Source organism: Affinundibacterium seohonense (assembly GCF_014284305.1).
In the GTDB taxonomy this organism is placed as follows: Bacteria; Pseudomonadota; Gammaproteobacteria; order Burkholderiales; family Burkholderiaceae_D; genus Undibacterium; species Undibacterium seohonense.
In genome coordinates this window covers 82,147-139,817 of record NZ_JACOFW010000003.1, presented here as the reverse complement: position 1 = coordinate 139,817, position 57,671 = coordinate 82,147, and the positions used below count along the sequence as shown (strand labels likewise).

The 57,671-nt window shown below is 47.3% G+C and carries 46 protein-coding genes and 1 pseudogene (1 of these 47 running past the window's edge); 25 read left to right on the top strand and 22 right to left on the bottom strand.

Annotation, left to right across the window (positions count from 1 at the left end):
• Positions 1 to 239: 239 nt before the first annotated feature.
• The 13 genes and pseudogenes from H8K52_RS04180 (at position 240) to H8K52_RS04130 (ending at position 20,642) form a co-directional block, all read left to right on the top strand.
• A complete protein-coding gene (locus H8K52_RS04180; protein ID WP_186921636.1) occupies positions 240 to 1,031 on the top strand; it encodes a Crp/Fnr family transcriptional regulator in 792 nt (263 codons plus the stop codon).
• Positions 1,032 to 1,074: 43 nt separating this feature from the next.
• Positions 1,075 to 3,813 carry a PAS domain S-box protein gene (locus H8K52_RS04175; protein WP_425507522.1) on the top strand — a complete coding sequence of 913 codons (2,739 nt, stop codon included), beginning with the start codon at positions 1,075 to 1,077 and terminating at the stop codon, positions 3,811 to 3,813.
• A gap of 9 nt (positions 3,814 to 3,822) precedes the next feature.
• Complete coding sequence (locus H8K52_RS04170) at positions 3,823 to 5,100, top strand: response regulator (RefSeq protein WP_186921635.1); 1,278 nt, start codon at positions 3,823 to 3,825, stop codon at positions 5,098 to 5,100.
• Between the two features lie 4 nt (positions 5,101 to 5,104).
• The gene (locus H8K52_RS04165; RefSeq protein ID WP_186921634.1) at positions 5,105 to 6,526 is read left to right on the top strand and encodes a hybrid sensor histidine kinase/response regulator; all 1,422 of its coding nucleotides are present in this window, start codon (positions 5,105 to 5,107) and stop codon (positions 6,524 to 6,526) included.
• A gap of 22 nt (positions 6,527 to 6,548) precedes the next feature.
• Positions 6,549 to 7,004, top strand: coding sequence for a hypothetical protein (locus H8K52_RS04160; RefSeq protein ID WP_186921633.1), 456 nt, complete (start codon positions 6,549 to 6,551; stop codon positions 7,002 to 7,004).
• Between the two features lie 81 nt (positions 7,005 to 7,085).
• A complete protein-coding gene (locus H8K52_RS04155; RefSeq protein WP_186921632.1) occupies positions 7,086 to 8,552 on the top strand; it encodes an ATPase domain-containing protein in 1,467 nt (488 codons plus the stop codon).
• Positions 8,553 to 9,087: 535 nt separating this feature from the next.
• On the top strand, positions 9,088 to 15,954 hold the full coding sequence (locus H8K52_RS21785; protein WP_343044130.1) for a glucoamylase family protein: 6,867 nt from the start codon (positions 9,088 to 9,090) through the stop codon (positions 15,952 to 15,954).
• Positions 15,936 to 16,394 (top strand): annotated as a pseudogene (locus H8K52_RS21535) (hypothetical protein); the annotation flags it as partial. The gene H8K52_RS21785 and the pseudogene H8K52_RS21535, both read left to right, overlap by 19 nt.
• A 15-nt stretch (positions 16,395 to 16,409) precedes the next feature.
• The gene (locus H8K52_RS21170) at positions 16,410 to 18,047 is read left to right on the top strand and encodes a GH36-type glycosyl hydrolase domain-containing protein (protein WP_343044129.1); all 1,638 of its coding nucleotides are present in this window, start codon (positions 16,410 to 16,412) and stop codon (positions 18,045 to 18,047) included.
• 138 nt (positions 18,048 to 18,185) lie between these two features.
• Positions 18,186 to 18,572: a DUF4398 domain-containing protein gene (locus tag H8K52_RS04145; RefSeq protein ID WP_186921631.1), complete on the top strand. Its 387-nt coding sequence runs from the start codon at positions 18,186 to 18,188 to the stop codon at positions 18,570 to 18,572.
• 57 nt (positions 18,573 to 18,629) lie between these two features.
• Complete coding sequence (locus tag H8K52_RS04140) at positions 18,630 to 19,613, top strand: OmpA family protein (RefSeq protein WP_246464264.1); 984 nt, start codon at positions 18,630 to 18,632, stop codon at positions 19,611 to 19,613.
• Between the two features lie 46 nt (positions 19,614 to 19,659).
• Positions 19,660 to 19,977, top strand: a complete 318-nt coding sequence (locus tag H8K52_RS04135; protein WP_186921630.1) for an ElaB/YgaM/YqjD family protein — start codon at positions 19,660 to 19,662, stop codon at positions 19,975 to 19,977.
• Positions 19,978 to 20,033: 56 nt separating this feature from the next.
• A complete protein-coding gene (locus H8K52_RS04130) occupies positions 20,034 to 20,642 on the top strand; it encodes a BON domain-containing protein (RefSeq protein ID WP_186921629.1) in 609 nt (202 codons plus the stop codon).
• A gap of 58 nt (positions 20,643 to 20,700) precedes the next feature.
• On the opposite strand, the gene cls is transcribed toward H8K52_RS04130, so the two are convergent.
• The 3 genes from cls to H8K52_RS04115 all read right to left on the bottom strand — a co-directional run bounded on the left by cls (position 20,701) and on the right by H8K52_RS04115 (position 24,402).
• Positions 20,701 to 22,254, bottom strand: a complete 1,554-nt coding sequence (cls, locus tag H8K52_RS04125) for a cardiolipin synthase (protein ID WP_186921628.1) — start codon at positions 22,252 to 22,254, stop codon at positions 20,701 to 20,703.
• Between the two features lie 69 nt (positions 22,255 to 22,323).
• Positions 22,324 to 23,184: a helix-turn-helix domain-containing protein gene (locus H8K52_RS04120; RefSeq protein ID WP_186921627.1), complete on the bottom strand. Its 861-nt coding sequence runs from the start codon at positions 23,182 to 23,184 to the stop codon at positions 22,324 to 22,326.
• An 87-nt stretch (positions 23,185 to 23,271) separates the two neighbouring features.
• Positions 23,272 to 24,402, bottom strand: coding sequence for a glycine zipper 2TM domain-containing protein (locus H8K52_RS04115; RefSeq protein ID WP_186921626.1), 1,131 nt, complete (start codon positions 24,400 to 24,402; stop codon positions 23,272 to 23,274).
• Positions 24,403 to 24,780: 378 nt separating this feature from the next.
• Here H8K52_RS04115 and galU point away from each other — a divergent pair, with 378 nt between their 5' ends.
• Entirely contained in the window at positions 24,781 to 25,776 is a 996-nt protein-coding gene (galU, locus tag H8K52_RS04110) for a UTP--glucose-1-phosphate uridylyltransferase GalU (RefSeq protein ID WP_186921625.1), read from the top strand.
• 113 nt (positions 25,777 to 25,889) lie between these two features.
• A complete protein-coding gene (locus tag H8K52_RS04105; protein WP_186921624.1) occupies positions 25,890 to 26,291 on the top strand; it encodes a PRC-barrel domain-containing protein in 402 nt (133 codons plus the stop codon).
• 678 nt (positions 26,292 to 26,969) lie between these two features.
• Here the strand turns inward: H8K52_RS04105 and H8K52_RS04100 are convergent.
• The 5 genes from H8K52_RS04100 to H8K52_RS04080 form a co-directional block, all read right to left on the bottom strand.
• Positions 26,970 to 27,173, bottom strand: coding sequence for a CsbD family protein (locus H8K52_RS04100; RefSeq protein WP_186921623.1), 204 nt, complete (start codon positions 27,171 to 27,173; stop codon positions 26,970 to 26,972).
• 70 nt (positions 27,174 to 27,243) lie between these two features.
• Positions 27,244 to 27,396, bottom strand: coding sequence for a DUF3309 domain-containing protein (locus H8K52_RS04095; protein WP_186921622.1), 153 nt, complete (start codon positions 27,394 to 27,396; stop codon positions 27,244 to 27,246).
• Between the two features lie 21 nt (positions 27,397 to 27,417).
• Complete coding sequence (locus H8K52_RS04090) at positions 27,418 to 27,702, bottom strand: sll1863 family stress response protein (RefSeq protein WP_186921621.1); 285 nt, start codon at positions 27,700 to 27,702, stop codon at positions 27,418 to 27,420.
• A gap of 69 nt (positions 27,703 to 27,771) precedes the next feature.
• A complete protein-coding gene (locus tag H8K52_RS04085) occupies positions 27,772 to 27,921 on the bottom strand; it encodes a lmo0937 family membrane protein (protein WP_186921620.1) in 150 nt (49 codons plus the stop codon).
• Between the two features lie 57 nt (positions 27,922 to 27,978).
• The gene (locus H8K52_RS04080; RefSeq protein WP_186921619.1) at positions 27,979 to 28,419 is read right to left on the bottom strand and encodes an outer membrane lipoprotein; all 441 of its coding nucleotides are present in this window, start codon (positions 28,417 to 28,419) and stop codon (positions 27,979 to 27,981) included.
• Positions 28,420 to 28,645: 226 nt separating this feature from the next.
• Between H8K52_RS04080 and H8K52_RS04075 the strand changes: the two genes are divergently transcribed.
• Complete coding sequence (locus H8K52_RS04075; protein WP_222613669.1) at positions 28,646 to 29,209, top strand: hypothetical protein; 564 nt, start codon at positions 28,646 to 28,648, stop codon at positions 29,207 to 29,209.
• A gap of 105 nt (positions 29,210 to 29,314) precedes the next feature.
• On the top strand, positions 29,315 to 29,626 hold the full coding sequence (locus H8K52_RS04070) for a BON domain-containing protein (protein WP_186921618.1): 312 nt from the start codon (positions 29,315 to 29,317) through the stop codon (positions 29,624 to 29,626).
• Positions 29,627 to 29,825: 199 nt separating this feature from the next.
• On the opposite strand, the gene H8K52_RS04065 is transcribed toward H8K52_RS04070, so the two are convergent.
• The 5 genes from H8K52_RS04065 to H8K52_RS04045 form a co-directional block, all read right to left on the bottom strand.
• Entirely contained in the window at positions 29,826 to 30,713 is an 888-nt protein-coding gene (locus H8K52_RS04065) for an HvfC/BufC N-terminal domain-containing protein (protein ID WP_186921617.1), read from the bottom strand.
• Positions 30,710 to 31,678, bottom strand: a complete 969-nt coding sequence (bufB, locus tag H8K52_RS04060) for an MNIO family bufferin maturase (RefSeq protein WP_186921616.1) — start codon at positions 31,676 to 31,678, stop codon at positions 30,710 to 30,712. Before bufB ends, H8K52_RS04065 begins: the two co-directional genes overlap by 4 nt.
• Before the next feature lie 12 nt (positions 31,679 to 31,690).
• Positions 31,691 to 33,370 (bottom strand): ferritin-like domain-containing protein, encoded by a 1,680-nt coding sequence (locus H8K52_RS04055; protein ID WP_186921615.1) that lies wholly within the window; start codon positions 33,368 to 33,370, stop codon positions 31,691 to 31,693.
• A gap of 14 nt (positions 33,371 to 33,384) precedes the next feature.
• A complete protein-coding gene (locus H8K52_RS04050) occupies positions 33,385 to 34,731 on the bottom strand; it encodes a heme-binding protein (protein ID WP_222613668.1) in 1,347 nt (448 codons plus the stop codon).
• A gap of 297 nt (positions 34,732 to 35,028) precedes the next feature.
• The gene (locus tag H8K52_RS04045) at positions 35,029 to 35,823 is read right to left on the bottom strand and encodes a hypothetical protein (RefSeq protein ID WP_186921614.1); all 795 of its coding nucleotides are present in this window, start codon (positions 35,821 to 35,823) and stop codon (positions 35,029 to 35,031) included.
• A 205-nt stretch (positions 35,824 to 36,028) separates the two neighbouring features.
• Here H8K52_RS04045 and H8K52_RS04040 point away from each other — a divergent pair, with 205 nt between their 5' ends.
• Positions 36,029 to 36,481 carry a TFIIB-type zinc ribbon-containing protein gene (locus H8K52_RS04040; RefSeq protein WP_186921613.1) on the top strand — a complete coding sequence of 151 codons (453 nt, stop codon included), beginning with the start codon at positions 36,029 to 36,031 and terminating at the stop codon, positions 36,479 to 36,481.
• Positions 36,482 to 36,854: 373 nt separating this feature from the next.
• Positions 36,855 to 39,896 carry an Ig-like domain-containing protein gene (locus H8K52_RS04035; protein WP_186921612.1) on the top strand — a complete coding sequence of 1,014 codons (3,042 nt, stop codon included), beginning with the start codon at positions 36,855 to 36,857 and terminating at the stop codon, positions 39,894 to 39,896.
• A gap of 246 nt (positions 39,897 to 40,142) precedes the next feature.
• Here the strand turns inward: H8K52_RS04035 and H8K52_RS04030 are convergent, their stop codons facing one another.
• From H8K52_RS04030 to H8K52_RS04015, 4 genes are all read right to left on the bottom strand, one after another.
• Positions 40,143 to 42,425, bottom strand: coding sequence for a patatin-like phospholipase family protein (locus H8K52_RS04030; protein ID WP_186921611.1), 2,283 nt, complete (start codon positions 42,423 to 42,425; stop codon positions 40,143 to 40,145).
• A gap of 65 nt (positions 42,426 to 42,490) precedes the next feature.
• On the bottom strand, positions 42,491 to 43,702 hold the full coding sequence (locus H8K52_RS04025; RefSeq protein ID WP_186921610.1) for a cytochrome P450: 1,212 nt from the start codon (positions 43,700 to 43,702) through the stop codon (positions 42,491 to 42,493).
• A gap of 418 nt (positions 43,703 to 44,120) precedes the next feature.
• Entirely contained in the window at positions 44,121 to 44,606 is a 486-nt protein-coding gene (locus H8K52_RS04020) for a hypothetical protein (RefSeq protein WP_186921609.1), read from the bottom strand.
• 250 nt (positions 44,607 to 44,856) lie between these two features.
• A complete protein-coding gene (locus tag H8K52_RS04015) occupies positions 44,857 to 46,992 on the bottom strand; it encodes a S9 family peptidase (RefSeq protein WP_246464262.1) in 2,136 nt (711 codons plus the stop codon).
• Between the two features lie 303 nt (positions 46,993 to 47,295).
• Between H8K52_RS04015 and H8K52_RS04010 the strand changes: the two genes are divergently transcribed.
• Positions 47,296 to 47,973: an outer membrane lipoprotein gene (locus tag H8K52_RS04010; RefSeq protein ID WP_186921608.1), complete on the top strand. Its 678-nt coding sequence runs from the start codon at positions 47,296 to 47,298 to the stop codon at positions 47,971 to 47,973.
• A gap of 121 nt (positions 47,974 to 48,094) precedes the next feature.
• On the opposite strand, the gene H8K52_RS04005 is transcribed toward H8K52_RS04010, so the two are convergent.
• Positions 48,095 to 48,403 (bottom strand): single stranded DNA-binding domain-containing protein, encoded by a 309-nt coding sequence (locus H8K52_RS04005; protein ID WP_186921607.1) that lies wholly within the window; start codon positions 48,401 to 48,403, stop codon positions 48,095 to 48,097.
• A 235-nt stretch (positions 48,404 to 48,638) separates the two neighbouring features.
• On the opposite strand from H8K52_RS04005, the gene H8K52_RS04000 reads away from it, so the two are divergent.
• Positions 48,639 to 49,460, top strand: a complete 822-nt coding sequence (locus tag H8K52_RS04000) for an alpha/beta fold hydrolase (protein WP_186921606.1) — start codon at positions 48,639 to 48,641, stop codon at positions 49,458 to 49,460.
• A gap of 39 nt (positions 49,461 to 49,499) precedes the next feature.
• Here the strand turns inward: H8K52_RS04000 and H8K52_RS03995 are convergent, their stop codons facing one another.
• Together H8K52_RS03995 and H8K52_RS03990 are read right to left on the bottom strand one after the other, a co-directional pair.
• Positions 49,500 to 49,907: a hypothetical protein gene (locus H8K52_RS03995; RefSeq protein WP_186921605.1), complete on the bottom strand. Its 408-nt coding sequence runs from the start codon at positions 49,905 to 49,907 to the stop codon at positions 49,500 to 49,502.
• A 25-nt stretch (positions 49,908 to 49,932) separates the two neighbouring features.
• Complete coding sequence (locus H8K52_RS03990; RefSeq protein ID WP_186921604.1) at positions 49,933 to 50,319, bottom strand: VOC family protein; 387 nt, start codon at positions 50,317 to 50,319, stop codon at positions 49,933 to 49,935.
• Between the two features lie 273 nt (positions 50,320 to 50,592).
• On the opposite strand from H8K52_RS03990, the gene H8K52_RS03985 reads away from it, so the two are divergent.
• Positions 50,593 to 50,958 (top strand): four-helix bundle copper-binding protein, encoded by a 366-nt coding sequence (locus H8K52_RS03985; RefSeq protein WP_186921603.1) that lies wholly within the window; start codon positions 50,593 to 50,595, stop codon positions 50,956 to 50,958.
• 66 nt (positions 50,959 to 51,024) lie between these two features.
• Here H8K52_RS03985 and H8K52_RS03980 read toward each other — a convergent pair whose 3' ends face one another.
• A complete protein-coding gene (locus H8K52_RS03980) occupies positions 51,025 to 51,849 on the bottom strand; it encodes a carboxylesterase family protein (protein ID WP_186921602.1) in 825 nt (274 codons plus the stop codon).
• A 141-nt stretch (positions 51,850 to 51,990) separates the two neighbouring features.
• Complete coding sequence (locus H8K52_RS03975) at positions 51,991 to 52,674, bottom strand: hypothetical protein (protein WP_186921601.1); 684 nt, start codon at positions 52,672 to 52,674, stop codon at positions 51,991 to 51,993.
• A gap of 167 nt (positions 52,675 to 52,841) precedes the next feature.
• Between H8K52_RS03975 and pgmB the strand changes: the two genes are divergently transcribed.
• The 3 genes from pgmB to H8K52_RS03960 form a co-directional block, all read left to right on the top strand.
• Positions 52,842 to 53,492, top strand: coding sequence for a beta-phosphoglucomutase (pgmB, locus tag H8K52_RS03970; protein ID WP_186921600.1), 651 nt, complete (start codon positions 52,842 to 52,844; stop codon positions 53,490 to 53,492).
• Positions 53,493 to 53,563: 71 nt separating this feature from the next.
• On the top strand, positions 53,564 to 55,876 hold the full coding sequence (locus H8K52_RS03965) for a family 65 glycosyl hydrolase domain-containing protein (RefSeq protein WP_186921599.1): 2,313 nt from the start codon (positions 53,564 to 53,566) through the stop codon (positions 55,874 to 55,876).
• A gap of 209 nt (positions 55,877 to 56,085) precedes the next feature.
• On the top strand, positions 56,086 to 57,671 hold the 5' portion of the coding sequence (locus tag H8K52_RS03960) for an alpha-amylase family glycosyl hydrolase (protein ID WP_425507521.1). The gene runs 55 nt beyond the window's last position; the window shows 1,586 of its 1,641 coding nt (coding positions 1–1,586); the start codon lies at positions 56,086 to 56,088; its stop codon lies off the right edge, out of view.

The following is a 57,671-nucleotide window of genomic DNA, read 5'->3' as shown; positions in this document are numbered from 1 at the left end:
TTGCATTGATGGGTAGCTTGAATGCAGCGCGAGACGTTTTGGCGCTATGTGCGCTATCCCACATACGAAATTTCGTGGATCAATTAAAGTGGGCTGAAAGGTAGAGAGTGTGTTACCTTCCACCAGCTGCTTCCTGGTCGTTTTTGCACGGGAACCAAGATTTACTGAACGAAGTTCAGCCTATATGAAGCTTGATGGCGACATCGCCAACTTAATCAGACTGGAAAAGTGAAGTACCTATGTCCAGTCCAAACATCAATAGCACGCGTCTGCTTTTACATCCTAATCTCACCAACACGGCTGGAACTAAGTTGCTGTTAGCGGCAACACCTAGTCAAAATCATTTATTGGCCGCACTTCCCGCACCAGAGTTTGATCGGCTTTCTCCGCATCTAGAAGCAGTGCAATTGCGACTTGGTGATGTATTGCACGAATCAGGCGGCAAACTCAGTCACGCTTATTTTCCGACTACCGCCATCATCTCTTTACATTACTTGCTCGAAAACGGTGGTTCGTCTGAAATCGCGGGGATTGGCAATGAAGGGGTATTGGGCGTGAATTTATTGATGGGTGGAGACACCACACCCAGTCGCGCAGTCATACAAACCGCAGGTCTGGCGTTTCGCATCAAAGCCACTATTTTGCTAGAAGAATTTCAAATGGGTGGTGCCGTCATGCGCTTGCTATTGCGCTATACGCAGGCGCTGATTACCCAGATGTCGCAAACCGCAGTGTGTAATCGTCATCATAGTGTTGATCAGCAATTGTGCCGCTGGCTATTGTTGACGCTTGATCGTTCAAGCGGCAATGAACTCACCATGACCCAAGAATTGATCGCCGGTATGTTAGGGGTGCGGCGCGAGGGCGTCACCGAAGCCGCTGGCAGACTACAAGCCCAAGGCATTATCAGCTATCGGCGCGGACATATCACTGTGTTACAGCGTGCTGGTTTGGAGCAGCAAGTTTGTGAGTGCTATGCGGTCGTCAGAAAAGAAGTAAAACGCTTGCTGTCGGACGTCCATCAACGCTGACGCCATCGCAAGCAGAATCACATTCCATATTCAGGTAAAACGCATGATCGATATACTCAAAATGAATTTAAGTCCGAATTTCAAACGCAAGACTTTATTGGCGTTCGAGATTTGTATGTTGTTGTTATTATTATCCGGCGTGATTGCTTGGAATAACGCACGTTTATCCTCTGTCTCAATTAAAGAATTCGAGCAAGTTCATCAATTGACTCTTGGCTTGGAAAATCTACGCTCCCATATCGATAAGGCGGAAAATCGCCAATGGGCCTATTTTTTGACCCAGGAGCCGTCCTTATTGCAGCAAAGAGATGTGCTCTTGCAAGAGTTGACCCAAGATCGGACAAACCTACAAAATCTGGTGCTAGGTAAGACCGCAATGCAAGCGGATATCGACAACATTAATAGTATTGTTGAACAACGGGTTAGCACCTTAATTGATAGCGAAAAAGCCTTTAAAGCTGGCGGGTTTGCCAACGCCGCACCGAAGTTCAATAAAGGTCTCGAATTAGCCAGCGATATTCGTCGCCTTGTATTGGGATTGGAACGTCAGATTCAAGATGATTTGCATCAGCAGCAGAGTGAAGAGTTGGCTCGACTTACGCAAATCGCCTTCGTCATTATTTCGCTGCTGATTGTGACGGGCTTACTGTCGGCTTGGATACAGAGAAGTATCCACCACCGCCTAGTTGAAGAGTACACGCTGCATGAACAACAATTGCCCTTGTTGAAAAAAGGCGCTTTGCAAGACGCGATCTTTAACAGTACCAATTTTTCTAGTATCGCGACTGATGCGCAGGGCGTGATACAAATTTTTAATGTTGGCGCTGAACGCATGCTTGGTTATACCGCGCTCGATGTGCTGGATAAGATTAGTCCTGCTGATATTTCAGATCCTCAGGAAGTCATACAGCGTGCCGAAGAGCTCAGTGCAGAAATGGGCACGACAATCTTGCCAGGTTTTGAAGCCCTGGTTTACAAGGCGTCGCGCGGTATCGAAGATATCTATGACCTCACGTATGTGCGTAAAGACGGTACGCGCTTTCCCGCCAATGTCTCAGTGACAGCATTGCGTGATGTGGAACGTAAGGTGATTGGTTATCTCTTAATCGGCATCGACAATAGTGCGCGCAAACAAGTTGAGGCGACACAGGCGATTACCGATCAGCGTTTGCGTGACCTGCAGTTCTACACCCGTTCCTTGATTGAGTCGAATATCGATGCCTTGATGACGACAGATCCCGATGGCTTGATAAGCGATGTAAATCAGCAGATGGAAAGACTCACCGGCTGTACTCGAGAGGAGTTGATAGGGTCGCCGTGTAAAAATTATTTTACGGAACCCGAGCGAGCTGAAACAGCGATTGCCAGAGTCATGCAAGAGGGAAAAGTGACAAACTTTGAGCTCACTGCCCAAGCAAAAGATGGTAAAAAAACGGTGGTGTCATATAACGCCACCACCTTCTATGATCGTGAACGCAATCTACAGGGCGTATTCGCGGCAGCGCGCGATGTCACCGAACGCAAGCAATCTGAACTGGCATTACAAGTGACCAACGTCGAGCTTAATTTGGCGATCGCCACTGCCGAAAAAGCCAATTTAGCCAAGTCAGAATTTTTGTCGAGTATGAGCCACGAGCTGCGCACGCCGCTCAATGCCATTCTGGGTTTTGCGCAATTGATGGCATCAGAAACACCCGCGCCAAGTTGCGCACAAAAACAATCGATTGATCAAATTTTGCAAGCTGGCTGGTATCTGCTGAAGTTGATCAACGAAATCCTTGATTTGGCGATGATCGAGTCCGGACGTGTCACGATTTCGCAAGAAGCGATGTCCTTGACTGAGGTCTTGCAAGACTGTCAGGCCATGATAGAGCCGCAGGCGCAAAAACGAAATATCAGTATGCAGTTCCCAAAACTTGATCAAATGTTTTATGTACATGCCGATCGTATGCGGGTCAAACAAGTGATGATTAATTTGCTGTCGAATGCCATCAAATACAATCGCGATAATGGTAAGGTGTTTATCGAGTGCCAGCTGGCTAGTAAATCCAGGATCCGCGTGAATGTGACCGACACTGGAGCTGGACTGAATTCCAAACAGTTACAACAATTATTCCAACCATTCAATCGATTGGGGCAGGAGACTAGCAGTGAAGAAGGAACCGGTATCGGTTTAGTCGTAACCAAACAGTTGGTCGAGCTGATGGGGGGCGAAATTGGGGTCGAGAGCCAGGTTGGTGTGGGCAGTGTTTTCTGGATAGAACTTAATGCCTCGGCGATGCCCAAGTTGCCCCATTTTGAATCGATTTTACCTATCTGTGAGGACGAAGATAAACAACTTGGATCGCCGGATTTGGGTAAACGTACTTTGTTATATGTCGAAGATAATCCCGCTAATCTGGCCTTGGTTGAGCAGCTAGTCGCCCGTTGTCCCGATTTACGTTTGATTTCCGCTATCGATGGACACCTCGGTATACAAATGGCACGGGTTTACAAACCGGATGTCATTTTGATGGACATTAATCTACCCGGCATTAGTGGCTTCGGTGCCTTAAAGATTTTGCAGAACGATCCCGCGACCCAGCACATTCCTGTGATGGCCTTGTCCGCCAACGCGATGCCGCGAGATATTGAGAATGGACAGCAGGCCGGCTTTTATCGCTATCTGACTAAGCCGATCAAGGTCGATGAGTTTATGAACGCCTTAAATCAAGCTCTTGAACATGCCACAACGAGTTCATCGAACGCGTCAGTTATCCGCAGTGGCGATAAGTCACATTGAAAGAAAATCATGTTAGTGAAACCCGAGATACACCAGGCGAAAATTTTAGTTGTCGATGATCAGATCGCAAATGTCACCTTGCTTGAAAAAATTCTCGCCAATATCGGCTATCAACATGTGTTTTCCACGCTCGATCCCACCGCCGTCTGTGAATTGCACAGGCAACACCAGTTTGACTTGATCCTATTAGATTTGCAAATGCCGGTAATGGATGGCTTTGCCGTAATGCAAGCACTGAAAGAAGTTGAACCGCAATCCTATACGCCAGTATTGGTGATCACCGCACAGCCAGCAGAAAAACTACGGGCTTTGCAGGCAGGTGCAAAAGACTTTGTCAGTAAACCGTTTGAACTAGTTGAGCTGCAAACGCGTATCGCGAATATGCTGGAAGTGCGCTTGCTGTATAAGCGACTCGCTGAATACAACCTCATTCTAGAAAAAAGAGTGGAAGAACGAACCGTGCAATTGCGCCAAAGTGAGGCTCGCTTCAAGAGTTTTACTAAATTGTCTTCCGATTGGTATTGGGAGCAAGATGCAAATGGCAATTACATCAGTGCGGAAGGTCCCGTATTTGAGATGTTAGGGATACGCAGTATCAGCGACGATGGGCTTGCAAGTGAGCCTCTAGAGAATTCGAGCAGAGAGCCAGAAGATGCCAAGCTTGATGCCAGCGATGACGTCAATGATGACGCCTGGAATCAGGCTGAATATGCGCAATTGCACGAGAAAATACAAAGCCGTACGCCTTTCCTTAACTATGTTTACCGACGGATTTTAAACGATGGTAGCCATCAGTTCTTGCAGGTGAGTGGTGAGCCAATTTTTGATGACGTGGGGCGGTTTACTGGTTACCGTGGTATCGGTATGGAGCTCAATGATCGACAACGAGCGAATATTGAATCTACTTATTTACGCATGGCACTTAACAGTGTAGGGCTAGCGATTATGGTGTTTGATGGTGAGTCCAAAAACCTGTTGGATGCCAATCTTTCTGCCTGTAATTTGTTTGGCATTGCGCATCAAGATCTTGCTAACTTTGATTTACACCATTGGGGGCTAAGCGATATGCATACCCGCAATGAAGAATTTGCCAATCTTGTTGTGACGACCGGGATGCTGCGCGAGAATACACAATTGCGAATTCAGGCTGGTGAATATAGTCCAATCGGTATTGAGTGGCGCGCATTTGCCTGTGACACTGAGAGAAATTCCATATCAGATAAATGGGTGATCGTTGCCATCATGTCCGAAACTGAAACCATCACAGTTTTTGATGGTTTGGATTGATGATATGAATCCCACCCGAGGCAGTAATATTGAGAATAATCTCATCACGCTGTTGGAGATTAGTCATCTCAAACAGGTCAATCAACATAGTCAGGAGACAGCACAATTACGTACCACCATCGCCGAATTGCTATCGCGCCTAGAAAATCAATTTGATGTTATTAATGACAAAAATATTTTAGAACAACTCGTTCTGCAGCTGCGCGAAGCCAATCAACACCTGGTGATTGCGTCTATGAACGCGCAGACAATGCAAGAAGCCGCAGAGCAAGCAAAACTGAAGCAAGAACAATTTTTAGCGATGCTGGCGCATGAATTACGCAATCCATTAGCGCCAATCGCGATGGCAACCGAATTAATTGCTAAGCTCACCGATAGTCATGACAATTTACCGAAATTACACGGTATCCTCGCGCGTCAAGTAGGGCAGCTAGGTCATCTGGTTGACGATTTACTGGACGCTTCCCGCATTAGTAGTGGACGTATTAGTTTGTACAAGCAAGAGTTCACGTTGAAATCAATTATCGATAATGCGATTGAAGTGAGTAGTCCTTCGATTGCACTCAGGCACCAGCTTCTCGATTGTGAGCCATTATTGATGCCGATGACGGTGTATGCTGATTTTTTGCGGTTATCACAAGTGTTTAGTAATTTACTGATCAATGCTTCGAAGTTTTCGCCGGAGTACGAGACGATATCGATACGTTTTAGAAAACATCATGATCGTATTTTAATCAGCATCAAAGATAATGGGATCGGTATCGCTGCTGATATTCAACAACAAATTTTTGAATTATTTTCTCAAGGCTATCAATCGATCGATCGGGCACAAGGTGGGCTGGGAATCGGTTTGGCTTTGGTTCGTAGCATCGTCGGTATGCATGAAGGTGACGTCAAGGTGAAGAGTGAGGGGATAGGCTTGGGAAGTGAGTTTGTGGTGGAACTACCGCTTTCCATATTGTCGTCCTCATTGCCAGTGTCGACGTCTGGGCAGCTAAGCGAAACTCGGCAGTCACGCCACCGACCACACTTTAGCATTTTGATCATCGAAAATAATCCCGATACCCTGGCAGTTCTGGCAGAGGTATTGATCGGTGAAGGCCATCGCGTCAGTACGGCACTTAATGGTGCTCATGGCATTCAACTAATTCACGATGCCGGTGAAGATGGGTTTGACTTGATTTTTTGCGATTTGGGACTGCCGAATCACGATGGTTTTGAAATTGCCAGAAATATCCGCGCAATCCCTGCGGTCAGTGCAAGTAAGAGTAAAACGAAGCGCCCGGTTTGTCTTGTCGCGTACACAGGATACAACCAGGCGCAAGACCGAAAGCAAGCAATAGAAGCTGGTTTTGATCATTTCTTGGTAAAACCAGTTGCAACCGATACACTGCTGAATTTGATGGCAGGTTGGCTGTCAACTTGAAACACTTTTCTAATTTTTAATTATGACGCTACCTAGACCAGATGAGTTTACGCATCATCATAAATGGTTGCAACGTGCCTTTGAGCGGCAGCCCGATGAGATTGGCGCAGCCACCTTGCAATTATGGGAGCATCTCGCGCGTGAACTGATCAGCATTATTGGAGAAGCCGGTTTTGAGTCTCTATATTCACGCTGTGTTTACTTGTTGAAGGAAGATTATCCCTGGTTGCAATTACGCCTGTCATCCTCACAGGCTGGCACGCGCTTTGATGAACTACGGTCACAACTAGACCAACAGGAATTAGCTTTGGCGGAACGCGCAAGCCGTATGTTACTCGACACGTTTATACGTCTATTGGGTGGCTTGATCGGTGCTGGATTAACGCAAAATATTTTACAGGTCGCATGGGGCTCGATTTTGCCTGATGCTGAATCGAAAGTCGAACCTGATAGTGACGATCCCCGAGGTGATCCATAGCCATGTCAGATCGCAGTCAAGATACTAGAAGTTCGCAACATCGAATTCCATTTTCAAAATTGTATAACCCGGAGCAACCCCATGAGTGAGATCGACAATCAGCCTGTTCGTATCCAAAAATTACTAACAGGCGTGCCCGGCTTAGATGCATTGCTGGGCGGCGGCTTACCGGAATTTTCATTTAATTTATTGGCGGGGACTCCTGGTAGCGGCAAAACCACGCTGGCACATCAAATGATGTTTGCATTAGCGAATCCTGATCGACGTGCGATCTTCTTTACGGTACTCGGTGAGTCACCCTTAAAAATGCTTCGCTATCAGCAACAGTTTCCCTTTTTTGATTTTGCCAAAGTCAATAGCTCGATTAAGTTTGTGAATCTCGCGGCAGATTTATTGGATGGGGATTTTGATCGGGTGCTGTCGCGTATTATTGAAGAAGTGCAGGGGTTTTCGCCAGGATTGGTGTTTGTCGATTCGTTTCGCTCTATCGTCCAGAGCGCGCGCTCTGACGATCCAGGGATATCTGGCTTGCAACACTTGGTGCAGCAACTAGGTATGCAAATGAGTAGTTGGCAAGCGACGAGTTTTTTGATCGGGGAATATCTCGTTCAAGAAGCGGAATCGAGTCCGATATTCACCGTCGCTGATGGCATCATCTGGATGTCGCAGATGTCCTATCGTGATTCCATGATACGTAAAATTCAGGTGGTTAAGATGCGTGGTCAGGCGCAGAGTCCGGGTTTGCATACGTTCAAAATTAGCGATTCTGGGATTGAGGTATTTTCACGTGCGGTTGCCAGTGTTGAACTTAATAATAGTGCTAGTCAAGTGCAAGGTGACGCGATCAGAATGTCAACGGGCAATACGACATTAGACCAAATGATGGGCGGTGGGGTACCGCAAGCCTACTCTGTTTTAGTGGTGGGACCTTCTGGCTCTGGTAAAACCATATTAGCGACTCAATTTTTGGCCGAGGGTGTACGTGTGGGAGAAAAAGGAGTGATCGCTGCATTTGAAAAAAGCCCGCATCAATTACTTAGTCAAGAACTTAAACGCATGATAGAGAGTGGCAATGTTGGCGTGATTAACACCCAAAGCTTGGATTTGTCGTTGGATGAAATTTTTCATGACATGGTAGAAAATGTGCGTCGCTTACAGGCCAAGCGTTTGGTGATTGATTCTCTGTCGGGTTTTGAACTAGCGTTGTCGGCGGTATTTCGTGAAGATTTTCGCGAGGCTCTATATCGCATGGTCGCTAGCTTGACTGCCATGGGTGTGACAGTCTTGATGACGGCAGAACTTGAAGATCAATATACCAGTTTGAAGTTTAGCAGCTCTGGTAATGCTTTCTTGGCCGATGCCATCATCATGCAGAGATACGTTGAAATCAGTGGCCAGCTGCGCCGCGTAATTGCCGTGGTGAAGGTTCGATCCAGTACGCATAGCAAAGATATTTGCTTCTATACGATAGCCGAAGACGACATTTGTATCGGTGAAGCGTTGACGAATTACGTTGGCATCCTTTCTGGATTGCCTGAACGTGTTTAGCAATGTTGGTATTGGTGATGTCATGCTCGTAGTGGAAGTTTGCGTAGTTTGTAGTGTGTAATTTGTCCTCAGTTTAGTAATGCTGTTCAGTTAATCTCAAAATGTCGAGGCGTCAGCCCTGCGAAAGTAGGGTTCCAGTGTCTTTAGTCTTTTACGTATCTTCATTCCCGCCTTTGCGGGAATGAAGATACGTGGAATTAGGCTTAACTGAACAGCACTATCCTCAGTTTAGTTCTTTTTTTGCTCCTGTTTATGTGCGGAAACGCACTTAGAAAAATCTCTGTTTCATTTAAGCTGGTTCCAAGCCGAAGTGCGGTCGGGCATCAGCTTTTTAAACTACGCCAACGGCAGAGATGGGACGCAAGCTTTGAAAACCAAGAAGAGTAATTCATCTCTATTCGATATCCCTAAAGGCGATTTGTACCCCGCTTTTAAGGCGACAATATCATCTGTCTGGCAGCGTTTTTCAACCGCAAAACGCGTGCCGCATGATGATGTAAATCCGTTGAGAGCAGAGCTGTTTAGTGCGCAGCAAATGGAGCAACATGGACGCCATTTAGCGCACCACCATCGGCTGGCAGCAAAGTCAGGGCGCAATCAATTATTGCGTCGGCTTGCTGATAATGAAGAAAGCATTATTGATGCTTGTGCCCACCTAATTGCCGCCACCCAGTCGGGATATCAAGTGACGCCAGCAGCCGAATGGTTGCTGGATAATTTTTATGTGATCGAAGAGCAGATACACACAGCCCAGCGCCATCTTCCTAAAGATTATAGTCAGCAATTGCCACGCTTATCGCATGGTGAATCACGTGGTTTGCCACGTGTTTATGATCTGGCCTTGGAAGCGATTGCCCATGGTGACGGACGGATTGATCCAGATAGTTTGCGCGGTTTTATTAGCGCGTATCAGGAAACCCAAAGTTTGATGCTGGGAGAGTTGTGGGCGATTCCGATTATGCTCAGGCTGGCGTTGATCGAGAATTTGCGGCGTGTGGCACTGTATATCAAACAATCCCGAATACATCGCAATCTGGCGTGTGAGTGGGCGCAGCGGCTCATTCAATGTGCTGAGGACGATCCGAATAAATTGATCTTAGTGGTCGCTGAAATGGCGCACACCAATCCGCCCATGCAAAGTGCTTTTGTCGCTGAATTTGTTCGGAGAATTCAAGCGCAAAATCCCAGTCTGCTGTTACCACTTAGCTGGTTGTCGCAAAGCTTGGCGGAGTCCAATCAAAATATAGAATCGATGTTGCAAGCTGATGCACAGCATCAAGCCGCAGATCAGGTTTCTGTTAGCAATAGTATCGCCAGCTTACGTTTGTTATCGGCGATCGATTGGCGTTTATTTGTTGAACATCTTAGTCATGTCGAACAATGCCTGCGTTTAGATCCTAGTAAGACTTATCAAGAGATGGATTTTGCTACGCGCGATCAGTATCGTCACGCCGTCGAACAGTTGGCAAGACATAGCCCAGTCAGTGAGTTGGAAGTCGCCAAGATTGCCATTGATCTTTCTGTTAGAGCGATGCGCAAGAGCACTGATGGTCAGAGTGCGAGTGCACCCGCATCGGCAATTTTTTTGGAGGAAATTAAATCATCGTTGGATGTACGACTGATGCACCCTGGCTATTATCTGATTGGTGACGGTAAGTTGGCGCTAGAAGAATTGCTGGATTTCAAATTACCCCTGCAGCAGCAATGGCGTCGATACTTGATGCGTTTTCCCCTCGGCCTTTATCTATTTGCCATCGGCCTACTGAGCATAGGTGCTCTCTATCTGCTAGCGCGCAGTATGCGACTTGAGGGGGAATCCGTTGTGTTGCTGACGACGATCACAGTTTTAAGTATCGTCGCGATGAGTCAATTCGGTGTCACGACGGTGAATTGGTTAGTCACCATGATGACTGCGCCAAAATCGTTGCCGAGAATGGATTTTAGTCAGGGTGTGCCCCTTGCTTCGGCGAGTATGATTGTGGTGCCGTGCATGATGACCAGTCAGCAAAATATTGATGAGCTGGTGGATACTTTAGAGCTACGATTTTTGGCAAATCGCGATCCGCATTTACGGTTTTGTTTATTGACCGATTTTGCCGATGCAGTCAGTGCAGAATTGCCGGAGGATGCTGGTTTGTTATTGCATGCGGAAACTTGTATTACCTTATTGAATCAAAAATACCGTCACTCGCAAAATCCTTTACGAAGTAGTCATATCAGTGAAAGTTTGACCCCTGTGACGCAGGATCAAGTGATCGATTATTTCTTACTATTTCATCGACCACGTTTATGGAATCCACAACAGCAATGCTGGATGGGATATGAACGCAAACGCGGCAAATTGGCCGCTTTAAATGCTTATTTGCGTGGCCATGGCGCTGCGGCTTTCACCCACATTGTTGGCGCGCCGGATCTCATGCCGCCAATCCGCTACATCATTACACTCGATGCCGATACAGGATTGCCGCGTGACGCTGCGCGTAAGTTTATTGCGACCATGGCACACCCCTTAAATCGGGCGAAATATGACGTTCAACTGCAACGTGTAGTGGCGGGCTATGGCATTTTGCAGCCTCGAATTGCCGTCAGCTTGCCAGATGAAAATGCCACACGCTACGAACTACTATGCGCTGGTGAAGTGGGGATTGATCCTTATACGCGTTCGGTATCTGATGTTTATCAGGATGTGTTTGGTGAGGGCTCTTTTATCGGCAAGGGGATCTATGAGATCGACAGCTTTGAGCTGGCCTTAAAGGATCGTCTGCCAGAAAATCGTATTCTCAGCCATGATTTATTGGAAGGCTGCTATGCCCGCGCTGGTTTAGTCAGTGATGTAGAACTGCATGAACAACAGCCTGCCAGTTATCAAGCCGATGCGCTGCGGCGCCATCGATGGATACGGGGTGATTGGCAAATTGCGGCGTGGTTGTTGGCGAAAGTGCCGGCCTATGACAGGGCGAATGATGTCCGCACAAGCTATTGTCATAATCCTTTGACCTTACTCTCACGGTGGAAGTTATTTGATAACTTGCGTCGCAGTGTGCTTCCTATGGTGTTGAGTGTACTAATGGTGCTCTCTTGGTTCTTGTTGGCCTCGCCACAATTTGGTTTGATCGTTGCGCTGATCAGCTTATGTATGTCGCAATTCTTAAACTTTGCGCGTTCCAGTTTGAGCATCATCAAGCCGCATCGCGAGCTTGCATGGCGCGCGATGGGTAAAGATTGGTTGTGGCATACCCGCCAGCAATTGACACAAATTTTTCTTGCTATCAGCTTTTTACCCTTTGAGGCTTTCAGCAATCTTGATGCTATTGGTCGTACCCAATGGCGTATCCGAATTTCCGGACGTCAGCTACTCGATTGGAATCCTTCAAGTCAAACCAATCGACATCCGGGGAATGCTTGGCGGGCAACTTGTCGCAGTATGTGGTTTTCCCCGGTCAGCGGTATATTGATTTTTGTCGCGCTGGCATATTGGCGTCCCGAGGCACTGCCCGCAGCGAGTGTGATTTTACTGCTATGGATAGGTGCGCCGCTGACTGCGGCTTGGATTAGTCGTACGCCACATCTGAATATCAGTCAGGTGGATGAGTCGGAGCGTCGATATTTGCGCCAACTCGCTCGCAAGACATGGTTGTTTTTTGAACGCTACGTCAATGCAGAGAACCATTGGTTGCCGCTCGATAATGTGCAAGAGTTCCCGATTGCGGTGCAGGCTCGCCGGACTTCCCCAACGAATATCGGTCTGTCTTTATTGGCAAATTTAGTTGCCTATGATTTCGCTTTTATTTCTGCTGGACGTTTAGTCAAACGCACTCAGTTATGCATTACGACGATGGAGAAATTAGCTCGTTTTCAAGGGCATTTTTATAATTGGTATGACACTGAGAATCTAAGTCCACTGTTGCCAAAATATGTTTCCACGGTCGATAGCGGGAATTTAGCCGGACATTTAATGGTGTTGCGCACTGGACTGTCAGGGATGGCGAGTAGTCAGATTTTTCGCTGGACTTATTTTGACGGCCTGCAAGATACTTTTAGCATACTTTGCAGTCACGTCGCTGAAAGTGACATGCAGAGAACCGAGTCCTTACGGCAGTTACTCGACCATATCTGCATGCAGAATACGGTACACGAACAAGATCAAGCTAATAATCTATTTCATGCGTTTGATCACCTAAAGGCGATTCAGCGTTTGTGTGTTGAGTTACCGACAAGTCTGCATTTGCACGCACAGCAACTGCCCTTATCTGCAAAGCAGGACGGAGTGCAGCTCTGGGTTGATGCGTTGACTGAACAAGTGGTAGATGGGCTAGATGATCTCTTGTTGCACTGTCCTTGGTTAACGATGGGGGAGCACTTAACTGCCGAGCAGATGCAGCATTTTTACCAATTGCGGCGAATTCCTAGTCACCAGCATCTGGTGCAATTGCATGAAGATTTTTCTGCCAGTATTGACAGTTTTGAGGGCGATAAACCAGCCAACTACCAAGAGATCATCGCGGAAATTACGCGCTTGACCTTACTCGCAAGTTTGCGTGCTTCAGCTTGCTTGTCAGAGATACAGACCCTATGCGCGCGGATCGATGATATTAATCAGATGGAACTAGGTTTTTTGTACGACACCAATAGTCATTTACTAGCGATAGGCTATAACCATACTGACAGCCGTCTGGATAACAATGCGTATGATTTATTGGCATCCGAGGCGCGTCTGGCCAGCTTCGTCGGCATCGCACAAAACCGCTTACCACAAGAGAGTTGGTTCGCGCTCGGCAGGCAACTGACGCTGGCGAATGGTGAGCCGATACTGATGTCCTGGAGTGGTTCGATGTTTGAGTATTTGATGCCACTGTTAGTGATGCCGAATTTTTCGCATACGCTGCTCAATCAAACCTATCGCACGGCAGTGCAGAGACAAATCGCGTATGGTGTTGAGAGAAAAGTACCTTGGGGTATTTCAGAGTCTGGATACAATCAGGTTGATCCGCACCTCAACTATCAATATCGCGCCTTTGGTGTTCCCGGCCTTGGTTTTAAGCGTGGACTAGGCGATGATTTGGTGATCGCGCCGTATGCCAGCATGATGGCTTTGATGGTGATGCCGAAAGAAGCCTGCGACAATTTACAGGCGATGTCCGCCTTGGGCTTTGAAGGCAGCTTTGGATTTTATGAAGCGATCGATTACACCCAATCACGTCTGGCACATGGACAAACCCATGTCTTGATCCGCTCTTTCATGAGTCATCATCAGGGTATGGGCTTACTGGCCTTGGCTTATCTGTTACTGGATAAACCACTACAAAGACGCTTTGTGATGGAGCCGAGTTTGCAGGCGAGTTTGCCGCTGTTGCATGAACGTGTTCCTAAGAGTCATGCTACCTACGCGAATACTAGTGAACTGTCTGATATTCGCAATAACTCCAATTTGCAGGAAATGGCGGTGCGCGTGATTCATAAGCCAGATCACCAGACACCCGAAGTACAACTTTTATCCAATGGTCGTTATCATTTGATGATCAGCAGCGCCGGCGGCAGTGCCAGTCGTTGGAATGACCTGGCGCTGAATCGTTGGCGTGAAGATAGTACGCGCGATCATTGGGGTAGTTTTTGTTATCTGCGAGAGTTCGATAGCAATGCACGTCTGATTCAAAATTTTTGGTCCAGTACCTATCAACCGACTTTGGTGCCGGCAGAGCAAATGGAGGTGATTTTCTCAGAAGGGCGGGCAGAATTTCGCCGTCTTGACCACCAATTTTTGCAGCATACTGAAATCGTTTTATCACCCGAAGATGATATTGAATTGCGCCGTACACACATTACGAATCGTTCTCGGCGACCGCGTATTTTGGAACTTACCAGTTATAGCGAAGTGGTGTTGAATACGGCTGCGGCCGATAACTTGCATCCTGCTTTCAGTAACTTATTTGTCCAAACCGAAATCGAATTTGCACGACAAGCGATTTTGTGCCAACGTCGCCCGCGTTCGGATCAGGAATTTCATCCTTGCCTGTTTCATCTGGTAGCGGTGCATGGAGTAGAGATAGAGGCGATTAGTTATGAAACTGACCGCGCGCAATTTATTGGACGTACCCGCGATTTACGCGACCCACAAGCCATGCAGCATTTTGGGGCATTGAGTCAATCGCAGGGATCCGTGCTCGATCCTATCGTGGCGATACGCGTTCTACTGCACCTGGCACCCGAACAGACCATTAGTGTCGATTTTGTCACGGGCGTTGCCCATGACCGTCCACATGCTTTGACGCTGATCGATAAGTATCGAGATCGTCATCTCGCTGATCGGGTCATTGAGCTTTCTTGGACTCATAGTCAGGTTACTCTGCGTCAGCTCAATATTAGTGAAAGCGAGGCACAAACTTATACTCGATTAGCTAGCTCTATCATTTACGTCAATCCCTTATTACGTGCCGCTCCCGAGATTTTGCAATTGAATCGGCGTCAGCAATCGGCGCTGTGGAGTTATGCGATTTCTGGCGATCTACCTATTGTGTTGGTGCAAATCAAAGATCAGGCGAATCTCACACTGATACAGCAATTGGTGTCGGCGCACGTGTATTGGCGATCCAAAGGCTTGGAAGTGGATCTGGTGATTTGGAATGAAGAGCACAATGGCTATCGCCAGGCTCTACAAGAGCAAATTGTGGGACTGATCTCCGCGCTGCCTCTACTGCATCAAAATAAGCAGCAAAATCACCTTAAACAAGGCGGGATTTTTGTCCGCGCTCTGGATCAAATTTCTTTGGAAGATCGGCATCTCTTTTTAAATGTCGCGAGAATTTGTCTGAGCGACCAGCAAGGTAGCTTACTCGAACAAATGAATCGCAGGCCGCTGGTTGAGCGCATCCTGCCCGCTTTAGAGGCCTTCAATCAAAATGCCAGTTATCTGGCAAATCTGTTCGGTCAGGGCGTCAAAGCGAAGCGTAGCCATCTTCCACTGACGGGTAAAGATAAATCTGGATTTCAGCATCCATTTTCAAAAGATAAGCCGGCGGTATTGGACATTGAGCTTTTGGAAAGCAATGGTTACGGGGGATTTGAGTTAGATGGAAAATCCTATGTGATACGCAGTGGTAACGACCGTAAAACACCAGCACCGTGGGTGAATGTCATTGCTAATCCACAACTGGGTACCGTGATATCGGAGAGTGGCCAGTCATATACTTGGGTTAGCAATGCCCATGAATATCGCCTGACGCCATGGAACAATGATGCGGTCAGTGATGCGGGTGCAGAAATGCTATATATCCGCAACGAACAGAGCGGTACTTTCTGGTCGCCCTTGCCTAGGGCAGGGCAGGGCAGGGGGATTACCTTTGTCGTCATGGATTTGGCTTTAGTGAATTCGAGCATGAGCAGGACCACATTGCCAGCAAGGTGACGGTCTTTGTGTGTCTTGATGTGCCTATTAAATATACGATTTTACGTCTGCAAAATATCGGTGACGAAACCCAAGAGTTATCGGTGAGCAGCTATGTGGAATGGGTGCTTGGTGATATCCGTGCCAAAACCCAGATGCATGTTCATACCTGGCAGGAGAGCAATCTTGATGCTGGCACGCACACCATCTTGGCGCGTAATCCTTATCATGCGGAATTTGCTGACTTTACCGCTTTTTATCAAACGCAGAGTCGCCATCAAAGACGAGCAGGTCAATCAACACCGCATTGGACGGCTGACCGTAAAGAATTTATTGGGCGCAATCGCTCCTTAGACCATCCGCAAGCGATGGAAAGGCGTGGACTAGCTGGCAAGGCCGGAGCCGGTTTAGATCCCTGTGCCGCGTTTCAATATGTGATTAGCTTGGAGCCAAACGAGGTGTGTGAACTGGTTTATATGCTTGGTGCATTGGATCAGGGCACACAACATCAGCCAGCCGTCAAACTGATACCGGTGTCAGAATTTTTGACAAAGTTTGAAGGCGTCAGTTGCGCCTATGAAGAATTGGCAAAGGTAAAGTCCTACTGGTCCGCGACCTTAGACACGATGCAAGTGAAGACCCATGAACCTGCCTTTGATCTGTTAGCGAATGGCTGGTTGTTATATCAGACGCTGTCAGCCCGAATGTGGGCGCGTAGCGGCTTTTATCAATCGGGTGGTGCGTTTGGCTTTCGTGATCAATTGCAAGACAGTATGGCGCTGGTGCATAGCCAGCCACAATTAGTGCGCCAACACATCGTCTTAGCGGCATCGCGTCAATTTATCGAAGGTGATGTCCAGCATTGGTGGCATCCGCCCGGCAATCGTGGGGTACGCACGCGTTGTTCGGACGATTTCTTGTGGCTAGTCGCTGCGGTCGTGCGTTATCTCACGGTCACCGGTGATCAGCAAATTCTAAATGAAATGATTCCCTTCATTGATGGCAGAGCGCTCAATCCGGAAGAGGATTCTTATTATGATCTGGCATCACCAACATCCCAATCCGCCACCTTATATCAGCATTGTGTACTCGCCTTGGAACATAGTAATCGTTTGGGGCAGCACGGCTTGTGTCTGATCGGTTCAGGTGATTGGAATGATGGCTTTGATCAAATTGGCGTGCAGGGTAAAGGCGAAAGTGTGTGGCTAAGTTTCTTCGCTTACCAATGCTTGCAAGATTTTTCTGTCGTGGCGCAACAACGTCGCGAACTACAATTAGCCGCGACATGGCAGGACCGCGCTAGCGCACTACAAACCGCAATAGCGAGCGCTGGTTGGGATGGGGCATGGTATCGGCGCGCGTATTTTGACGATGGCAGCGCATTGGGATCAGCGCAAAATCATGCCTGCCAAATTGATTCAATTGCTCAAAGCTGGGCGGTGTTGTCCGGTGCTGGCAGCACAGAACGTAATGCGATGGCGATGCAGTCCATGTTGGACAGACTAGTGCAAAAAGAGGCAGGATTGGTGCAATTGCTGGCACCGCCATTTGATCAGGAAGAACCGAATCCTGGCTATATCCGTGGCTATGTTCCCGGGGTGCGCGAAAATGGTGGTCAATATACGCATGCCGCGATTTGGGCAGTGATGGCCTTGGCCAAGTTAGGACGCAGTGCGCAGGCATGGGAATTGATGCACATGATTAACCCCATTCAGCATGGCAATTCTGCAGCCGCGATAGCGCGTTATAAGGTTGAGCCGTACGTGGTAGCTGCTGATGTGTATGCCGTCACACCACACACTGGCCGTGGCGGTTGGACCTGGTACACCGGTTCTGCCGGATGGATGCTAAGACTGATGTGGGAGTCTTTGCTTGGACTCGATATCCGGGCGAACCAATTGCGCATACGACCATGCATACCGGCGACTTGGGATGGCTTTTCTATGAGCTATCAATATCAATCTAGTCGCTATGAAATCACCGTTCAACAAACAGCTACGGGCGAAGCTGGAATGCGTCTGGACGGTCTTGCACAACATCAGGACTTCATCACGATGCAAGACGATGGCAAGACGCATGTTGTTTTAATTTTGCTGAAGAACGACAGTATTTGATGCCATGGGCTAGAAATTCGACAGAAAGTTTGCCTAAATAAATGCTACGTTCGCCAGCGAACAGAACTGTCGTGTGTTCTCACTTATAACGGTACAGCACTTTGCTTAATGTACTTACCGTCTAACTGGAGAAACACGATGAACCAAGATCTAAAAAAATTGTTCAGTCCACTTACTATCTTATTATTGATCACAATTGTTGGCTGCAGCAGTATGAAAACCCCGGCGACCGCTGATGTTGCCGTGTCCAAAGCGGCGGTTGATAACGCCGTTGGCGCTGGCGGTGCAGAATTTGCACCAGTAGAAATGAGTGCCGCACGTGAAAAAATGCGTCTGGCGAATGCCGCGATGGCAGCGAAAGACTATCCCTTAGCGATCGAGTTGGCGAATCAAGCGCAGGTCGATGCCAAGCTGGCGCAAAGTAAGGCGAACTCTGCGAAAGCGCAGGTAGCGGCTGATGCATTGCAAGAAGATATTCGTATCATGCGCGAAGAATTTAATCGTGCGAACGCGTTGCGAAAATAAAACCACTTGCTCAGACTCAAGACCACCAACGCCTTTAATATCTACTTAGGAAATTTCATGAAAACATCAATCACCCGCATCATGACGCCAATCGCAATAGCGATTAGCGTGTTGTTGGCTGCATGCAGCACAACACCCAAAACCACTACATTATTAGACCAGACTCGCAGCGACTTTATGATGGCGCAGAATAATCCGGCAGTCGGTACGTATGCACCTTTAGAGATGAAACACGCTAGTGAAGCGCTGGCGGTTGCGAATGAAGCGGCGCTCAATCGTGACAGTGAACAAAAGATTGACTCACTGGCTTATTTGGCAAAACAAAAAATCGCCACCACGCAAGAAGTTGCTAAGCAAAAATCAGCCGAAGCGGACGTACAAAATAGCAACAAACAACGTGATCAATTGCGACTAGATCAGCGTACGCAAGAAGCGAATCAATCAAAAGCAGCAGCTGATCAAGCTAAGTTAGAAGCCGAGCGAGCAAAGAATGCGGCGGATCAATCTAAGATCGCTGCAGATCAGGCGAAGCTAAGCGCAGAGCAATCCAAACAAGCAACGCAAGCGGCGCAAAACGACACCTTAGAAGCGCAACGTCTGGCGCAAGAAGCCCAAGCGAAAGCAGCGAAGCTGGAAGCGCAGTTAGCCGAGCTGGCTGCAAAGAAAACCGAACGTGGCATCGTGATTACCTTTGGCGACGTGTTATTCGATACCAATCAATCGCGTCTGTCACCAGAAGGCATGCGTATCGCTCAGAAATTGGCGGATGTGTTGCAACAAAACCCGCAACGCATGGCCTTGGCTGAAGGCTTTACCGATAGCGTCGGAACAAATGCCTACAACCAAGCCTTGTCTGAACGTCGCAGTGACGCGGTGCGAAGTGCCTTGCACGGCATGGGTGTCAGCCGTGATCGCATCAGTAGTCGCGGCTATGGTGAATCGTTCCCGGTGGCTGGTAATCAGACTGCGGATGAGCGTCGTTTGAATCGCCGCGTAGAAATTATTTTGTCAGATGACAGCGGCAAGATCGCACCGCGTTAATTGAGCATGCAGAAACGCCAAATTCATTGAACTCAGAAAGCACATTATGGCTAAGAACAAATTTAATAGCAGCTACCAAGCTGTTACTCAGGACTTCAACGAACTAGTTAAGGACGCACAAATGTTATTTGAAGAAGCAACAACACTTACCGGTGAAAAAGCAAACGAAGCGATCAAGCGCGGGATGGAACTTTTAGAAGTTGCAAGTAAAAAGCTCCATGAAGCACAGAACAGCGTCATCAATTCGGCAAAAGAAGCAAGTGACTGTACCGAGGTCTATGTCAAAGAAAATCCGTGGCGTGCGATAGGCGCAGCGGTCGGTGTCGGTTTAGTGATCGGCGTCCTACTCGGTCGCCGCCGCTAACACCTGCAAGATGCCATCTCGTCTCTATTTTATTCATTCCACTATTAGGATTTATCATGACTGCACTACTTACACAAAAAAAGACCGCTAAACAATCAACCAGCAGTAATGTATTGTTTGGTATCGTGGCTGTTAGCCTGACGTTAGGCAGCTTGGCTGCATGCAACCGATCCACGGAGCCGGTCGCACCTGCGGCGTCGATTACCATCGGCACCGAAGTGGATGATGCGGTGTTAACCACCAAAGTGAAATCAGCCTTAATGGCCGATGAGTATGTCAAAAGCTTGGACATCAAAGTGGAAACATTTAAAGCCGATGTCATGCTGAGTGGTTTTGTCGATACCCAGGCACAAATGGATCGTGGCGTCGAAGTCACAAAAGCAGTCATGGGCGTTCGTAATGTGAACAATAAGTTGAGTATCAAAGACGGCACCCAATCCGTTGGCAATAAAATTGATGACACCGTCATTACCGCGAGTGTGAAGTCCGCAATGCTGGCTGACCCGATCATGAAAAGTCGTGAAGTTTCCGTTGTTACCGTTAAAGGCGAAGTACAACTGAGCGGTTATGTGGATAGTGAAACGCAAATTTCACACGCCAGTGATGTCGCAAAAACAGTTGAAGGTGTGGTGAGTGTAGTGAACCACATGAGTGTTAAAAAGTAAGTCTAGCTTGTTATGCCATGGCGCTCGTTCAATCGAGCGCCTTTTTTTTGCGTTAGATTTATAACCAATATGCCAGACGCCGCGCAAACCATTGTTTGATACGGTCAAGCAGCGAGCGTTGCGCCCACGATTCTTGGCTGACCGGTATAGAAGAACGTAGATCTTCAGCAAAAGCACTTTCCATCTCTTGTCCAAATGCCGGACTATAGATGACTACATTGATCTCACGATTATGTAAAAAACTGCGGGTATCAATATTGGTCGAGCCCACAGTAGACCATTGACCATCAATCACCGCGGTTTTCGCATGTAGTACTGCCACTTTCAGTTGAAACAGCTGTACGCCTTGCTCTAACATCTCAGCGAAGTAGGATTTTGAGGCTTGAGAAACCAAATCGTTGTCGTTCACGCCGGGTAGTATTAATCGCACATCGACTCCACGTTTGACCGCTGCGCCTAAGGCCGCGAGGATTGCCTTGTCAGGCACAAAGTAAGCACAGGTAATGTGTATCCGATGTTGAGCCTGATTTAGCGCTACCAAATAGGCTTGGTAAATATCTTGATTGTCTTGCGGTCCACTGGCTAAGACGCGTACTAGATGTGTCCCTCTTTGCGGTAAAAGCGGAAAAAAGTCAGCCACCGGCAAGTCGGCGAAATCCAGTTTTTTCTCCTCCAGCCAGGTATCTAAAAACACCCACTGAATCGCTGCCACGGCGGGTCCGACCATTTGTATATGGGTGTCGCGCCAGCCTACCGCTGGATTGCCGCGTTGCTTTGAACGGAATAAGGAACTGGTTGCATAGCTATTGCTGATATTGATGCCGCCAGTGAATGCAATTTGCCCATCGACCACCAGCAATTTTCTATGATCGCGCTGGTTTGGTGACCACGGTACCGCTTCGCTCAGTGCCCGTACAGGATTAAAAGGATGAAAGGCGAGTAACTCAATGCCGCTCGCACTGAGCGCATCGAAGAAGGCTTGTGGGGTGCCCAGCGTGCCGACACTATCGTAGATAATCCGCACTTGCACACCAGCGGCTTGCCGTTCCATTAATAGCTTGGCAAAGCCATCCCCCAAAGGATCTTGATCGAAAATATAAGTTTCTAAATGGATGTGTTTTTTCGCAGTCTTAATCGCGGCGATCATTGCTGCCATCGTTTGCGGCCCGTCATGCAAGAGCGTGATTTGGTTGCCGTCAATCAAAGGATTGCCCGTGACGGTTTGTTCCAAGATGGCGAGTGTACGTAAATCTTGATAGGCGCCGCGCCAGCGTTTTTTTAATAACACCGCGCTGGCTTTTGTCGTTAATTGTCCTTGCGCATTTCTCACCATCAGATCAGCTTGGCTGGCGTCTGGCGTTAAATTACCTACTCGCACGGAGGCGCTACGATCATGATCATCGTCGGTACGATTGCTGGGCATGGATGCTGTTTTGGATTCTGGTGTTAGCTCTTGTGCATGAGGTGTCAATACGCTACATGAGCAGCAACTGGCAACGATACAATAGCTGCCCAGCTTCGCTAAAGGCGTGGCCTTAGTGAGGCTTTGTTTATCTACGTTGTTGCTGTGATTCCAGCTTTGTGATCCAGGCGGCTTGTCAGAATATTGCATTGCTTCCGCCTGATCACCAAGGTTGAGAAATTAGACGCTTGGACGGTGCCAAGATCGATCGCGGTAATACTAAGAGAGTGCCAATTCGGGCTGTTGCCGCTGTTGTTGTTTAGGCTTGGCGAACTTATTGACTGTACCCAGCTGGCTTTTTTGCGTACATCTCTCTGCAGAGCGATCTTTGGTGGACGAAAATTTCAACAGGTCAGTCAGAAAAGCTGGATCAATAATCACAATTTCGCGTTGATTGACGGTGATGACACCTAGTCGATGAAACACGGAGAGTATGCGGCTGACAGTTTCGATGGCAACGCCGAGATAGTTCGCAATTTCATTACGTGACATGCGTAAATTAAAGCGACGTGAGGAGTAACCAAGTTGTGCATAGCGCTCGCCCATCATGTATAAAAATCGACCGACTTTGGCTTCGGCGCTCAAGCTACGTTGGACGCCTAGCATATAGCGTTCACGTACAATCTCTCGGCTCATGATCTGCAATATAGCATGACCAAACTGTTCTGATTTTTTGCATAATTCTTGTAAGGTCGAATAGGGAACCAAGATGATGTCGCAATCCGATAGGGCCATGGTCTGGGACTGGTGGTGCTGAAGATGAATGCTATCAACCCCAATCAGATCGCCTTTCATCGGAAAGCTCAACACCAGTTCTTTATCAAGGTCATCCGTCATCGAGGATTTCAAGAATCCACAATTCACTAAAAACAAATTTTCCAAAGGATCATTATTCAGATTAACAGTTTGTCCTGCCTTGAAGCGTACATGCTGAAAGCGACTGCTGTCCTCGTACAAATCCAGCGGCCGGTTGATGCGCAGTAAATCGCACACCTCCTGCACGCTAGACCAAAGCTCTTTTGATCGAAGTTCGTTGTGTTGAAAAGCATGTCGAGTAGAGTGAGCGATGGCAGGCAACATAATTAGCTTTCTGATTGCTGTTGAAATGAAGGGTGGGTTGGACATGCGTGCAGGTATGCGGCAAATTGCAGCACACCTACATAAAAATTAAGGATTGCGAATTAAGCGACCGTTATCGATTTTGACCTGATCATTGACATGAAAGCCTGGGTCGTTGGCAAAACTTAAGGTCTGGGTAGCGCCTGTTTGCAATCGAACGATGACTTCAAAGTGACTGGTTTTCCGGCTATTTCCTTCGATTGCCCGACCAGCATAGGCACCGCCAATGGCACCTGCAATTTGTGCCGCTGTTCGTCCATTGCCGCCACCCACTTGACTACCAATTAAAGCGCCAGCAAGACCGCCACCTATGGTTCCTAAATAGCCGCCTTCACCACGTGTCTCGATAATATTGATCGCTTCTATTCGACCACAGTTATAACAATTGTTTTTCTTGATTGGTGGCGTTGACTTGACTTGCGATATATTGCCGCTCAAACCTCGCGCCAACTGCTGACTGATGGTGCGGTCACGTAAGCTCAGATAGGCGATGACTTCACTACGCGGTGTGATTTGATCACGGCTGCGTATGATGTAATTCGCCGCATACTCACCACTACCAGATTCCGACATTAACACTTTGCCGCGGACACCGCTGATCGATAATTCTACTCTGGCACCCGGATTGCCATTCAAATAGAAAGATAAATTACTGCCTGGATCTAAGTCTTCAGACGCATCGAAGCGGAAATTTTGTATAGCGAGTTTGCCGGAGACGTCATTCTTTGGATGATAACCCACCCCGATTTGCAGCGACTCATTTAAGACCTCACTACTAACCTGATTACCGACGCGTAGATTGGCGGTCACTTGACTGCGCGCGGCGATTCTATCGCGGGCACTGATCGTGTAAGTTCCCTCGTACTCGCCAACCCCGACTTCTGTTAAATTCAGATTACGGGTGGCACCCGCAATGCGCAGACTCGCCTGACCGCCAGGAGTGCCATACATACTAAAATTGAGATCAACACCAGCTCCCAATCGTCTCACTTCATCGACATAAAAAGTTTGAATGCGCGGGCTTGCATTTCGGTCGTTTCTATCCTGATAGTTGGCAGACGGACTCTGTGCTACCGCACTAGCACTCACCAGAAGCAAGCTCGACAGCAGTAATGGAAGGGCAGCTAAACCATCAATTACTGGCAGATTCTGGTAACGATATTGGTTGAGGATGTGCATGGCTTTTCTCATTTCTTAGCGAGTGTGTAAAGGCTTACGGAGAGACTGGGATCAGCAGGTTTCTATCCATAGTCCAGATAAGAAAATGCTGACCATAGAGTCAGATTACTAGCATTCTCCGTGAGCTACGGTGCGCTAACACACATTAGAAAATCAACGACAAAATTATTGTGTGGGATAGCGCACCGAATCGGCAACCTCGTTTCGGTAGTCTTAACAGCTATCAAACTACCGGGGCTGGCGGTCGGGAAACATACCAGCACCAGATGTCAATCAAGCCAAGCCATGCCTCGTGGCAGCTTTGCGAACTATTCACCTTCTATTTACACATGATGCGAATCAAACCCATTGTGGAGTTTCGCCAACCAGGAGTAAAAAATGCAGATCAAAAAAGCGGTGTTCCCTGTGGCAGGTTTAGGCAGTCGATTTTTACCTGCCACGAAAGCCCAACCAAAAGAAATGTTGACGGTCGTCGACAAACCATTAATTCAATATGCGGTAGAGGAGGCTGTCGAAGCTGGCATCACAGAGATGATCTTTGTGACAGGTCGTAATAAGCGTGCTATCGAAGATCATTTTGATACCGCGTATGAACTTGAAGCTGAATTAGAAGCTGCGGGCAAACAAGCTTTGCTGGATTTAGTACAAAACGTGATTCCCAAACATGTCCACTGCATTTATATCCGACAAGCCGCTGCATTGGGTTTAGGACACGCCGTACTATGCGCACGGCCGGTCATCGGCGATCATCCCTTTGCCGTCCTGTTGGCAGACGATCTGATGGATGCTGATCCTGGCTATCCTTCTGCGATTGCGCAAATGGCGCAGCAATATTACCTGCATCAATCAAGCGTGGTGGCGGTGCAGGAAGTTGAGCATCATCTGGTGCAGCAATATGGCATCGTTAGCATCATGAATCGATTTAGTCCGGAAATGATATTGAGTTCAAATTTTAGTACCAACTTTGTGTCCGATACGCAGTATCCCGACCCACATCTGCATCGCATGACTGGCATCGTCGAAAAGCCGCAGCCACACTGCGCGCCGTCGAACCTAGGCGTGGTTGGTCGCTATATTTTTTCTCCTAAGATCTTTGATTACCTCGAACACATTGGTAAGGGCGCTGGCGGCGAGATCCAATTGACGGATGCGATTGCCGCGATGCTCAAGGATTTCCCCGTACTTGCTTATACCACTGCTGCTACCCACTATGACTGTGGCTCAAAGCTCGGCTATTTGAAGGCCAGTGTGGCATTTGGCCTCAAGCATCCAGAGGTCGCTAGCGAATTTCAAGCCTATCTGCAGCAAACGAATCGTCGTTTCAAGCAACAGAATGTGGAGCCGCAACAGCAGAAATTAGCTTTGCTCGCATAGCGACAGAACTATTTTTTATCGAGTCGAAGTTATGTACGTAAGCGCACCGAAGCAGAGTAGAAACTAGCGGACACTGACGCAGCACTTCCGCTTAAACACAAAGAGGTTACAAGATGAATTATGAAAATCGTGACATGTTGGGTATTTACAAAAATGGCGAAGAGTATGGACCTGGTCCACGCTTAATGGGCGCTGATACCTTGATTGGTGATGCCGTATTTAATCTGCAAGAAGAGCATCTTGGCGATATCAAGGAGATTATGCTGGACGTGCCGAACGGACGAATCGCCTATGCAGTTATGTCGATGGGCGGTGTATTCACCATCGGTGAAAAGTTATTCGCGGTACCTTGGAGCGCGCTGACATTAGATCCTAAGAATAAACGCTTCACGATGAATATGGCCAAAGCACGTTTTGAGAATGCGCCAGGATTCAATTCCGACCATTGGCCTAATATGGCCGATGAGACTTGGGTGAGTAATATGCATACCTACTATCACCCGGTAGAAATGTAAATCCTTCGTGTAACAAAGTCCTCCTTTGCAAATCTAGCAGACCACCGTAATGTTGAATTGCGGTGTTTTTTTTGTCATCGATTTGGTGAGGAAGTTTGGTGAATGCATTTGGTGAAAAAGAATCAGCGAAAAAAACAGCCAAATATGGCTGTAATGCTGTTCAGTTAAGCTCTTGTTTTATTTCTCGTCATTTCCGCGAAGGCGCACTGCTGTCCGGAATAATTTTATTGACAGTTCTATTTTGATACTCCCTTCTCCCGCAAGCGGGAGAAGGGGCGGGGATGAGGGAGTTTCAGGTTCGATTAACGATATTTAAGAATTTAAAAAGCGATTTCTTCACCACCTCGCCTTAAAAATTACGATGCAACTTCTGAACCACCCTCACCCTAGCCCTCTCCCGCTCGCGGGAGAGGGAAACTTGACAGCCACCACTTATCGTTCTTTTTCAAGTCCATTCAAACAACGTCATCGTGCAACTCAAGCATCATCAGCATTTCCCTAATATCCCAAATATTATTCCGGACAGCAGTGCGCGAAGGCGGGAATCCAGTGGCGTAAAAGCCTAACGACACTGGATCCCTGCCTTCGCATAGATAACGCCTCGAAGTTTTGCATTTAACTGAACCGCATTGCAAGCCTGGCTGCTTTGATTAGACCTCAGATTGAACCAAGTGCAAACTATCTTTTCATCGCTTTGCTAGCCGATTTTTGTACATCCTTAATCGCCGCTTTGGCATCGCCAACCACGACTTGTGCTTTGCCGACAATTTGATTTTTTAAGCCAGCCACTTGTTGTTGCTTATTGCTAGTGACTTTGCCAATTTCTTGTTGAACTTTGCCGCCGATATTTTTAAGGGCGCCGTTTGCTTGATCTTTGTTCATGGATGACTTTCTAGTAAGTGACGATAGCATCGTATCGCCGGAAGTAGGAGTTTGCTGATCTGGGCAGATATTACATACGACCAGTGATGAGCAATACGATTAGCACTAGAGCGACAATACCCAGAGCGCCACTTGGGCGATAGCCCCAATTTTTACTATGCGGCCATGTCGGAAAACTGCCGACCAGTAACAGCACTAAGATTAATAAGATGATGAGTGACATGATGAGGTCTTCAGAAAAAGATCAAATTTGAGATTTGAAATAGTGAAAGGAATTCACAAAGGCGTCTCGAATCTTTTCTGTTTCGGTCACCATGTTGTTCCATGATGATTCACTACTCAGCAGCAGATTTTCAAACTTTTCTTTTGCCAGCATCGATTGAAATTTTACTTTGTCAATTTCCAAGTTGTAACGGAGTCGAGCATCCTCTTGCATGTCGAGTGCGGACAATTCGAGCTTATGCAATTGCATATTTAGTGCATCGAGTTCTTGTCGCATTCTTTCTGTATATTCAATTCTGGATAGCATATAGTTTCCTTCGTAAGCCAACATAGTAAAAATGAGTATCACAATCCATCTATTTCGCGTAGGAATCGTCTACGGTCGACGGCGTCCACTAATGAAGCCGACCAATAAGACAATCACGGCAATGACTAAGAGAATGTGGATAAAACCACCGAGGGTATAAGCACTGACAAATCCTAATAGCCATAGGACGATCAGAATAATGGCGAGGGTATACAACATAAGTTTCCTTTGTATCGTTGAAGACGAAAAACGAGGGGCTCTAGTTTTCGAATAGGATCACAACAAATAGGCGCGGCCATTGGCGATACGTATTCTGTCGCCAGTGCGCAGATTGCCGATGTCGTCTTGATGTACAACATGATGGCCGCCATCGTCCATACGAATTCGAATTTGATAAAAATTGTCGCTGCGATTTTTTTCTAAATTATTGCCAATCACAGCACCGCCGATACCGCCAGCCACGGTGGCGACTGCACGCCCAGTACCGCCGCCAACTTGATTGCCAACGATCGCGCCGACAATGCCACCGACCACGGCACCAGCACCGCTACTTGGACGGTCATTGCCCACCCAATTAATTGATTCGATGGTGCCGTGCGCACCGTATTGCGTTTGTCCATTTTCATACGGACGGGAGGTTTGATACGGTGCATTATTTGCGCAGGCCGTTAAGCTGGCAATGCAAATTAGTGCGAGGGGTAGGGTGGTTCTTTTCATGATCGCTCCTGGTTAGGTTCCTGATAATAGAAAAAAATTGAAATCATTTCTGTTCGCCAACGCACCCAAGCAAAAAAAATACTATGTTGGATAGCGAACAGAGGGCGTCCTTGTAGTTCGGTATAAAGACTAGGTCGATGCATTTATCTTGGGCGCTGACGCAATAAGCTGTGCGGGCGATGAAGCCTATTCCTTTGATTCACTTGTTCTAATAACGAAAGCAAAAATGAAAAAAACTCTACTGATATCAATGGTCTGCGCCAGTGTGTTTGGCTTCAGTGTCAATGCCATTGCCGCCGAACTTGATGCCGCCGAACCTGATGCCGCTACAATTTTTAAGAATGAAAAAATTAAGGCAGAGGCGGATTACAAAATTGCTGCTGCTAAATGTAAAACGCTGGCAGACAATCCTAAAGATATTTGCCAAGCAGAGGCGACTGCTGTCCGTGTGCATCTGGAAGAGAATGCTTATGCCAATTTTCACAACACGATAAGTGCCCGTGCGACTGCCATCAAAAAGATTGCCGAAGCGGATTACGAAGTGGATGAAGCGAAGTGCAAATCCATGGTTGGCAATGACAAAGATGTCTGCATCAAGAAAGCCAAATCTGTCAAAGTCGCGGCAATGGCAACTGCCAAAGCTGACAAGAAAGTACTCGATGCTCGTAAAGATGAAGCCGCTGACAAACTCAATGCGGAATATAAAGTCGCTTTAGAAAAATGCGATGGCTTGGCTGGCAATGCAAAAGATGCTTGTGTTGCGAACGCCAAGAAAAAATACGGTAAGTAAGATTATTTGCTGTTCTTTTTGCAAAATGTTGACACCCCTTGTGCCAGAGTTCGATGTCATAACTCGTCACTACCCACTATTTACTCAATCCAATAGAAAGACTATATGAAAACAATTCAAAAAATCGCTGCAGTGATCTTCGCCAGTTCATTAGTAGCCTTAGCAGGCTGTGCTGCGACCAAGAAGCAAGAAAGTACCGGCGAATATATCGATGATTCTTGGATCACTACCAAAGTGAAATCTGAGTTTTTGAATGAGCCGACACTCAAGTCCGCTGAAATTAATGTCGAGACTTTCAAAGGCACAGTGCAATTGAGCGGCTTTGTTACCAGTATCGCGAATATCGATAAGGCAGTTTCTTTGGCGCGCAATGTCAAAGGCGTGTCGGCAGTAAAAAATGATATGCGTTTGAAGTAATATCGATGTAAGGATAGTCAAGTCCGACCTGACTTCCTAAAGCCTGCAGATCGATTTGTGAACTCACCCTTGTGGTACTAACGCTTCGTAAGACGTTCGTCGATACATTGCGCATGTGTTTGCAAAGCATTTGCAGGCTTTGTTCATTTTAGGTACTTTAGTTACCTTCGTGACTTCAGTAACCAAAAGCATTCACCCATCAAACGAATTGCTTGGCTTTACTAAGTGCGGAATCAAGGCGATGGTTTTCGATAGAAACATAGCCCTTGCTGACAGCCACAGGTAACCATAGCGACAAATTTGCTATCAAAAATTCTCGCCTGATCTCTTCTCTAGCCTCTAAGTGTCCTATCAAATCGGCGATGCTAAGTGCTGAATGTGGTGTCGACAGTAACTGTATCGTTTGTAAAAAGATGTACTGCCAGTCTGTGAGTGCCTGCGTTGTCACAACATAACGAGGGCGACTCACCACGATATAAGTCGTAGCGACTTGTGCTTGGATTTGGTCCTTGTTGGCATCGGCTCGCTTTAAAGTTTGGATATACTCGGGCAAATGGTGTTCGGTCTGTAGCAGCGCACAGGTAGTCGGCACACGCACACAACAATCCAATAAGGCTTGCTCAGATTGATAGTCTGGTTCATCCATGATGGCGTCGTGATCGACTTGAGCCCGCAGCACTTGTAGCTGCAGACGTTCTAGTTTGGCTAGCTCGATGGGGAGTAAACATTGTGCTCGCTGATCACGATCTAATCGCGCTAAATCTGGGCAACTCTTTTGTAAATACACGGGAAATTGTTCTCCTAGATCAAACAGACTGTAGGACGTGGGAGGGTGTGCTGCGATGTACTCGGTGGCAAAGTGATTGAACAAGGTTTCGCCGAGATGGCTTACGAGTAGCGGGAAGTCAGCACGTAAGCATTCCAACAGGCGCGCAAGATAGCCTTGGCGATAGATGGCGAGTGCCTGGGTCGCACTCAGGAACGCATTCGGACGTAAGTGTTGAGCCGCCTGAGTGAACGCCTCCTGCTTGCCGCTAGTGATGCAGGCTATCAGGTCTTGTTGATGTGTCTGTATGCCCGTGCTCATAATTCCAATGGCAAAGCTGAGTCGTGTTTGTTGGTCGTGGATCTGGCTGACAATTGTGCAGTTGTGATGTGGCGAGCCTTGTCTAATTCCATCATCAGATCGGCAAATTCTGGAATGGCGGCATCCCACTCCAAGAGTGTAGAAATCGCACCGGTTTGTTCTACGAGTTGGCGATACAAACCCCATACCTCGTCCACCACCGGGCTGTCGTGGGTATCGATGATATGCGTTCCATAATGACGTGGTCCTGCCAGATGCACTTGGGTGACATGGTGGGTGTCGAGATGATTGAGATAATCTTGCGCTTGAAATCCTAGGTTAAATGCGGAGACATAGACATTGTTTAGATCTAACAAGATACCTGCGCCAGTGGCCTCACAAAGCATATTGAAAAATTCCCATTCAGGGATATCAGATTCTTTGAAGTGGAGATAGCTGCTTGGATTCTCGAGAATCAAGCGGCGACCTAATATCTCTTGTACCTGATGCACGCGCGAAATCACATGACGCAGACTTGCCTGATTTAGGGGAAGTGGCAGTAAATCATGACTATTAATGCTACCAACACCAGTCCAACACAAATGATCCGAAATCCAGGCGGGTGAAAACTCTGCGCACAAGTCTTTTAGGCGCTGCAAATACAGCATATTTAAAGGGTCACTACTGCCTATCGATAACGAGACGCCGTGAAATACCAAGGGATATCGCTTGGCAATTTGCCGCAAAATTTGTCGCGCCTGACCGTGGTCATCCATGACATTCTCGGAAATCACTTCTAGCCAATCGGGTGCGTGAGTTGTGCCTGTAGCTTGCCCAGGCTCGTGACGCAGAACATCTTGAAAATGGCAGGGACGCAAGCCGATACCCAAACCTAAGTTGGGTACCGGCTTGCGCTTTCCGCTACATGATTGCTTATCGTTCGTCGTCCAAGCGACTTGAGCAAGAGGTAAAGTTGCTGATGTCATCGACTTCAATGTCTAGCTTGGTGGCAGTACGATACGCAAGCTATTCGGTGTTGGTTTGTTCGCTTTTTGCACGCTCTCATTGCCGCTAAAGCGTGCCTGGAAGACCGTCCACGCCGTATCGTACACACTCTGTCCGGTGCTGGCGGTGATGTTAGTACCGTTGACGTTGATGGCGGGTGTGCCATTATGCAGAATCTGGGCGACTGGGATCGGTGCGCCACAACCGCCATTGCCAGCTGCAGAATTAAAGTCGGGCAGACTAGTATCCGGTGGATAGCCGCAACCACCTTGATTGGCACAACTATTGGAGCCTGCACAAGTGTGGATGACCGCATTGGCGCAATTATTGGTACCAGGATTATTCGGATCTAAGCCTTGGCAGGCGTGGGCATTATTACCAATGACGCTAGGGGTGACAGGTGTGAAGCTCGGTGAGCCACCAGTGGCCCAAACAGTTGCCACCCGGGTTGACAAGGCTTGCATCGCGGCTGCCGGAAAACTGATCGCTGAGTTGCTCCATGCGGATTCAATTGCGGCCAGCAGATTGCAGTAACTATGGCTCAGTGCATTATCGATTTCTGCTGCGGTGCTGGCGGCATTCATGGCGGTGGCGCGCGCCTGTGCCGCTGCGATGTCGGCTGAGGTGGCAGTCGTCGGATCCAGTAATAGGTCATCGGCAGTCCATGCCGCGCCCGCTGGGCGTGATGCTAACCAAGTCGGCCAAGTTTCTATCATGTCCAACCAAGAGTACACCAGTGCAAACCGATCATAATGGCTTTGTTTATCCCATTGCGCACGTACGATCGCATTGCTTTTGCTGTAGTCTTTTTCCATTCTTTGTTCAGCCGGGACGAATCGACCTGGTACCACCGAGTTGGCCACGGCACCTTCACCTTGATCCAAAATCGCGCTGATCATTTCACGTGCCGTTTTGCGTGCGTCTTTTGCTGTTAAATTGCTGCTGAAGCTGACGGGAAATTGAGGATATTCTCTAGCCGCATGCTGCTCTTTTTGCGATTTAAAATTGAACATGTCGACTTGTACGGAATCAGCGGTAAACACTTTGTCCCACAACGTGGTTTTATCATCGTACTCAAGATCAAAGTAGGCTTCTATGCAGTGATATAAGTGTCCGATTGAACCAAATGAGGCTGGGATCGTTGCCTTACCATTGGCGCCCACAGGAAATGGCACAGCGGGGCGATTATTATTATCGTCATTGGCTTCCCAGTCTGGCATCTCAATGGCTAAGAATAATTTCATCTGATTGTGATCCAGTGGTCCCAATCTGACTTGCACATCTTCGTAGCCTTTGACATTTTTTAAATCACCGATACAGGGAATCGAGCTGCCAAAACTGGTGTAATCGAGTGCTGGAAATTGCGGCGTAAATCCCACAGCCGTGCATAAATTGCTGGCCAATTGCAGATGCAGCATCTCTTGAATATACACACTGAAGATGGCGTTATAGGCATACTGATTAGCGGAACTGACCTGATAGTTTGGTTTCATGCCTGGCCACATACTTTGACCTGTCGGTGAGTTCAGATACATACCGCGGATCGAATACAGTGAACTCATGTATAGAGGGATCGTGAAGAGCTCCACTTCGACAGCCAATTGCAATAACTGATGCAAGGCGGCGCGATCAGTTGGAACTTGCTCAAGATGGCGATGGGTCATTGATGACATAAGGCTTCCTTTCGTTATTGTATTTTGGTCAGGGTGTTCGTGGTGATGTGTGGAAAACTGATAATGTCGCCAGCAATTGGCAAACGCATCATGATGGTTTGTGAGTACTGCAGTTGCGTAAATTCCGTGGCGTTGTTGAGGGCTTCTATCCAGTAAGTGCACGAATACTGATCGACGTTGGCATGCTGTTGTTCAAAGCCGATATTCGTCACACCGCCACCACCGTTGCCGCTACTGACATTGAGTGCAATAAATTGTGTCACTGGTGCTGCCAACAACGCATCTGCTAAGGCTTGATTAGGATTGAGTGTGTAGCCAGGATTGGGATTGGCGATCGGATCGATTTGCCCATACTGTGTGGTCGGCACACCGCTTGGCAAGCTAGAAACGACGGGAATTTGCGGTGCGCCTGTATGTGCTTGAAAGGTGCCTGCAGCCAAAATCGAATTCCCATGGGGTACTGAGATTTGTTTAATCAGATTAAATTGCTGAGTCGGCGCGACACTGTTGGCAACAGTTTGATTCCCGAGTCCCGGTTGATCGCCATTACCATACGGGCCAAGTGCCTGTAATTGATCGTTGATGAATAACAGAGATCCATTTTCTGCATGCACCAATGCATTTTTATTCGGACCTTCGGCAAAGTACACACGTTGTTCGTAGAACAGCACATTGCAATTCTGTGTGCCAAGGCCGCCGCGATTCGGTGCGCTGCCGTGTATCGCGGAGAAAGTTAGCTCCTCATAATAAGCAAAGTTTTTTAAGATGTATCCCGTTGGTGAGCTGGGATCTACCTGAGGCAATGGCATCACATTGTAAGAATACGGAAGACCATCGGTGTCCTTGAGCTGATTTGTCCAGGTGCCGATCAAATGTTGTAATGGACCCAGCGCACTACCGGCTGCCGCTGGCGATACTTGTGCGGGTTCATTGATAACTGGGTAGGTTAGCATCGGCAAGGTGTTGGTGCTGTACACGAAGACAGTGATTTGGCCGAGATTGTCAGCCAGTCCGGCACCGTAGAGATGGTTAATGTCATCGTTGATGCACAGCGATAAATTGCCAGATTGCCCACTAGGCAAGACAGTAGGACCAGCGCCTATCAAAAATACGGGACCATCGTTTATACGACCCACCAATGCGCCCATCGCCGCGCCAACCAAGGGATAGCCAGGTTCCGACGCAGGAATGATGATCGCTGCGTCTCCAGCGGGTCCGTATAATTGCTGATGATTGGTACTTGGGTCTGCGGTCCATGCGCCGGTCTGAAAACTGATGGTCAGAGAGCTGGATGGCGAGACGGTAATACCAGTATCGAGCCAACTTTGATTGGCATGTACCACTACACTTTGATTCGTCATTTGAATTTCCCCATGTGCTTGTGAACCGGTAAAAGTTCATCGACAGTCGATTGTCAGACCGGCTCAAGAGTCGCCTTGGTCGATCTGCTCGACATAAGCATTAGCATGTTTTATGCCAAACATTTTTTGCTGGAAATGCAGGAGTGGCGCTATAAAAAAGTAAAGATAGCAGTCTGTTTACATGTAAGTTAAGTGTGACTTACGTGTGAATCGAATGTGAAAAATGCGGTGAAAAACGCGGTGAGTATGGGGAAGAGGGTTTTGATTGGCTTATGTTACGATCGTCATGACACTAACTTAATTCTTGATTTTTTGTTCCAAAAAACGCTGTTGATGCTGTAATTGTTCGGCAGTATTCTCGATCAATTTGTGTTCGCGCTTATCAAATTCCTGCTGTAATAAATTGAGCTGTTGATGTAATAATTCGTCGGGACTTTGATTCAAGTCGCCCATCTTGTTAGCCCGCGCATTGAGCGGTACTTGTAAATAACTTTGCAGGGTATCAGGTAGGTAGCGACGCAGACTTTCGCTTAAATAATGCCGGTCCTCGATAGAAAATTGTGCGCTCACATCTGGGCGACTCGCGAGTGTAGCGATGCGTATGATTTGCGCTTTGATCGATGTTAATTGCGTCAAAAACTTGGCATCAAGCTCATCGCTGATTTGTTCCAAAGCACGGTCAAAGGCTGCCACACTGCTTGGATCAAACAAGTTGGTATGCTGGTTCGTATCGTCGGTTTTTTGTAAACCTGGTCGAAGTAAAACAAATAGTCCAAGTAAAAGTCCTGATGCTGCCGCGCAGGTGAGGAAGATCGATTTTTCGATGGCGGCGAACGCCAAGCCTGTGCCAGAAAGTGCCAGCAGCAGGCCGCCGGTGATCTTGGTGAGAGTCAGTTGTGTTGGCTTTGCAGTTCCGTAGACGCTAAGTAATTGCTCCGTCAAGGGAAGGCCGAATTGATGTTTCGCTTTCAATGCGTTCATTCGCTCTTGCACGCGCGGATGTATCGCTGCTTTCGCCGGATCAGGTGGTGGGCTGGTCCTTTGATTGACCGGACGATTGGAAGCAACATATTTAGGCGGGAGGGGTGTCATGATGGGGACGATAGTCAGTTCTTAGATAGGGCGATGATAGCATTGAATAAATTGATTTTGGATGCTCTCTTAGAACTTGGCAGCACCTGACTATCGGTAATTGTCGACACGTAATACTCATGTATTCGCTAGCCAAGTAGTGCTAAGCTGCGACGAAGTTTTGGTAATTCGAGATCCCTATCATTCCTCATTCATGGATGAAAACATGTACTGTCCAGTCGACCAATCGCGTTTGCAAGAAAAACTAGTCGAGGGCCTGAGCTCCCATCGCTGCCAGCTTTGTCATGGCATATTTATTCCAGGTGATTTTTTTCGCCAAGTCAAAGCGCAAGCTGCTTTACAAGTCCATCGAGAGATCGCAGGCAATACCCCCAATCTGCATACGCCACGCCTATGTCCAAAACGATGTACCACCATGATGCTAATGCATATTAAGGGAATCGAAATTGATGTGTGTCCGCATTGCGATGGCATTTGGTTAGACAGTGGCGAGTTGGAAAAGATGATATTGCAGTTTGGTTTGCCGACAAAACATCGCTTGGAAAAGATTGGAAACAGTCTAACAGCCGTGGATCAAACGAAAACACAGCAATCAACATTTGATGCATTCGATGCGATCGATGTGATTGATCTCGTGTCTGGGATTGTTAACTTATAGAGGAACGTGAGCTTCACTAAAATGAATATTGCTGCCCTCGTCTGCACCGTTCGACAAGCTAGTGCTTTGGGATGGCCGGTCGCATTTCAGTCTTCTTTTTAGTCTTCTTTTTAATCTTCTTCTCAGCTTTCTTCTCAAGTCAATAGCGATAAAACAGGCTATTTTCACTTGGCAATTCAACACCTGGCATTCAAAACTTGCTATAGTTTGTCGTTCTTTGTTGATATTGCCAGCACTAGTCAATTGACTCACATGTCGCCAAGCTAGGATCTATATGAATTTGGCATCTTATCAGCATATGAATTGACAGAGCCTTCGATCATTACGTCATTGAATTAAACACGATTCCACTAACTGCTAACAAGGAAACAACATGGCAAATGCTGCACCGACAACCAGTAACAGCACGCACAATACCAACGAAGATACTCGTTACGTTCTTAGTGCTAGTGATTTTAATTTTGTCGATAGCGATGGCGGCGACACTCTGCAAGCGGTGCAAATCACAGTACCACCTACGATAGGGACGCTGCGCCTTAAAGGCGTGAATGTGGCGAATGATCAGCTCATTAGTATTGCTGATATCAATGCGGGTTATTTGGTGTTCACGCCAGCGGCCGATGCGAGTGGGATTGGGCATTCGACTTTTCAGTTTAAGGTCAGCGATGGGCTAGCTTTGAGTGCTAGTGCTGCGACTTTTAACTTGAATGTATTGGGAGTCAATGATGCACCGACTTTCAACCTTGGGAGTGGCAGTTTCGTCGCCGCGTTCAATGATAATGTTAATGATTCAAAAGACTTGGCGTTACAAGCGGATGGCAAGATTCTATTGTGCGGAACTAGTTGGAGTGGCAGTATTTATGATTTTTCAATCATGCGCGTCAACGTTGATGGCACTTTAGATACAAGTTTTAGTGAAGATGGTAAAGTCAACGTCGCAATGGGTATTCAATATGGCACAACATACCCTAGTGTTGCGGTGCAGGCGGACGGCAAGATTCTGCTTGCGGGAACTAGCCAAAGTGGTGGTAAATTGGCGTTTGCTTTAGTGCGCTTCAACAGTGATGGTAGTCTTGACTCAACTTTTGGTACGGATGGCGAACTCACTACGACTGTCGGTGTTGGTCGTTATTCGAATGTTCCTGATGTTGCTGAAAGTGTCGCACTGCAGGCGGATGGCAAGATTCTCGTAGGTGGAGCCGCTGATACTGATTTTGCTTTAGTACGCTACAATAGTAGCGGTAGTCTCGATACAACTTTTGATATTGACGGAAAAGTTACTACTCACTTAGCTGATTGGGATTTCACCCGCAGTATCATAGTGCAGATAGATGGCAAAATTCTGCTCGCTGGACAAAGCCAAATTGGCGGGAATAATGTTTTTGCACTTGTCCGCTACAACAGTAACGGAAGCCTTGATACGACTTTTGATACTGACGGTAAGGTCACAGTCGCGATCGGTGATAGAGATGTAGCCTACAGTGTTACGGTACAGACAGATGGTAAGATTCTGTTGGGTGGAGTCAGCAAGAATGGCAATGGCAACGATAATTTTACCTTAGTGCGTTTCAACAGTGACGGTGGCCTAGATACGACTTTTGGTACTGGAGGCAAGGTCGTTACGCATTTAGGTCACTATGGTCAAGGCTTCAGCATAGCAATGCAGGAGGATGGCAAGATTCTTCTTAGTGGGACAAGCGGGGGAGATTTTGCCCTACTGCGCTACAATAGTAACGGTAGCCTGGATACTACTTTTGACACTGATGGCACGGTCATTACCGATCTAGGTGGTTATGAAGAAGGCTCGAGCGTTATGGTGCAAGCGGATGGTAAGATCCTGCAGGGAGGTGGCGGTTGGTTTTCGCTTGTGCGCTACAACAGGGATGGCAGTCTAGATACGACGTTTAACACCGACAATACCTTAGACGCCACACCAACTTACACAAACAACGGCAGCGCAGTTGTCCTCGACAACAACGTCCAAATCACCGACCAAGAATTGAATGCGACAAATTACGCTGGCAGTAGCATAACGCTAGCGCGCAATGGCGGGGCGAATCCGCAAGATGTGTTTGCAGGTAGTGGCAGCTTACAATTGAGTGGTGGTCGTGTCATCGTTGGTGCGATTGATATTGGTAGCTTCACAAATGTTGGCGGCAATTTGAGCTTGGCATTTAATGCCAGTGCGACGCAGACATTGGTCAACGCCGCACTACAACAGATTACCTACGCCAATACCAATAATGCCTCTGGTAGCGCTGAGATTATATGGCGCTTTAACGACGGCAGTGGTGCTGGTAACGCGATGGTGCAAGGTAGCACGGTTGTGACCTTAGTTTCATCAAATGTCGCGCCAACAGTCGATGGAAGTCAGGCCGGACAAACCGCGACAAATGTACAAAGAATTCAACCATTCAAAACGATATCGGTCACTGACCCCGATGTCGGTGCATTGGAAACCGCCACCATCACATTAGACAATCCATTGAAAGGCAGCTTCACCGCGAACTCGATGGCATTGGCGGGTTTTTATACCAATGATGGCGGCGTTAGTTATGTGCATGATGCGGTGTCACCAGTAGCAATGCAGGCAGCGATTCGTGCTTTGGTGTTCGAACCAAACCCTAGTCGTTTGGCATTGAACACCAGCGAGACCACGACGTTTACCATTACGGTACAAGATCAACATGGCGGCACAGCGATCAATAGCACGACCACCGTGATCACCAGCAGTGTCAACACCGCACCGACTAACATTCTGTTGTCTGATGCGTTTGTGGCGCAATCCGAAGGCGGGAATGCGACGGTGGGCTTGTTATCGGCAACGGACAACAATGTCGGCGATACCCACAGCTTTGCACTGACGGCCGCCACTGCTGGCAACGACAATGCGAAGTTCAGCATCGTTGGTAATAGTTTGAAAGTGATCGATCCACGATCAATGACAGAAAAAGACTACTACGTAATGGTGCAAGCGACGGACGCGAATGGTTTGAGTTTCACCAAAAAACTGACGATCAGTCTGGACGATGACATGGCACCATTCATCAGCTCGATCGAAACCTTACGCTCACCACGTCCGACGGTGACAACGGGTAGCTATATTGTGAAATTTAACGAGAATGTCACTGGTGTGACGCTTGATGATTTCTTCTTGAGCTCTGGCAGCGGTGCAACTGCGCATTTGAGTTCCATCACGGCTTTGAGCGGCAGCGCTTATCGTGTGTACATTGATCAAATTGTGGGTACAGGCAGCTTGAACTTGAATCTGAAAACCAGCGGTACAGGTATTGCGGATTTGTTTGGTAATAGCTTACCTGGATCAATACCGCCCGTGCCACCAGCGACGCCAATTGCACTCGCGAGCAATGATATGTTGGTTGGTATTCATTTGCAGCAGGATGTGTTTATGTAAGAAGGTGATTGTTCTTACTGATCGAGAAAAAGGGGCTTCGTGCCCCTTTTTTGCCACTTAGTGAAGTCCAAAACATCATGGTGTAGAACCTGCGAAAGCAGGGATCCAGCGTCTTCAGGTTCTTGCGCCATTGGATTCCTGCCTTTGTGGAAATGACACTAGCGTCTATGAGTTAATTTTCTCAATACTTAGATTGATCCACAATCTTGCAATTGGTCGTGAAGCAAAGCCGTGCCAATTATCTTGTTAGCGTTGCCCCAACGACGTCGTCGCAATCTGAAAACCCAAAGCGCGGTAGCATTCAAATTGGGTTTCGTCATAGAACTGATTGGCCGAGGATTGATGTGGGAAAGTCGGATCCTGCGTTTTATAATGGGCGATGTAGGGATTGTGATCAAATGCCACATCGTCGCTACGTAATTGGGACGTGAGATAAGCATCGGGTGCCAAGCTATCGCGCAGACTGAAGTCACCTAACAGCGAGGTTTTCAGGTAGATTAATTTGCCGACTTTTTCATTGCAATAGTAAATTGTGCCGATGGCGTAGTGTTGTTTGCCATTGCGGATATCGTCTAATCCTTCCATCACGATGATGACGCCAAAGTCGATTTGTACTAGACGAATAAGATCCGCAAGACCAGAAAACGTGAGCGCCAGATCTTCTTCGCTGTCACCTGCGATGATTAATCGGCATTCACGTCTTATCAATTCATAGATGCCTAGATTTTCAATATGACCACCATCGGATAAATTGACGTATGCCGTATCTGCGCTTAAATTACTGGCGAGTTCACGTAAAAAATAGCCAGGGTTGGGGCGATCACTAGACGCCTTTCCTTGCTTGATCCAATAGGGATTTTGCAACCAATAATCATAGCGAATATTGAGCATGCCCAAAATAAACACCAGCGGCTTAATAGTGCTCTTGCCTAAGTTTGGTGCTGCCGCTGCTGCGGAGATCGCCATTGCGGTAGCCAAATTGAGCTCGGGTGTATGTGTCTCCATTTCGCTAGTTTGGCAATAGCCGGTACTCATACTGCCGATATAGCGCTTGCTAAAAAAGAAGAAATCGCCGCGTCGGTCATCGCAATATGCTTGACTGGTGCGACTTAGATTTAAGGTGGTATTGAGTAGATGGTAAGGCGCAAAATTGGAGTCTAATGCCGATAATTTCAGATCATCAGTTTGTTCGATTTCGTCTTTGGCATTGAAGCCAAAGATATAGGCTTTGCTTAAACGATCACGATAAAAACGACTGATACTAGTGAAATTGGCATCGCCAGTGAGCCAGTTAAAACCCAGCAGAAGCATCGCGATGGCGGTAAATCCCGCTGGGCTGACCCATGCAAAACCAGCTTGCTGCGTGGGCATTGCGCTGAGTAGATCATTGCTGAGATGCAGATAAAACAGCCAAAATACTAAGAAGCCGATTAAGCCCAAAAGATAAATCCCCATGCGCGAAAATACATTAGCAATCTTGGGCAAAAGTTTGGCCGCAATCGCGCTTAAACCGAGGCTGCCAAAGCTCCCTAGCAAGGCGATTTCTTGAAAGCTGAATTGTTGACCGAGCTTGTCGCGATAAAGTTCTATTGCCCAGGGTTGTAGTTCCAAGGCGGCACAGACAAAAATTGCGGCCAAACACCAGCCTAAAAAACGACTGGCGCGACTACGAATCAACCAGCCAGCATTTCCTTTTTCTTTCTGCATTTGGGATTGCAATAATACGCTTACCAGAGGCGACAAAAGATAGACCGCACCCGTCAGCATGATGACCGTAATGGTCAAAGAAAACCGCTCGCTGCTTTTACTCAAGGGTATGCCAAGATCGCGAATCAAGGTCGCTAATTGATGGTGCCAATTGATAGGCGCGGAAAGTAGAATTGCACTGAGCGCGGCGAACAATAAAAGGAAAGGAAAGACGACAAAGAAATTGATCGCCATACCACGCAAAAATACGCTGGGAACCCGTAGTACATCAATCAATCCATTGGGAGCCATGTAGTTAGCGTTATTGCGTAAATGGCGGAAAATTGGATTTTCGGGCACGCCGGGTTGGTGTTGAAACAAGGCATCGTGCGCGATCGCTTGGGTTTTTTCGTCCGCCTGCGTATGTAACTTTGCTTGCGCTGCATTGACTGCGCTATAACAAGAACCGATGTAGCCACCACCAGAGACGGTCGATAGATAATCAACCGCCTTGAGTAAGCCTAGCTTACGTAATCCTTGTAAGATGCCGAGGTTGACTGTCGCGGATCGTATGCCACCGCCAGAGAATGCCAGACCGATCAGACCGCGATGGGCGACGGATTGATCAGCCTCCCAAGCAGATTGACTATTTTTAATCTCCTCTATGACCTCATTGAGCACTTTTGAACGCTTATCATGCGGCAGTAAAATGGCTTCAAAATCGATTAAGTCATGGTCGCGACGATAAATGATGTCGCCATCTTTGCTTAAGATTTTTCGTTGGTTGATTTCTTCAATTTCGGCACTGAAGATGTCGTGCAGGAGTTGATGCTTGTTATTCATGATGTGCAGCCCTTAATTCAAGACGGGATAACAACTCGCGATTTGGTATTGCGAATTTTAGTCATTCAGCTTTGATCAAATTCCAAATGCAAACTGACCGGAAAGGCTTGCTGATACTTGACCTTGCCAGCGTCGCCAGCAGCGCGACGTAAATTTTTACAACGTAAGAGTGCTTTGACAATCATGGGGATTTGCACCATGTTGATGTATTGACCGAAGCAGGTATGCATGCCGTAACCGAAATGCATGTACTGATAATCGGGTCTGTCTAGTCGGAAGGATTTAGGGTCATCGAGTTCACGACCATCCAACATGGCTGACTGCAAAGCCACCAGCACTTTGCTGCCTTTGGGGATTTTTTTAGAACGGAAACTGCCACTGGCGATCACATAGTCTTCATTCGCAATGCGAAATACTCCAGCACCAAAGCTATTAAATCGTAAGGCCTCTAACATAGTTTTACGTAGTGTCTCGTCATCATTCGCAAGCGCTGCTTGTTGCGCACCGGCGAGTAGCTCTGGATGATCTAGCAAATAGTCGATCACCAGTACCGCGCATTTCGAGGTGGTGGGCATTAAGCCGATGATGATGCCGATAATGTTATTGCGAATTTCTAGATCGCTCATGCCTGGCGTACCACTAGCTTGCAACTTCAGACAGCGGCCTATGATGTCGTCTTTGACTTGTCCGTCGGCGGCTTCTTGTTTTCGTTGTGCGATCAGTTGATCAAGATAGGCGCAGGTTTTGACACTGTTGGCAAGTGCGGCTTGATCGACTTCGTCAGGATTGTCTGGATAAAATAAATAAGCAAACATGCTGCTGGTCGAGTCAAATAATTCTTGCTGGCTTGGACCGGCCACCCCCAGATATTCTGCGCTAAATTGGCAAGGCACGATACTACTGAGTTGACTCACCATTTCGATTTTGCCATCGGCTTTAGCGACTAGCTGTTGGGCGAATTTTTCTACCATAGGCGCAATCACTTGTGCCACATCGTCACGACGTGCGACTAAACGCATATTTGAGACATCGCGGGTATAGGTTGGGGTGTCGTTCATGCCGAGGAAAAAATTGCTGCCCCCGGTGATCTTACCCATCTTTTCGGCATAAGTGACACCTAGTGCATCAGGGCGAGATAAGGCTTCTTGTACATCACTAAAACGCGTGATCAGTGCAAATTCTTTGATGATCAGATTCGGTTTGAAAGTGCGCAGTAGTCCGAAGATGAAAGCTAGGTTGTTAGTTGCCCAAGTTTTGATTCGTGTCGCGAAATCCATAAAGTTCTCCCATTGGTGGACGTAGGTGCATGCGTCATTTGCACTTTATGCGTCGTTGATAAATATTGTTTTTGTAAAATAAATTTTATTGAGCAACGAAGACTAAAGTAATTGTATTAAAAAGTCTATTTTCTAAAGTATTTATTGGTGTCAATAGTTTTACGTGTCTTGGCATGTCTTTTTATGAATAAGCAAAAAAAATGCCAGCACGGAGGCTGGCGTTGGCATACATACATCGCGAATTGATAGTTAAACTTGGATAGTGAAGTTGGGTGTAGTCTAGGGAATAAAGAATTTATCGCTACACGAAGTTGTCATCATTACGGATATACACAGTGATTGTCAAAGCCAAACATACACAACGAGTGATTAAGAAACGAGTAACAAATGGATGGCAAATTTGCTGCAAACAAGAGGCTCAATCAGCAACAAAAACGGCGTGAAACTTATTCTTATCGAAGTAGATGATTTGCGCGCTGGACTCATTAAACGCGAATCCAATGGCTTGATTTTTCACGACAAACGCATCACATTTTGTCACTTCTGGCTGGCAGGTAGGATGATACTTCCCAGCTTTGATCACGCTGAGGCTCGGTGGGTTCGGAGAGATGTCTTTAAAAGTTTGGATAATTTTCGCTGTTTGATTTGTTGGCATGGTCACCGCTAGCCCATACTTGCCTTCGGTCTTGTTCTCAACCAGTATGGCTTTTGTTTTGACCCTGGGACTAGTGAAAAAACCTTCGATCGCGACCAGACCACCTTGGCTAGATTTTTCTTTTGGTAGGGCTGTCCATCCAGCTGGCAGAAGAGCGTCCTTCTCTACTGCAAAACTGCTCGAAGCGGTAGCTAAAAGAGTAGTACCTAAAACGATATTGCAAACGAATTTCAGAACCTTGTCATGCATGCTGAATACCTCTAAAAGTGATGTGAGTTGTGATGACACGAGCGTCATAGTCGAGGCTCATACCAATCTGATACTAGCATTGCATGTGTTTATCTTAAACGTATTTAATTTTGATGGTTCATTAAGATTATTTGAGGGACTATTTTTCGGCAGGCGCGTAGAGTTTGTATACCTATAGCTGAAAAAAAACACAGGGATATCCGTGCTGGATCATCCCTGTGTTTTTCGTTGGATATTCTTAAAAACTACCTTATTCGTGAATACCCCATTGCGACAACATCCACGCATAATTGAATGCGCCTTCTTTGATTGCATCATAACGACCCGATGCGCCGCCATGACCGGCTGCCATATTGGTTTTTAAAAGCAGGGGATTGTTATCCGTTTTATGTGCGCGCAATTTTGCAACATACTTGGCTGGTTCCCAATACATGACCTGGCTATCGTTTAGACCCGTCGTGACCAACATGGCTGGATAAGCTTTCTTCTCGATATTGTCATACGGAGAATAGCTGCGCATGTAATCGTAGGCGGCCTTGTTGTTTGGATCGCCCCATTCCAAATATTCACCTGTCGTCAATGGCAAACTGGAATCCATCATCGTGTTCATCACATCGACGAAAGGAACAGCCGCGTGTACTGCTTTGAATAAGTCAGGACGCATATTGACGACGGCACCCATTAGCAAACCACCAGCACTACCACCTTGAATAATTAACTTATCTTTGCTAGTCCATTTTTCTTGGATCAAGAATTCTGCAGCAGCGATAAAGTCAGTGAAGGTGTTTTTCTTCTTCATCAACATACCATCTTCGTGCCAGCGTTCACCCAGATCGGTACCGCCACGAATGTGGGCTTGCACATAAATTACACCACGGTCGAGTAAGCTTAAACGACTCAAGGCAAAGGTCGCTTCGGTAGAAATACCATAGCTACCATAGGAATACAGCAGGGTAGGGGCAGTGCCATCAAACTTCACGCCCTTTTTATACACGGCCCACAATGGCACCTTGACGCCATCTTTTGCTGTTGCCCACAAGCGACGGGCTTCGTACTTGCTGGCGTCAAAACCACCGACCACTTCTTGTTGTTTCAAGATCTGGCGCTCACCGCTCGCCATGTCAACGTCCATCACCATCGGCGGTGTGGTGGGTGATTGGTAAGACATACGCAGTTTTTGCGCAGTGAATTCTGGCGTGCCTGTGGTGTTCGCTAAATACACTTCATCATTGAACTGTACGCTCTTCCATTGCCTGGACTTGAAGTTGTAAATGCGGGTGCGATTGAGCGCTTGGGTTTTTTCAGTCACCGCTAAAAAGTCACGGAACACTTCATAGTTGCCAACCAGAACTTTGTCATCGTGCTTAACGATTTCTTTCCAATTTTTCTCTGCGACTTTGCCGACAGGTGCCGTCACAATACGGAAGTTTTTCGCGTTCTTGTTGGTGCGGATAAACAAGCTACCATCACGATGTTCGACATTGTAGCGATGGCCTTTCGTACGACCCAATACGGATGCGAATGCGGCTTGTGGCTTGTCCGCAGCGATCATCCATGTTTCACTGGTATCCGTCGCGTAGGCTTGGAGTTGGATGAATTTTCTATCGTGGGTAGTGCCAACACCGATACCAAATTGCTCGACTTTTTCATGGTAAATTTCGCTCGCTTTTTCACCGAGGCTAAAGCGGAATAAGCGATCAGAGCGTTTGGTTGTCGCATCTTCCTGCACATAAAACATGGTCTTGTTATCTGCTGCCCACGCCATGCTGGTGACACGTTCAGCGGTGTCGCTTAAGAGTTCACCAGTTTTTAAATCTTTGATTTGTAATTTGAATTGGCGATAGCCCGTGGTGTCGGTCAAGTAGGCGAGGTAGCGATCGTCAGGACTCACCGAAGTGCCCGCGACCATGAAAAATTTTTGACCCTTGGCTAATTCATTTTGATCCAACAGAATCTCTTCTGCGGCTTTTTCATCGTAATTCATTTGCGCGTCGGCCAGGCGACGGCAATTGATGCCATATTGCTTGCCAGCTTCCGTACGAGAATAGTAATAATATTTGCCGCGACGCACAGGCACAGACAGATCCGTTTCTTTCATGCGTCCTTTGGTCTCGGCAAACAGTTTGTCGGCCAAAGGCTGCACACCTGCCGTCAGGGCCGCTGTGTAGTCATTCTCTGCATTCAGATAGGCGATGACGTTTGGATCTTCTTTTTTCTGTAACCAGCGGTAATCATCGGTGACCGTCTCACCGTGGCGGACTTCAGACCACTGGGCTTTGGCCGCGATGGGTGCTGATAGAGTTTTGCTCGCTTGTGCAGCGACTTGTGTGCTACTCATCGCCATGATCATAGAGACGCCGAGTGCAGACCAGTTTGTAGGGGACATAGATATCCTTATAAATAAAACAGTGAGGAATGCATCTTATGAGAGTTCGGCGAAGATGACAATATCGATCTTTTTTTTGCATCGATAACTCTGGCTAAAAGTCATAATTCGCTTGCATTACCGTTGGCTGTGCTTGAACGCTTTTACCTTCGATGATGATCGCAGCGTTGCTAAATGCATTATTTAAAAATTGACACTAGCGTTTGCCCATTTGGGATGAATGCGGTGCATTCGCTTGACTTGGTCAACCTTCAAAGTGAAATAGCCGTTACTATGCGTGTCCACATCAAATAAGAGTCCAAAATGAGCGATAACCAATCGAAAAAAACTTTACACCCATTAATGGCGATTGCCGCCATTGCCGTTATTATCTTTAGTCTGGTCGGCGTCGCAGCGATGACAGGTCTACTGCCAGGATCAAAGAGTGAAGTCAAACAAGATTCTATGCCTAACAGCTTGGCCACGGATGTCGCATCAGCACAATCTAAGGATGCTGTAGAGACTCCAGTTCAACCAGTCGCCTCAACTGACAATGCTGCGTCACGTCAAACATCCACCAATAGCAATAAAACCGTAACAGCGCGTCCGGCAGAAAAAGTTCGCGAACCAGTGAAGGTCGCAGAAGCGCCACGTAAGTCGATCTGCCAGCAATGTGGTGTGGTTGACTCTGTTACTAGTTATGAACAAAAAGCAGAAAAGGGTAGCGGCATTGGCGCCGTGGCAGGTGCTGTCCTTGGCGGTGTGATCGGTAATCAAGTCGGTGGCGGTAATGGACGTAAACTAGCGACAGTCGCTGGTGCTGTGGGTGGTGGTTACGCTGGCAACGAGATCGAAAAAAGTCGTAACACGCAAACCATCTACGAAGTCGTTGTGAAAATGGAAAACGGTGACATTCGCACCTTTAAGCCAAGCAATAAACCAGAGTGGCGCGAAGGCGATCGGGTACGATTGACCGATGGTCGCTTGGTTAGCAATGACTAGATGGTCGTGAAGGCGAAGCAAATTTGAGCTAATTTTGAGCTAAATTCGAGTCAAGTACGACTTAATATAAAACGCTCAAAATAAAATACAGACGGCGACTTGACATTCAAGTCGCCGTTTTTTATTCAGACGCAGATTGCGATAACGTCAGTATGCTATGCGCGACTAAATCTAAAGCTGGACGTGCATTACCTTGCTTGTCAGTCCAGACCTTGGGTGTCAATGCACCTGACAGACTAACACTCGCACCATCCTCCAAACCGAGCAAAGCCTCGCGCACAACATCGTTAAAGGCAATCACATTGCAGATGATGCCATCGCCATCATCTGTCATTGCTTTGACTTTGCAAGTTACGTAGCTAGAACCCGCATGGCCCGTTCTTTGTTCAGCGATGCCATATAGGCGTCCTGCGATCAGTGCATCTATCATCTTGAGTGCTTCATAAAAATGGAATGACGGCCATTATAGAGCCTGTCCCGTGGGTAGAACCTAAGCATTTAATGCCGGCAACATTTTAATACGTTACTGGTTCCTCTTTGATCGTACTTTTCTTCTTAATTGGGTGCGCTGTCGTACGGTCAAACGTATGCTGACCGCCTATATTCGGCCTCGAAGGTATCGCGATTCGAATTTATCCGCACTGATTCACGTAAAGGGCTGGGCCATGACTTACATTGATACAAAAGACCATACTAAGCTTTATGTAAAAGACTGGGGTGCAGGTCAGCCCATCATTTTGATTCACGGTTGGCCTTTATCGTCCGATAGCTGGGATGCACAAGCGATGGCAATCGCGGATGCAGGATATCGCGCGATTGCCTATGATTGTCGTGGTTTTGGCCGTTCTGCCCAACCCTGGGATGGCTACGATTATGATACTTTGAGCGACGATCTTGCTGCCGTGATTGAATACACACAAGCGCAGAACGCGATCATCGTAGGATTTTCTATGGGCGGTGGGGAAGTCGCTCGCTATATGTCGCGCCATGGTGGTAAGTCAGTGGCAAAAGCGGCACTGGTATCTTCTATCGTTCCCTTTCGCTTAAAGACGGCCGACAATCCAAGCGGCACTGAGCAAGCGGCATTTGATGAAACTGCGCAGAAAATCAATGAAGATCGTGCCAAGTTTTTCACTAGCTTCTTTCGTGCTTTTTTCGGTGCGGATACGCCCGGCAATGTGATCAGTGATGAGCTGTTAGACAATATGCGCAATATCGCTATGCAGGCTAGTCTCAAAGCGACTCTGGCATGCTTAAAGTCCTTTTCAAGCACGGATTTTCGCGGTGACTTAGCGCATTTTAAAGTACCGACTTTAATTATTCACGGCACAGAAGATAAGACCGTACCTATTGAAGCCTCGGCTAGATTGGCTGCACAAGGCATCAAGGACGCCAAGCTGATTGAATACCCCGGCGCGCCACACGGTTTGTTTGCAACGCATAGAGAAAAATTCACACAAGATTTGCTGACATTTATCCGTCAGTAGTGGCGAAGCCGTATTCCACTAACCGTTCATTGCATGTATTTAGGCAAGCAATGAGCGCAGCGAAGGTATATGGATGAAAGGCATATATTCGTGCCAGTCAAAGAAAAACGAAAACAGTACATGAATCGCTGGCGATGATAGAAAGGCCAGTAACAAATACTGCAGCAATTCTTTGCCATTGAATTTAAAAGACAAGGGCGGCACTAGCAAGGTCACAAGTGCGGGAACCGTATAATAAATCCACCACGGTAAACCTGCATTGTTTCCAAATTTAGCAAACACCATGCCGCCAACGACGACCAAAAGTGCGACTGCGATCACCTTGAAACCTTGAGGACGTCGTACGCGATGGCGAGTAACGAAGTACAAAATTGCCGTGAAGGCGACTAGTGATACGAGTATAAAAATTGAGAAACGACCGGCGACGGTGATGATGTTCGTTGGCATGAGTAGGATGTTGGCTGAATGTTGGTTATTGACCTAGCGGCGGCTGCCAGAGCTCAACTTTATTGCCTTCGGGATCAATCACCCAGGCAAATTTACCGTACTCAGATTCGTCTATCTTATCGAGCACATGGCAGCCTTCTTCTTTCAGTAGCTCAACTAAGCCAAGCAAATCGTCGACTCGATAATTGATCATAAAAGGTGCCGAGCTGGGGGCGAACGCATCTCCCTCTTGGCCACCGATAGACCAAATCGTGGTGCCACCGACTGGCTTGCCTTCCTTGTCCGCCCAACTAAAAGCTGTGCCACCCCAAGCCTGAACATCAATGCCTAAATGCTGTTTGTACCAAGCCTGCAATGCCGGTGCATCCTTAGCTTTGAAAAAGATACCGCCTATGCCTGTGACTCTTTGCATGTTGCCTCCTGTTTGAGAAGAAAAACGACTGAATCGCGATATGCCTTGATCGCATGGCTAGATAGTAAGGTGTATGCAGCCTGTCTGCCAACTTTTTAGATCATGCAATGAATAAGCTGATGAGAAATAGTCCAAAAAGAGAATAATCGTACGTTGTCGAACAGACTCTTACCCATCAATCTCCTATTGTCAGTAGAAAGAGGAGCATCTCGACCGATTGCTTTTACGGTGAATCGTAGCTCTTTCCAATTAACCATTTTAGGAGAACCACAAATGAATCAAATCATGGCGAGCGACCACACTGCCCACAATAAAGAGATGCAATCGTGTATTGAAGCCTGCACGCATTGCCACGCGACTTGTTTGCACACGGCGATGATGCATTGTCTGGAGATGGGCGGAGCGCATGTCGAAGCCACGCATTTTCGACTAATGATGGATTGCGCTGCGATCTGTCAAACATCCGCCAACATGCATTTATCTGGTTCACCATTCCATCAAGCGCTTTGCGGCATTTGCGCTGATATTTGTGAGGCTTGCGCCAAAAGCTGTGAAGCCGTTGGCGGCATGGATGCCTGTGTCAAGGCTTGTCACGATTGCGCTGCAAGCTGCCGTAAGATGTGTGACAAAGCTGGCTGAATTTAGGCGACGACGGACAACGCTGTTTTGCAGTTATCGTAAATCAGCAGTCCGTCGAAATAGACCTTATTTGAGCTGCTGACTAAATAACCAATCACGCCACCAGTATCCGGGATAGACATCGGAAGGTGGCTGATGCTTCAGCCCTTTGTACTCTCTCAATGTGACTTGCTGCCCAGCTTGACTAGCAATCGCTTGGACAAATCGTCGATCAGCGGTAATCGGGTTCTCTAAATCTGCGTCACCGTGAATCACGATGATAGGGAGATTCGTAAAACTGTTTGCCAGAGAGTTAGGCGGCGCGATTCCACACATGGGAACAATGCCTGCAAACATACCCGGTGCGATGCTTGGCAACAGCCAAGTTGCTGAGCCACCCATAGAAAATCCCGAGGCGTAGATCCGTGATTTATCCACGGGATTTGCTGCGCTAAATTGCTTAATTAGCTCAACTGTGTCATTCAACATAGCCGAAGGCACAGCATGTTGACCCGGTGAAGCTGGACCATAGTTCGCGCTTCTGATTGAAAACTGCGGAATCAAAATAAAGGCCTGATACCGATCGCGAACATCCGGCATTGCCCAGCTTTTCGCCAGTCGATCTAACTGGCTTACATTGTCAGTCCCAATTTCTCCTGATCCATGCAGTTGGACTACTAGCGGATAAATTTTTCCTGGAATTAGTTTTGATGGCCGCAGCAAGCGATAGGGTAATTGCGCACCGCGTGAAGAGACAAAATTGGCGCTCTCAAATTGCTCGGCGGATACCGTATTGAAAATTTCTCGTGACAGGGGAGTGGGGTTGTCTATCAGTTCTTGTTTTGGGGAGATGCTTGCGCAGCTTGTCAGGGCTGCGCAGAGAAGGAAAATGAGTATTTTTGTTTTTTTCATTGACTGATTTGGGTTGTGTAACTTCAGGTTTTGCGTTTGAGATGAGAGGCTAACAGGGGCGAGCGTGCGTTGGTAAAAGTGTTCAAGTTTGAACCGCCGTCATTTGTTCAATCGATCAAAGGCTAGATTTCTGCGCCAAGACTATACAAATGGGCATGGGCGCTTTCGGATTTGCTCGAAGTGATGAACAGCACAAAATACGCTGTACTCGATACGCCCACGTGTACAACTGGCATTTTTGCCACTCTGAGTTTGGTCTTCAGTTCCTAACTGTTGAAAAAACTCGCGATCACTTTCGAGAATAATTCTTTCAGATTCGATGCGTTGGTTTCTGATTTCTAGTTCTGAAAATATTCTAGGTCCTTGAACCCAAGTAAAGGATTCAACGCCTTTAGGGCCTGCTTCCACAAATTTAATCCACAATTCCAGTCCTTTAGCGCGAGATACGCTATTCATGTGTCCCATAGTTGAAAGATCTGGATCGTCCAAATAAGCGAAACCTTCCTCATCCAGCCGCAATGTCCAACCGCTTTCCTCATGTACTAACCATGTATCGGGATGTTCACTATCATTGACGTTGAGTTCATCAACGATTTCAGCCAGACGTTTGACGGGTGGGGAATCTTCACTCCCGCCCCAGCGAGTCTCTACAAAGTAAGGTGATTGAGCCATACGAGATCTAACTTGTTTCAATGTGAAAGAAAACGAAGTTAACATACAAATGTAAGAATCACAATGATGTTTCAAATGCTCGGTGAATCTTGTAACTGCTATTTTTCCGGCAGTTGCGTAGTGATTTCGTCTATAGGTCAGAGCAAGCGCCATCCCTTCAATTCCACAAAACAACAAAACCTCGCGTTTTTTGCTTTACTTTTCAAAGCGCTTTGAATTAAACTGGAAATCAATCCAAAGCGCTTTGAATTAACCCATTAAAAATTCACAAAAAATCATTCAATCAGCGCTTTTTAATTTTCCAGAATATGAGTAAGTCTATGAAACCAGCCTGCATTTTTGACCTAGATGGTGTGATTGTGGATACCGCGAAGTATCACTATCTGGCTTGGAAGCGTTTGGCGAATAGTTTGGGTTTTGATTTTACTGAGCATGACAATGAGCAGCTTAAAGGTGTCAGTCGGGTTGAGTCTTTGAAATTGATTTTGCGCTTGGGTGGCAAGCAGCTTGATGACGCGGAATTTGATGCGGCCTTGGTGCGTAAGAATGGTTGGTACTTGGAATACATACAGCAAATCGGACCAGAAGAAATTTTGCCAGGTGCTGCCGAGTTTTTGACTTCAGTGCGCGCGCAGGGCATCAAAGTGGCGCTGGGATCAGCGAGTAAAAATGCGGTCTTGATCTTGGAGCGCATACAGTTGCTCGATCAGTTTGATGCGATTGTCGATGGCAATAAAGTCAGTAAAGCCAAACCCGATCCTGAAGTGTTCTTAAAAGCGGCGGAAGAATTAGCAGTGCCTGCTAGCGCGTGCATCGTGTTTGAAGATGCGGTGGCAGGTGTGCAGGCGGCACGTAATGCGGGCATGAAAGTGGTGGGTATCGGCAGTGCGGCCGTACTAGATCAGGCGCATTTTGTGTTGCCGAATTTTGCAGGTTTGAGCATCGCAGATGTGCTTGCCAGATTCGCGTAGTTGAAGAAGATAACTAACAAAATAACGAACAAAATAACGAACAAAATAAAACCAAGACGGATGAAATAGCAATGAGAGATTACATCAAAAAAGACCCGTGGAATATCATCGAAGAAGGCTTTGATCCTGCTTTGAATCGTATCTCCGAAAGTATCTTTTCGATAGGCAATGGCAAGATGGGCCAGCGTGCCAATTTTGAAGAAAAATACAGTGGCAGCAGTTTGCGCGGCAGCTATGTGGCAGGCGTTTACTACCCAGATAAAACGCGTGTCGGTTGGTGGAAAAATGGTTATCCAGAATATTTCGCCAAGGTGCTCAATGCGACCAATTGGATCGGCATTAACGTCAATGTCGATGGCGAAGAACTCGATTTGGCAACGGCGAGCGTAGCGAATTTTAAGCGTGTGTTGAACATGCAAGAAGGTATCTTGCAACGTAGCTTTGTGGCGACCTTAGCTTCCGGCAAGCAAATCGAGGTGCAGTCAACACGTTTCACCAGCATCGTCGATACCGACAATGCGGTGATTCGCTATTCGGTCAAAGCTTTGAATTTCAGCGGTAAGCTCACGTTCACACCTTTGCTTGATTTGAATGTGGTGAATCAAGATTCCAATTACGACGAACAGTTTTGGGTAGAGATTTCACGTAGCGCAGAATTGGGTGTTGCCGCGATTACTGGTGAAACTAAGAAGACTGCGTTTCATGTGGCGACGGCGTTTGCTTTGTCATTGGAAATTGATGGTGCATCTCAGACGTTACAAGCGGAACCAATCTCGAAAGAAAAATTTGTCGCGAATGTCGTGCATGTTGATATCGCGCAGGGACAGTCTGTTAGCTTGATTAAGTACGTTGCGGTGGTTTCTTCACTCTATGCTGAGAAGGCGACGATACAGGCGACTGCGAAAGCAAGTGCTGCCGCGGCGCAGACGAAGGGCTTTGACAACATGCTGAGTGAGCAGCGCGCGGCATGGGCGAAAAAGTGGGCGGAATGCGATATCACGATTGATGGCGATGTCGCTGCACAGCAAGCGATCCGTTTCAATATTTTGCAAATGAATCAAACCTATACAGGTGAAGATGAGCGCCTGAATATCGGCCCGAAAGGTTTCACTGGCGAGAAATATGGTGGCGTGACTTATTGGGATACCGAAGCGTATTGCTTACCTTTTTATCTGAAAACTGCCGATCCAAAAGTCGCACGTCAATTGCTCGTCTATCGCTACAAGCATCTCGGCCGCGCGATTGAGAATGCCGCCAAGCTGGGCTTTAAGCATGGCGCGGCTTTGTATCCTATGGTCACGATTAATGGCGAAGAGTGCCATAACGAATGGGAAATTACTTTCGAAGAAATTCACCGCAATGGCGCGATGAGTTTTGCGATATACAACTACATCAATCATACGGGTGATGTTGGTTATTTAGCAGAGTACGGCCTGGAAGTCTTGATCGCGATTTCACGTTTCTGGCGTCAACGCGTGCAATGGTCAGATCGTCGCAATGGCTACATCATGTTGGGTGTGACGGGGCCAAATGAATACGAGAATAACGTCAATAATAATTGGTACACCAATTTGCTGGCGCAATGGACTTTGAATTACACCCGCGAATCCTTAGCGCAAGTTAAAGCGAGCGATCCTGCACGTTACGCCGAGATCGTCGCTAAAACCCAATTGGGCGGGCACGAAGACGAAGAAACAATTTGGGCCGATGTCGCAGAAAAAATCGTCTTGCCAGTCGATGCGCCAACTGGTGTGTTTATTCAGCATGACGGCTTTATGGATAAAGAATTGTTGCCGATGTCAGCGATTCCTAAAGGTGAATATCCAATTCATAAAAATTGGTCGTGGGATAGAATTTTGCGCTCTTGCTATATTAAGCAAGCCGACGTTTTGCAGGGGATTTATACCTTTGAAGCGAACTACGATAAAGAGACGCTTAAGAAGAATTTTGACTTCTATGAACCTCTGACCGTGCATGAATCTTCATTGTCACCGTGCATCCATTCCATTTTGGCGTCGTCCTTGGGCTATGACGATTTGGCATACAAATTCTATCTGCGTACTGCGCGTTTGGATCTGGATGACTACAACCACGATACGGATGATGGCTTGCATATCACCTCGATGGCTGGCACCTGGATGTCAGTGGTTGAAGGCTTTGGCGGTGTGCGTGTGCAGCAAGGCGTTTTGTGTTTGAATCCAAGTTTGCCTAAGCAATGGCAGGGCTATTCTTTCAGAATTACCTTCCGTGGTGCTTTGTTGAAAGTGACAGTTGCCAACGACGCTGTCATGATAGAAAATGAGTCCGATGTTGGTTTGACTTTGCGGCTGGCTGGCGAAGAAAAACAAGTGGCTGCACGTGAGACTTTGACGGTGGCGCGGTAAGTGTTGAATTAAAATGGGTATCAGCTAGAACCCCTCTCCCGCTTGCGGGAGAGGGGCTTAAGCGAAGTAGTTCATCTCATTTTTGAGAGCTTCGTTTTTTTGTACAGAATTTCTTGCTCACATCGGAGGGGAAATAATTCGATGATGAGTTTCGGCTCCCTCCTTGCGTGAGTAAGTGAGGGGCTTTTTTTATCTTTTTTGACTTGATAATGAGTATGACAAATCTGATTTCACCCAAGCCAGACTGGTGGCGCGAAGCCGTGATTTATCAGGTCTATCCGCGTAGCTTCAAAGATAGCAATGGTGATGGCATTGGTGATCTGCCCGGCATCACTGAGAATCTAGATTATATCGCCAGTCTGGGTGTCGATATCGTTTGGATTTCTCCTTTCTTCACTTCACCGATGAAGGATTTTGGCTACGATGTTGCGGATTATTGTGATGTCGATCCGCTGTTTGGCACATTGGCTGATTTTGATGCATTGATAGCGCGTGCGCATGATCTGGGTTTGAAAATCATGATCGATCAGGTGCTGTCGCATACCGCTGAGAGTCACCCTTGGTTTGTCGAAAGTCGTAGCAACAGGAATAATCCTAAAGCGGATTGGTATGTGTGGGCAGACCCTCAGCCTGATGGCACACCACCAAACAATTGGTTATCGATATTTGGCGGATCGGCGTGGCAATGGGATACGCGTCGTTGCCAATACTATCTGCATAATTTCTTGACCAGTCAGCCAGATATGAATTTTCATCATCCTGAAGTACAGGATGCCCATCTGGCGAACATGCGTTTCTGGCTGGAACGCGGTGTTGATGGATTCCGCATGGATGCCTGTATTTATCATTTTCATGATCAGCAATTGCGGAGTAACCCTGTTGCTGAGAAACAGAATACCGTGAATGTGGCGGCTTCGAATCCGTATGGCATGCAGGCGCATATTTATGATAATTCGCGTCCAGAGAATTTGGCATTTTTAGAGCGCGTCAGGATCTTGCTTGATGAGTATCAGGCGATTTCTATCGGTGAAATTGGGGCGGATGATGCACTCGAAGTGATGGCGCAATATACCGAAGGTGGCAAGCGGCTACACATGGCGTATAGCTTTAATCTGCTGACCGCTGAGTTCTCTGCGACACATATCCGTACACAGGTGGAAGCCTTTGAAGCACGCGTGAAGGAGGGCGGTGCTTCGTGGTCAGTTGGTAATCATGATGTGGCACGTGTCATGACGCGCTGGGGTGGTGCGCAGGCGGATGCGAGTTTTGCCAAAATGATTTTGACTTTGCAATTGCTGTTAAAGGGCACGCCTTGTTTGTATCAAGGAGATGAGTTGGGCTTGCCAGAAGCTGAACTTGCTTATGAAGACTTACAAGATCCAGTTGGTTTAACTTTCTGGCCTGAATCCAAAGGTCGTGACGGCTGTCGTACGCCGATGGTGTGGGATAGCACCGCTGCATATGCAGGCTTTTCCGAATGCAAGCCATGGCTGCCAGTGCCAACAGGGCATTTTGCTTTGGCGGTGAATGAGCAAGAAAAAGATCCTGACTCGGTTTTGCACTTTGTTCGTAGGGTCATGCGATGGCGTAAAAGCATTCCACAACTCATGCGTGGGGACATCCGTTTCTATGATCTACCCGAACCACTATTAGCTCTGAGTCGCGATTTACCTGGTGCACCTAGTGTGTTTGCGGTATTTAATTTATCGACAGCGCCGCAGCATCTTGACTGGTTGGCGATACAAGAAGCGATTGCTTTGTCCGGCCATGGTTTAGTCGGTCATAAAGACGGCGC

Coding starts and splice junctions, on each gene's coding strand:
- H8K52_RS04165 (WP_186921634.1), top strand. CDS start 5,105: ATGAATCCCACCCGAGGCAGTAATATTGAGAATAATCTCATCACGCTG.
- H8K52_RS04025 (WP_186921610.1), bottom strand. CDS start 43,702: ATGGATTTCGCGACACGAATCAAAACTTGGGCAACTAACAACCTAGCT.
- H8K52_RS04105 (WP_186921624.1), top strand. CDS start 25,890: ATGAATTATGAAAATCGTGACATGTTGGGTATTTACAAAAATGGCGAA.
- H8K52_RS03985 (WP_186921603.1), top strand. CDS start 50,593: ATGAATCAAATCATGGCGAGCGACCACACTGCCCACAATAAAGAGATG.
- H8K52_RS21170 (WP_343044129.1), top strand. CDS start 16,410: ATGCTTGGTGCATTGGATCAGGGCACACAACATCAGCCAGCCGTCAAA.
- H8K52_RS04145 (WP_186921631.1), top strand. CDS start 18,186: ATGAACCAAGATCTAAAAAAATTGTTCAGTCCACTTACTATCTTATTA.
- H8K52_RS03965 (WP_186921599.1), top strand. CDS start 53,564: ATGAGAGATTACATCAAAAAAGACCCGTGGAATATCATCGAAGAAGGC.
- H8K52_RS04120 (WP_186921627.1), bottom strand. CDS start 23,184: ATGTTGCCTGCCATCGCTCACTCTACTCGACATGCTTTTCAACACAAC.
- galU (WP_186921625.1), top strand. CDS start 24,781: ATGCAGATCAAAAAAGCGGTGTTCCCTGTGGCAGGTTTAGGCAGTCGA.
- H8K52_RS21785 (WP_343044130.1), top strand. CDS start 9,088: ATGGAGCAACATGGACGCCATTTAGCGCACCACCATCGGCTGGCAGCA.
- H8K52_RS04020 (WP_186921609.1), bottom strand. CDS start 44,606: ATGCATGACAAGGTTCTGAAATTCGTTTGCAATATCGTTTTAGGTACT.
- H8K52_RS04160 (WP_186921633.1), top strand. CDS start 6,549: ATGACGCTACCTAGACCAGATGAGTTTACGCATCATCATAAATGGTTG.
- H8K52_RS04035 (WP_186921612.1), top strand. CDS start 36,855: ATGGCAAATGCTGCACCGACAACCAGTAACAGCACGCACAATACCAAC.
- H8K52_RS04000 (WP_186921606.1), top strand. CDS start 48,639: ATGACTTACATTGATACAAAAGACCATACTAAGCTTTATGTAAAAGAC.
- H8K52_RS04075 (WP_222613669.1), top strand. CDS start 28,646: ATGAAAAAAACTCTACTGATATCAATGGTCTGCGCCAGTGTGTTTGGC.
- H8K52_RS04080 (WP_186921619.1), bottom strand. CDS start 28,419: ATGAAAAGAACCACCCTACCCCTCGCACTAATTTGCATTGCCAGCTTA.
- H8K52_RS03975 (WP_186921601.1), bottom strand. CDS start 52,674: ATGGCGCTTGCTCTGACCTATAGACGAAATCACTACGCAACTGCCGGA.
- H8K52_RS04045 (WP_186921614.1), bottom strand. CDS start 35,823: ATGACACCCCTCCCGCCTAAATATGTTGCTTCCAATCGTCCGGTCAAT.
- H8K52_RS03980 (WP_186921602.1), bottom strand. CDS start 51,849: ATGAAAAAAACAAAAATACTCATTTTCCTTCTCTGCGCAGCCCTGACA.
- pgmB (WP_186921600.1), top strand. CDS start 52,842: ATGAAACCAGCCTGCATTTTTGACCTAGATGGTGTGATTGTGGATACC.
- H8K52_RS04140 (WP_246464264.1), top strand. CDS start 18,630: ATGAAAACATCAATCACCCGCATCATGACGCCAATCGCAATAGCGATT.
- H8K52_RS04095 (WP_186921622.1), bottom strand. CDS start 27,396: ATGTCACTCATCATCTTATTAATCTTAGTGCTGTTACTGGTCGGCAGT.
- H8K52_RS04050 (WP_222613668.1), bottom strand. CDS start 34,731: ATGACGAATCAAAGTGTAGTGGTACATGCCAATCAAAGTTGGCTCGAT.
- H8K52_RS04155 (WP_186921632.1), top strand. CDS start 7,086: ATGAGTGAGATCGACAATCAGCCTGTTCGTATCCAAAAATTACTAACA.
- H8K52_RS04030 (WP_186921611.1), bottom strand. CDS start 42,425: ATGAATAACAAGCATCAACTCCTGCACGACATCTTCAGTGCCGAAATT.
- H8K52_RS04135 (WP_186921630.1), top strand. CDS start 19,660: ATGGCTAAGAACAAATTTAATAGCAGCTACCAAGCTGTTACTCAGGAC.
- H8K52_RS04130 (WP_186921629.1), top strand. CDS start 20,034: ATGACTGCACTACTTACACAAAAAAAGACCGCTAAACAATCAACCAGC.
- H8K52_RS04070 (WP_186921618.1), top strand. CDS start 29,315: ATGAAAACAATTCAAAAAATCGCTGCAGTGATCTTCGCCAGTTCATTA.
- bufB (WP_186921616.1), bottom strand. CDS start 31,678: ATGACATCAGCAACTTTACCTCTTGCTCAAGTCGCTTGGACGACGAAC.
- H8K52_RS04170 (WP_186921635.1), top strand. CDS start 3,823: ATGTTAGTGAAACCCGAGATACACCAGGCGAAAATTTTAGTTGTCGAT.
- H8K52_RS04100 (WP_186921623.1), bottom strand. CDS start 27,173: ATGAACAAAGATCAAGCAAACGGCGCCCTTAAAAATATCGGCGGCAAA.
- H8K52_RS04180 (WP_186921636.1), top strand. CDS start 240: ATGTCCAGTCCAAACATCAATAGCACGCGTCTGCTTTTACATCCTAAT.
- H8K52_RS04015 (WP_246464262.1), bottom strand. CDS start 46,992: ATGTCCCCTACAAACTGGTCTGCACTCGGCGTCTCTATGATCATGGCG.
- H8K52_RS04115 (WP_186921626.1), bottom strand. CDS start 24,402: ATGCACATCCTCAACCAATATCGTTACCAGAATCTGCCAGTAATTGAT.
- H8K52_RS04090 (WP_186921621.1), bottom strand. CDS start 27,702: ATGCTATCCAGAATTGAATATACAGAAAGAATGCGACAAGAACTCGAT.
- cls (WP_186921628.1), bottom strand. CDS start 22,254: ATGCAATATTCTGACAAGCCGCCTGGATCACAAAGCTGGAATCACAGC.
- H8K52_RS04065 (WP_186921617.1), bottom strand. CDS start 30,713: ATGAGCACGGGCATACAGACACATCAACAAGACCTGATAGCCTGCATC.
- H8K52_RS04055 (WP_186921615.1), bottom strand. CDS start 33,370: ATGTCATCAATGACCCATCGCCATCTTGAGCAAGTTCCAACTGATCGC.
- H8K52_RS04085 (WP_186921620.1), bottom strand. CDS start 27,921: ATGTTGTATACCCTCGCCATTATTCTGATCGTCCTATGGCTATTAGGA.
- H8K52_RS04005 (WP_186921607.1), bottom strand. CDS start 48,403: ATGATAGATGCACTGATCGCAGGACGCCTATATGGCATCGCTGAACAA.
- H8K52_RS04175 (WP_425507522.1), top strand. CDS start 1,075: ATGATCGATATACTCAAAATGAATTTAAGTCCGAATTTCAAACGCAAG.
- H8K52_RS03990 (WP_186921604.1), bottom strand. CDS start 50,319: ATGCAAAGAGTCACAGGCATAGGCGGTATCTTTTTCAAAGCTAAGGAT.
- H8K52_RS04010 (WP_186921608.1), top strand. CDS start 47,296: ATGAGCGATAACCAATCGAAAAAAACTTTACACCCATTAATGGCGATT.
- H8K52_RS03995 (WP_186921605.1), bottom strand. CDS start 49,907: ATGCCAACGAACATCATCACCGTCGCCGGTCGTTTCTCAATTTTTATA.
- H8K52_RS04040 (WP_186921613.1), top strand. CDS start 36,029: ATGTACTGTCCAGTCGACCAATCGCGTTTGCAAGAAAAACTAGTCGAG.